58 protein-coding genes, 2 tRNA genes and 3 pseudogenes (2 of these 63 cut by a window edge) are annotated in these 56878 nt (G+C 42.8%); 13 read left to right on the top strand and 50 right to left on the bottom strand.

The window, feature by feature from the left end:
- The 3 genes in view from murB to AB5443_RS10370 are tightly spaced (at most 19 nt apart) and all read right to left on the bottom strand, a layout consistent with a single transcriptional unit that may run on beyond the window.
- Positions 1–766, bottom strand: the 5' portion of a protein-coding gene (murB, locus tag AB5443_RS10380; protein ID WP_277135342.1) for a UDP-N-acetylmuramate dehydrogenase. 227 nt of this gene lie to the left of the window's left edge; 766 of the gene's 993 nt are visible here — the first part of the coding sequence; the start codon lies at positions 764–766; the stop codon falls past the left edge of the window.
- A 19-nt stretch (positions 767–785) separates the two neighbouring features.
- Positions 786–1634, bottom strand: a complete 849-nt coding sequence (locus AB5443_RS10375) for a DUF4348 domain-containing protein (protein ID WP_277135335.1) — start codon at positions 1632–1634, stop codon at positions 786–788.
- Entirely contained in the window at positions 1634–2587 is a 954-nt protein-coding gene (locus tag AB5443_RS10370; protein ID WP_277135336.1) for an NAD-dependent epimerase/dehydratase family protein, read from the bottom strand. Before AB5443_RS10370 ends, AB5443_RS10375 begins: the two co-directional genes overlap by 1 nt.
- A gap of 135 nt (positions 2588–2722) precedes the next feature.
- Here AB5443_RS10370 and kbl point away from each other — a divergent pair, with 135 nt between their 5' ends.
- Positions 2723–3916: a glycine C-acetyltransferase gene (gene kbl, locus AB5443_RS10365; RefSeq protein WP_277135337.1), complete on the top strand. Its 1194-nt coding sequence runs from the start codon at positions 2723–2725 to the stop codon at positions 3914–3916.
- Between the two features lie 187 nt (positions 3917–4103).
- A complete protein-coding gene (locus AB5443_RS10360) occupies positions 4104–4535 on the top strand; it encodes a DUF2721 domain-containing protein (protein WP_022138585.1) in 432 nt (143 codons plus the stop codon).
- A 34-nt stretch (positions 4536–4569) separates the two neighbouring features.
- Here AB5443_RS10360 and AB5443_RS10355 read toward each other — a convergent pair whose 3' ends face one another.
- The 9 genes from AB5443_RS10355 to purU form a co-directional block, all read right to left on the bottom strand.
- The gene (locus AB5443_RS10355; RefSeq protein ID WP_022138586.1) at positions 4570–5049 is read right to left on the bottom strand and encodes a ferritin; all 480 of its coding nucleotides are present in this window, start codon (positions 5047–5049) and stop codon (positions 4570–4572) included.
- A 141-nt stretch (positions 5050–5190) separates the two neighbouring features.
- Positions 5191–6351 carry a diaminopimelate decarboxylase gene (gene lysA / locus AB5443_RS10350; RefSeq protein WP_022138587.1) on the bottom strand — a complete coding sequence of 387 codons (1161 nt, stop codon included), beginning with the start codon at positions 6349–6351 and terminating at the stop codon, positions 5191–5193.
- Positions 6352–6429: 78 nt separating this feature from the next.
- The gene (locus tag AB5443_RS10345) at positions 6430–7749 is read right to left on the bottom strand and encodes an aspartate kinase (RefSeq protein ID WP_044653154.1); all 1320 of its coding nucleotides are present in this window, start codon (positions 7747–7749) and stop codon (positions 6430–6432) included.
- Between the two features lie 13 nt (positions 7750–7762).
- The gene (locus AB5443_RS10340; RefSeq protein ID WP_277135338.1) at positions 7763–8491 is read right to left on the bottom strand and encodes a cell division ATP-binding protein FtsE; all 729 of its coding nucleotides are present in this window, start codon (positions 8489–8491) and stop codon (positions 7763–7765) included.
- Between the two features lie 37 nt (positions 8492–8528).
- Positions 8529–9140 carry a bifunctional phosphoribosyl-AMP cyclohydrolase/phosphoribosyl-ATP diphosphatase HisIE gene (gene hisIE / locus AB5443_RS10335; RefSeq protein WP_022138590.1) on the bottom strand — a complete coding sequence of 204 codons (612 nt, stop codon included), beginning with the start codon at positions 9138–9140 and terminating at the stop codon, positions 8529–8531.
- A gap of 21 nt (positions 9141–9161) precedes the next feature.
- Positions 9162–9917 carry an imidazole glycerol phosphate synthase subunit HisF gene (hisF, locus tag AB5443_RS10330; protein WP_022138591.1) on the bottom strand — a complete coding sequence of 252 codons (756 nt, stop codon included), beginning with the start codon at positions 9915–9917 and terminating at the stop codon, positions 9162–9164.
- A gap of 73 nt (positions 9918–9990) precedes the next feature.
- Positions 9991–10710, bottom strand: coding sequence for a 1-(5-phosphoribosyl)-5-[(5-phosphoribosylamino)methylideneamino]imidazole-4-carboxamide isomerase (gene hisA, locus AB5443_RS10325; protein ID WP_277135339.1), 720 nt, complete (start codon positions 10708–10710; stop codon positions 9991–9993).
- Between the two features lie 138 nt (positions 10711–10848).
- Complete coding sequence (gene hisH / locus AB5443_RS10320) at positions 10849–11439, bottom strand: imidazole glycerol phosphate synthase subunit HisH (protein WP_044653158.1); 591 nt, start codon at positions 11437–11439, stop codon at positions 10849–10851.
- On the bottom strand, positions 11439–12296 hold the full coding sequence (gene purU, locus AB5443_RS10315) for a formyltetrahydrofolate deformylase (protein ID WP_004297049.1): 858 nt from the start codon (positions 12294–12296) through the stop codon (positions 11439–11441). The genes hisH and purU overlap by 1 nt, the downstream gene beginning before the upstream one ends.
- Before the next feature lie 444 nt (positions 12297–12740).
- On the opposite strand from purU, the gene AB5443_RS10310 reads away from it, so the two are divergent.
- Positions 12741–12814: transfer RNA gene (locus AB5443_RS10310), tRNA-Asp, on the top strand.
- Between the two features lie 54 nt (positions 12815–12868).
- Positions 12869–12943, top strand: a tRNA-Asp gene (locus AB5443_RS10305).
- 259 nt (positions 12944–13202) lie between these two features.
- Here AB5443_RS10305 and AB5443_RS10300 read toward each other — a convergent pair.
- From AB5443_RS10300 to AB5443_RS10240, 13 genes and pseudogenes are all read right to left on the bottom strand, one after another.
- The gene (locus AB5443_RS10300) at positions 13203–13625 is read right to left on the bottom strand and encodes a pyridoxamine 5'-phosphate oxidase family protein (RefSeq protein WP_073342916.1); all 423 of its coding nucleotides are present in this window, start codon (positions 13623–13625) and stop codon (positions 13203–13205) included.
- Between the two features lie 89 nt (positions 13626–13714).
- Positions 13715–14602: an AraC family transcriptional regulator gene (locus AB5443_RS10295; RefSeq protein WP_277133530.1), complete on the bottom strand. Its 888-nt coding sequence runs from the start codon at positions 14600–14602 to the stop codon at positions 13715–13717.
- A 127-nt stretch (positions 14603–14729) separates the two neighbouring features.
- Positions 14730–14822 (bottom strand): annotated as a pseudogene (locus AB5443_RS10290) (Crp/Fnr family transcriptional regulator); the annotation flags it as partial.
- Between the two features lie 101 nt (positions 14823–14923).
- Positions 14924–16288 carry an MATE family efflux transporter gene (locus AB5443_RS10285; protein ID WP_073342919.1) on the bottom strand — a complete coding sequence of 455 codons (1365 nt, stop codon included), beginning with the start codon at positions 16286–16288 and terminating at the stop codon, positions 14924–14926.
- A gap of 230 nt (positions 16289–16518) precedes the next feature.
- A complete protein-coding gene (locus AB5443_RS10280) occupies positions 16519–16845 on the bottom strand; it encodes a multidrug efflux SMR transporter (protein ID WP_073343516.1) in 327 nt (108 codons plus the stop codon).
- Positions 16846–16932: 87 nt separating this feature from the next.
- On the bottom strand, positions 16933–17496 hold the full coding sequence (locus tag AB5443_RS10275; RefSeq protein ID WP_073343519.1) for a Crp/Fnr family transcriptional regulator: 564 nt from the start codon (positions 17494–17496) through the stop codon (positions 16933–16935).
- Positions 17497–17590: 94 nt separating this feature from the next.
- Entirely contained in the window at positions 17591–19138 is a 1548-nt protein-coding gene (locus AB5443_RS10270; RefSeq protein WP_073343522.1) for an STM4011 family radical SAM protein, read from the bottom strand.
- A 33-nt stretch (positions 19139–19171) separates the two neighbouring features.
- Positions 19172–20446, bottom strand: coding sequence for an STM4012 family radical SAM protein (locus tag AB5443_RS10265; protein WP_277133533.1), 1275 nt, complete (start codon positions 20444–20446; stop codon positions 19172–19174).
- Positions 20443–21297, bottom strand: a complete 855-nt coding sequence (locus AB5443_RS10260) for an STM4013/SEN3800 family hydrolase (RefSeq protein WP_044654063.1) — start codon at positions 21295–21297, stop codon at positions 20443–20445. Before AB5443_RS10260 ends, AB5443_RS10265 begins: the two co-directional genes overlap by 4 nt.
- Complete coding sequence (locus AB5443_RS10255; protein WP_022138608.1) at positions 21284–22294, bottom strand: STM4014 family protein; 1011 nt, start codon at positions 22292–22294, stop codon at positions 21284–21286. The genes AB5443_RS10260 and AB5443_RS10255 overlap by 14 nt, the downstream gene beginning before the upstream one ends.
- Before the next feature lie 5 nt (positions 22295–22299).
- The gene (locus AB5443_RS10250; RefSeq protein WP_022138609.1) at positions 22300–23373 is read right to left on the bottom strand and encodes an STM4015 family protein; all 1074 of its coding nucleotides are present in this window, start codon (positions 23371–23373) and stop codon (positions 22300–22302) included.
- 203 nt (positions 23374–23576) lie between these two features.
- Positions 23577–24710, bottom strand: a complete 1134-nt coding sequence (locus AB5443_RS10245; RefSeq protein WP_368113981.1) for an OmpA family protein — start codon at positions 24708–24710, stop codon at positions 23577–23579.
- A gap of 155 nt (positions 24711–24865) precedes the next feature.
- On the bottom strand, positions 24866–25057 hold the full coding sequence (locus tag AB5443_RS10240; protein ID WP_022138611.1) for a hypothetical protein: 192 nt from the start codon (positions 25055–25057) through the stop codon (positions 24866–24868).
- A 187-nt stretch (positions 25058–25244) separates the two neighbouring features.
- On the opposite strand from AB5443_RS10240, the gene AB5443_RS10235 reads away from it, so the two are divergent.
- Complete coding sequence (locus tag AB5443_RS10235) at positions 25245–26177, top strand: YihY/virulence factor BrkB family protein (RefSeq protein ID WP_022138612.1); 933 nt, start codon at positions 25245–25247, stop codon at positions 26175–26177.
- A gap of 69 nt (positions 26178–26246) precedes the next feature.
- Here AB5443_RS10235 and AB5443_RS10230 read toward each other — a convergent pair whose 3' ends face one another.
- The 3 genes from AB5443_RS10230 to AB5443_RS10220 all read right to left on the bottom strand — a co-directional run bounded on the left by AB5443_RS10230 (position 26247) and on the right by AB5443_RS10220 (position 27100).
- Complete coding sequence (locus tag AB5443_RS10230) at positions 26247–26435, bottom strand: hypothetical protein (protein ID WP_022138613.1); 189 nt, start codon at positions 26433–26435, stop codon at positions 26247–26249.
- Between the two features lie 77 nt (positions 26436–26512).
- Positions 26513–26809, bottom strand: a complete 297-nt coding sequence (locus tag AB5443_RS10225; protein WP_022138614.1) for a YtxH domain-containing protein — start codon at positions 26807–26809, stop codon at positions 26513–26515.
- 30 nt (positions 26810–26839) lie between these two features.
- Positions 26840–27100 (bottom strand): GlsB/YeaQ/YmgE family stress response membrane protein, encoded by a 261-nt coding sequence (locus AB5443_RS10220; RefSeq protein ID WP_022138615.1) that lies wholly within the window; start codon positions 27098–27100, stop codon positions 26840–26842.
- Positions 27101–27360: 260 nt separating this feature from the next.
- On the opposite strand from AB5443_RS10220, the gene AB5443_RS10215 reads away from it, so the two are divergent.
- Positions 27361–27627 (top strand): hypothetical protein, encoded by a 267-nt coding sequence (locus tag AB5443_RS10215; RefSeq protein ID WP_368113982.1) that lies wholly within the window; start codon positions 27361–27363, stop codon positions 27625–27627.
- An 84-nt stretch (positions 27628–27711) separates the two neighbouring features.
- Here AB5443_RS10215 and AB5443_RS10210 read toward each other — a convergent pair whose 3' ends face one another.
- The 8 genes and pseudogenes from AB5443_RS10210 to AB5443_RS10175 form a co-directional block, all read right to left on the bottom strand.
- Positions 27712–28014 carry a YtxH domain-containing protein gene (locus AB5443_RS10210; protein WP_368113983.1) on the bottom strand — a complete coding sequence of 101 codons (303 nt, stop codon included), beginning with the start codon at positions 28012–28014 and terminating at the stop codon, positions 27712–27714.
- A 261-nt stretch (positions 28015–28275) separates the two neighbouring features.
- Complete coding sequence (locus AB5443_RS10205; RefSeq protein ID WP_073342931.1) at positions 28276–29232, bottom strand: manganese catalase family protein; 957 nt, start codon at positions 29230–29232, stop codon at positions 28276–28278.
- A gap of 152 nt (positions 29233–29384) precedes the next feature.
- On the bottom strand, positions 29385–29900 hold the full coding sequence (locus tag AB5443_RS10200) for a hypothetical protein (protein ID WP_022138620.1): 516 nt from the start codon (positions 29898–29900) through the stop codon (positions 29385–29387).
- A 56-nt stretch (positions 29901–29956) separates the two neighbouring features.
- Positions 29957–31084 (bottom strand): OmpA family protein, encoded by a 1128-nt coding sequence (locus AB5443_RS10195; RefSeq protein WP_022138621.1) that lies wholly within the window; start codon positions 31082–31084, stop codon positions 29957–29959.
- A gap of 575 nt (positions 31085–31659) precedes the next feature.
- A complete protein-coding gene (locus AB5443_RS10190; protein WP_195662304.1) occupies positions 31660–32862 on the bottom strand; it encodes a carboxymuconolactone decarboxylase family protein in 1203 nt (400 codons plus the stop codon).
- Positions 32863–32939: 77 nt separating this feature from the next.
- Positions 32940–34097: pseudogene (locus AB5443_RS10185) on the bottom strand (MalY/PatB family protein).
- Between the two features lie 3 nt (positions 34098–34100).
- Positions 34101–34964: a DUF3737 family protein gene (locus AB5443_RS10180; RefSeq protein WP_368113984.1), complete on the bottom strand. Its 864-nt coding sequence runs from the start codon at positions 34962–34964 to the stop codon at positions 34101–34103.
- Between the two features lie 63 nt (positions 34965–35027).
- A complete protein-coding gene (locus AB5443_RS10175; protein WP_277133838.1) occupies positions 35028–35162 on the bottom strand; it encodes a hypothetical protein in 135 nt (44 codons plus the stop codon).
- Positions 35163–35347: 185 nt separating this feature from the next.
- Between AB5443_RS10175 and AB5443_RS10170 the strand changes: the two are divergent.
- A pseudogene (locus AB5443_RS10170) lies at positions 35348–35519 on the top strand (AraC family transcriptional regulator); the annotation flags it as partial.
- A gap of 57 nt (positions 35520–35576) precedes the next feature.
- On the opposite strand, the gene AB5443_RS10165 reads toward AB5443_RS10170, so the two are convergent.
- Positions 35577–36332: a class I SAM-dependent methyltransferase gene (locus tag AB5443_RS10165; protein ID WP_368113985.1), complete on the bottom strand. Its 756-nt coding sequence runs from the start codon at positions 36330–36332 to the stop codon at positions 35577–35579.
- A gap of 180 nt (positions 36333–36512) precedes the next feature.
- On the opposite strand from AB5443_RS10165, the gene AB5443_RS10160 reads away from it, so the two are divergent.
- Positions 36513–38270, top strand: a complete 1758-nt coding sequence (locus AB5443_RS10160; RefSeq protein WP_368113986.1) for a 1-deoxy-D-xylulose-5-phosphate synthase — start codon at positions 36513–36515, stop codon at positions 38268–38270.
- An 87-nt stretch (positions 38271–38357) separates the two neighbouring features.
- Here AB5443_RS10160 and AB5443_RS10155 read toward each other — a convergent pair whose 3' ends face one another.
- On the bottom strand, positions 38358–39029 hold the full coding sequence (locus tag AB5443_RS10155; RefSeq protein ID WP_368113987.1) for a YitT family protein: 672 nt from the start codon (positions 39027–39029) through the stop codon (positions 38358–38360).
- Positions 39030–39184: 155 nt separating this feature from the next.
- Here AB5443_RS10155 and AB5443_RS10150 point away from each other — a divergent pair, with 155 nt between their 5' ends.
- Positions 39185–40084, top strand: a complete 900-nt coding sequence (locus tag AB5443_RS10150; protein WP_368113988.1) for a helix-turn-helix domain-containing protein — start codon at positions 39185–39187, stop codon at positions 40082–40084.
- Between the two features lie 129 nt (positions 40085–40213).
- On the opposite strand, the gene AB5443_RS10145 is transcribed toward AB5443_RS10150, so the two are convergent.
- From AB5443_RS10145 to AB5443_RS10130, 4 genes are all read right to left on the bottom strand, one after another.
- On the bottom strand, positions 40214–43504 hold the full coding sequence (locus AB5443_RS10145) for a S41 family peptidase (protein WP_368113989.1): 3291 nt from the start codon (positions 43502–43504) through the stop codon (positions 40214–40216).
- 20 nt (positions 43505–43524) lie between these two features.
- Positions 43525–44346 carry an MBL fold metallo-hydrolase gene (locus AB5443_RS10140; protein WP_368113990.1) on the bottom strand — a complete coding sequence of 274 codons (822 nt, stop codon included), beginning with the start codon at positions 44344–44346 and terminating at the stop codon, positions 43525–43527.
- A gap of 136 nt (positions 44347–44482) precedes the next feature.
- Complete coding sequence (locus AB5443_RS10135) at positions 44483–45022, bottom strand: flavodoxin family protein (RefSeq protein ID WP_368113991.1); 540 nt, start codon at positions 45020–45022, stop codon at positions 44483–44485.
- A 113-nt stretch (positions 45023–45135) separates the two neighbouring features.
- Positions 45136–45765, bottom strand: coding sequence for a nitroreductase family protein (locus AB5443_RS10130; protein ID WP_288361893.1), 630 nt, complete (start codon positions 45763–45765; stop codon positions 45136–45138).
- Between the two features lie 131 nt (positions 45766–45896).
- Here AB5443_RS10130 and AB5443_RS10125 point away from each other — a divergent pair, with 131 nt between their 5' ends.
- The 4 genes from AB5443_RS10125 to AB5443_RS10110 all read left to right on the top strand — a co-directional run bounded on the left by AB5443_RS10125 (position 45897) and on the right by AB5443_RS10110 (position 49862).
- Positions 45897–46751, top strand: coding sequence for an AraC family transcriptional regulator (locus AB5443_RS10125; protein ID WP_073342959.1), 855 nt, complete (start codon positions 45897–45899; stop codon positions 46749–46751).
- Between the two features lie 118 nt (positions 46752–46869).
- Positions 46870–47559 carry a Crp/Fnr family transcriptional regulator gene (locus AB5443_RS10120; protein ID WP_022138635.1) on the top strand — a complete coding sequence of 230 codons (690 nt, stop codon included), beginning with the start codon at positions 46870–46872 and terminating at the stop codon, positions 47557–47559.
- Positions 47560–47695: 136 nt separating this feature from the next.
- Positions 47696–48532 carry an AraC family transcriptional regulator gene (locus tag AB5443_RS10115; RefSeq protein ID WP_303006963.1) on the top strand — a complete coding sequence of 279 codons (837 nt, stop codon included), beginning with the start codon at positions 47696–47698 and terminating at the stop codon, positions 48530–48532.
- Between the two features lie 256 nt (positions 48533–48788).
- Positions 48789–49862, top strand: a complete 1074-nt coding sequence (locus AB5443_RS10110) for an alpha/beta hydrolase (RefSeq protein ID WP_303006966.1) — start codon at positions 48789–48791, stop codon at positions 49860–49862.
- A gap of 335 nt (positions 49863–50197) precedes the next feature.
- Here the strand turns inward: AB5443_RS10110 and AB5443_RS10105 are convergent, their stop codons facing one another.
- From AB5443_RS10105 to AB5443_RS10070, 8 genes are all read right to left on the bottom strand, one after another.
- Positions 50198–50470, bottom strand: coding sequence for a type II toxin-antitoxin system YafQ family toxin (locus AB5443_RS10105; RefSeq protein ID WP_073342963.1), 273 nt, complete (start codon positions 50468–50470; stop codon positions 50198–50200).
- On the bottom strand, positions 50463–50678 hold the full coding sequence (locus AB5443_RS10100) for a hypothetical protein (protein ID WP_195408644.1): 216 nt from the start codon (positions 50676–50678) through the stop codon (positions 50463–50465). The genes AB5443_RS10105 and AB5443_RS10100 overlap by 8 nt, the downstream gene beginning before the upstream one ends.
- 185 nt (positions 50679–50863) lie before the next feature.
- Positions 50864–52141, bottom strand: a complete 1278-nt coding sequence (locus tag AB5443_RS10095; protein ID WP_303006969.1) for an alginate export family protein — start codon at positions 52139–52141, stop codon at positions 50864–50866.
- A gap of 29 nt (positions 52142–52170) precedes the next feature.
- Positions 52171–52962 carry a cytochrome c biogenesis protein gene (gene ccsA, locus AB5443_RS10090; RefSeq protein ID WP_044656172.1) on the bottom strand — a complete coding sequence of 264 codons (792 nt, stop codon included), beginning with the start codon at positions 52960–52962 and terminating at the stop codon, positions 52171–52173.
- Complete coding sequence (locus AB5443_RS10085) at positions 52959–54203, bottom strand: cytochrome c biogenesis protein ResB (RefSeq protein WP_368113992.1); 1245 nt, start codon at positions 54201–54203, stop codon at positions 52959–52961. Before AB5443_RS10085 ends, ccsA begins: the two co-directional genes overlap by 4 nt.
- A 66-nt stretch (positions 54204–54269) precedes the next feature.
- Positions 54270–55751 carry an ammonia-forming cytochrome c nitrite reductase gene (gene nrfA / locus AB5443_RS10080; RefSeq protein WP_022138646.1) on the bottom strand — a complete coding sequence of 494 codons (1482 nt, stop codon included), beginning with the start codon at positions 55749–55751 and terminating at the stop codon, positions 54270–54272.
- Between the two features lie 42 nt (positions 55752–55793).
- The gene (nrfH, locus tag AB5443_RS10075; protein WP_195408648.1) at positions 55794–56390 is read right to left on the bottom strand and encodes a cytochrome c nitrite reductase small subunit; all 597 of its coding nucleotides are present in this window, start codon (positions 56388–56390) and stop codon (positions 55794–55796) included.
- A 165-nt stretch (positions 56391–56555) separates the two neighbouring features.
- Positions 56556–56878, bottom strand: partial view of a DUF4625 domain-containing protein gene (locus AB5443_RS10070; RefSeq protein WP_073342981.1) — the 3' portion only. Its footprint extends 169 nt past the window's final position; the window shows 323 of its 492 coding nt (coding positions 170–492); its start codon lies off the right edge, out of view — the gene reads right to left on this strand; it ends in the stop codon at positions 56556–56558.

Genomic DNA, 56878 nt, shown 5'->3' with positions numbered 1-56878 from the left:
GTTCGTAATAGGGTATCCGGGGATATTCCCGTTGCAGGTCTGCCAGTTTTTCTTTAGGGACGATGGGGTTCATAAAGAAGCTGCCGGCATTTCCCATGACCTTCGGGTCGGGCAACTTGCTTTCGCGGATATCAATGATTACTTTCCGGACTACCGGCAACGTCAGTTCAGGGTATTTGTCAAGTTCCTGGCGGATGGTTCCGTAGTCCAGTGTGTAATGCGCTTCTTTGCTAAGCCGGAAACATACGTGGGTGACAAAGACCGACTTATTCTCCGGACGTTTAAAGAGGCTATCGCGATAGGCATATTCACATTCTTCTACGGAGTAAACACGTTTTTCGCCCTGAATGTTCACTGTCTCCACGGCGGTTATGATGTCTTTCACTTCGACGCCATAGGCTCCGATGTTCTGTACGGCACTCGCTCCCACTTCACCGGGAATCAGGGAGAGATTTTCGGCTCCGTACCATCCGCGTTCCACGCAGTATGCCACAAAGTCATCCCATACAACGCCTGCGCCTACCCGCACGGATACAGAGCACGCATCTTCTTCCGTCACTTCGATTCCTTCGATGCGCGAATGAAGTATCAACCCGTCATAGTCTTTGGTAAACAGAAGGTTACTGCCGCCGCCTATATGCAAAAAAGGTGTCGTAACGGCACCTTGCGCAATCAGTTGTTGCAGTTCTTCTACTGAAGCATATTCTAAAAAACGGGCGGCACTGACATCAATGCCGAATGTATTGTAAGACAAAAGAGAGTACATCATCTATACTGTTTTAGGGTTATATACTTGTATCTTCAAACTTACACAGTTCCCATTCTCCGGCTTTCCGGCAGAAATAAAGAATGTTGGAGAAACCGTTGCCAATGCCTTTCAATGCCAGGATTTTTGTTGTGGAATTGTCGTCATTCCGTTGTCCGTAGTTAATATTGGAAAGGCGTTCGGAAGGAAGTTCAGGTTTGAAGGCAAACCACTGGTTGAGGTCGAGACTTGTCTCCAGGATGGAGAAGTCATCGTCCGGGTCACTGGTGACAAAAGCCAATGGCTCACGCACGCGCTGACTTTGAAAAACGCTATCAGTGGCAAAACGACCGAAGAACTCTACAAAATTCTCGTTGTCACTCTTCCCGATAGGGCGCAGATTGATTGCTTCCAGTATCCATGCCCCTTTGATACGCTCAAAATAATACCGCTTCATCATCCGGGTCTTGACGAATATCCATTCTACCTGTACGGATGTGAGTGAGGTGTCTCCTACCAAATCCATGTCTTCTTCTTTATCAAACAGGAGCGTATAATAATGCTGCTTGGTAAACAAGTCGTCATGCTTCCAGTACTTTTCGTCGATATTCGACTTTTCATCTCCTTTGTAGTAGGGCAAAGGAAATTTCACACGTTGACGCTGCAAAGCATCATCGGAAGCAAAATTGTAGATGAAATCGTCGAAAGATTCGTCAGCCTGTATAGGCTGCGGCTCTTCCGGCAATTCATCTCCATGGATAGAATCCGCCTGTTGGCGGATTGAATCCACTTCTTGGGTAATAGATGCGAAGGGGTCAATCTTGGTTTTCTTGTTACCACAAGAGCCCAACATGCAGAGCAATATGACCCCTGCAATTAGTTTTTTCATTATTTCAATTTCTCTCTTAACTTTTCAAGCATATCCACCGTCATGCTTTCCAAATTGTAGGCCGGCTTCCACCCCCACTCCTGGCGGGCACAGGTATCGTCCAGGCTATCAGGCCAACTGTCGGCTATGCGCTGCTTCAAGGGGTCTACGTCATAAACCATCTCGAACTGCGGCATATGCTTCTTGATTTCCTGATAAATCGTCTCCGGGTCGAAACTCATAGAGGCGATATTGAAAGCATTGCGGTGTATCAGTTTGGCCGGGTCGGCTTCCATCAGCGTAATGGCTGCGTTCAGCGCGTCCGGCATATACATCATATCCATCAGGGTGCCTTGTTTGATGGGGCACACGAATTTTTCTCCTTTCACTGCCGAATAATAAATGTCGACAGCATAGTCGGTGGTTCCGCCACCCGGAGGTGTCACGTTCGAGATAATGCCCGGGAAACGGACAGCACGGGTATCGACACCGTATTTGTTAAAATAGTAGTCACTCAGCAACTCTGTGGTTACTTTTGTGACTCCATACATGGTACGAGGACGCTGGATAGTATCCTGCGGTGTTTGTGTATGCGGCGTAGTCGCGCCGAAAGAACCGATAGAACTGGGGGTGAATACCGCGCAGCCTTGTTCGCGCGCCACTTCCAGTACATTCCATAATCCGTCGATGCCGATTTTCCATGCCAGTTTGGGCTTCGACTCCGCCACAACCGAAAGCAGGGCGGCAAGATTATAAATCGTATCAATCTGATACTCCTTTACCACAGAAGCAATCGCTTCTGCATCCGTCACGTCCGCAATAGCTGACGGCCCGGATTCTTTCAACTCTCCTTTAGGTTCTGCACCCGGGATGTAACCAGCTACTACATTTGCATTTCCGTAACGTTTACGTAGCTCCATCGTTAGTTCGGAGCCTATCTGTCCGGTGGCTCCAATAATCAAAATGTGTTTCATTTTTTCTTCGTACTTAAGTTAGTAAGCTAAATAGCGCACAAAGTAAGCACTTTTTTTTCAGATTTTAATCAAAAAGATATGGTTATTCCAAGAAAAATTGTGTCCTTTGTAATCGAACTTAATTACTCAAACACTATGTACGGTAAAATGAAAGAATTCCTCAGCCAGACATTGGCTGAAATCAAGGAAGCCGGGCTTTACAAAGAAGAACGACTGATCGAAAGTGCGCAGCAAGCTGCCATCACTGTTAAAGGCAAGGAAGTGCTGAACTTCTGCGCTAACAACTATCTGGGACTGTCCAATCACCCACGACTGATTAAGGCGTCACAGGAAATGATGAACCGACGCGGATACGGTATGTCGTCCGTTCGCTTCATCTGCGGAACACAAGATATACACAAGGAACTGGAAGCTGCTATCTCTGATTATTTTCAGACAGAAGATACAATCTTGTATGCTGCCTGTTTCGACGCGAACGGCGGTGTATTCGAACCGCTTTTCACTGACGAGGACGCTATCATCTCGGATTCTCTGAATCATGCTTCTATTATTGACGGTGTCCGTCTGTGCAAGGCGAAACGTTATCGGTATGCCAATGCCGACATGAAGGATTTGGAAAGATGTCTGCAAGAAGCGCAGGCGCAACGTTTCCGCATTGTCGTTACCGACGGTGTGTTCTCTATGGATGGCAACGTGGCTCCGATGGATCAGATTTGCGACCTCGCCGAGAAGTATGACGCGCTGGTTATGGTAGACGAGTCTCACTCTGCCGGCGTGGTGGGTGCTACGGGGCATGGAGTAAGCGAATTATATAAGACGCACGGACGTGTGGATATTTATACCGGTACGCTGGGCAAGGCTTTCGGCGGTGCGCTGGGTGGATTTACTACGGGACGTAAGGAGATTATTGATTTGCTGCGTCAACGTAGCCGCCCGTATTTGTTCTCTAATTCATTGGCACCGGGCATTATCGGTGCAAGTCTTGAGGTATTCAAGATGCTGAAGGAGAGCAATGCGCTGCATGACAAGCTCGTGGAGAATGTAAATTATTTCCGTGACAAGATGACGGCTGCCGGATTTGACATCAAGCCGACCCAAAGCGCTATCTGTGCCGTGATGCTGTATGACGCAAAGTTGTCGCAGATTTATGCTGCACGTATGCAGGAAGAGGGTATTTATGTGACGGGATTCTATTATCCGGTAGTTCCCAAAGACCAGGCTCGTATCCGTGTACAGATTTCCGCAGGACACGAGAAGGAACATCTCGACAAGTGTATAGCCGCCTTTATCAAAGTAGGTAAAGAGCTTGGCGTACTTAAACCGGCGTAGCGCCGGAGCAAGGTTTCCTTGCGGGATATACTTTCCAGGCACGGATTACACGGATTTCACGGTTCTCATGCATGGTCTTTTTATGACAAGAATCATTCTAAAACATATAATCCGTGAAATCTGTGTAATCCGTGCCTGAAATTCTTTTTATAAAACAGATTTTAGACCGCTATTTGACTATAAGAAAATGGAAGAACTGACTCTCACTACTCCTGCCCTGCTTTTCTCGGCAGTTTCTCTGATTTTACTGGCTTACACCAATCGTTTTTTATCGTATGCACAGCTCGTACGCCAACTGCGTGACCGCTATATGGAGAATCCTACGGATATCACCGTAGCGCAAATCGAAAACTTACGGAAACGGTTGAATCTCACCCGCACCATGCAAGGGTTGGGAATTGCAAGCCTGTTCCTCTGTGTGGTCAGCATGTTCTTTATTTATATCGGATTGCAACTGCTCTCCGCTTATGTGTTCGGGGTGGCTTTGCTTCTGCTTATCGCTTCTCTCGGCGTATCTTTCCGGGAAATACAGATTTCCACCCGCTCACTGGAGATTTACTTGGGAGCGATGGAGAAAAGACAAAAAAAGCTGTCAGAAAACACTTCCCGACAGCTCTGATTATATATATCTTTAAGATATTCTCAATCTATCATCAACGTTGTCCCAGTTGTGAGTCAACAAAGAAAATTCCGGTGTCACCAGCTTTCTTGATTTTATCAACAATTCCTTGCGCAGTAGCTTCTTCTTCTACCTGCTCGCGAACGAATCCCCATAGGAAATCCTGAGTTGCCTTATCTTTTTCAGCAGCAGCTACGTCAACCAATTTATCTACCAGGGCAGATACATGGCATTCATGTTTGTAAACGTGTTCAAACACTTCCAACGGAGTTCCCCAACCGTTAGGCACAACGTCTATTTTGTCAACAGTTGCGGTTCCACCACGTTTGATGATATAATCGGCCATAGCGTAAGCATGTTCCAGTTCTTCGTGGGATTGTTTCTTCATCCAATGCGCAAATCCACTGAAACCTTCTTTCTCAAAGTAGAAAGACATTGCCAGATACAGATTAGCAGACCACATTTCGGCTGTAATCTGTTCATTGATTGCTTTTTGTAATTTTTCTGAAATCATAATCGTATTTATTATTAAGTTGTTAATGTAGTTTCTTTTTGAACTCATTACAAAAATAACAAGATTTCAGTAAGAATTGTTCCACGTCCTCTGCATTTTTAAATTACATTCACACTTTGGACGTGGCTACTCATTTTTTAATTACACCAAATCATCGGAAGTATAGCCTTTCGGCAGTTCACGGCAGTTGTAGCCGGATGCCATGATTTCACCGTATGCACCTGCTGAACGAAGGGCTATCAGGTCGCCACGCTTCACTTTGTTCAGGTCTATCGCCTTTCCGAAAACATCGGACGATTCGCAGATAGGGCCTACTACATCATAAGCTTCTACCGGTTCTTCGGATGTAATATTTTCCATTTTATGGTAGGCCTGGTAGAGGGCGGGGCGGATCAGGTCGGTCATACCGGCATCGAGGATGGCGAATTTCTTCTTCGCTCCTTGTTTCACATACAGTACTTTGGATATCAATGTACCACACTGGCCAACGACTGCGCGTCCTAATTCAAAATGCAGCGTCTGGTAGGGACGCAGTTTCAGTTGTCCGGCGTAGGTGGAGAAGTACTCTTTGAAGTTCGGGATGGGCTGACGGTTGGGGTGTCCGTAATCAATGCCGAGCCCACCGCCCACATTGATATGTTCCACTAAAATCCGTCGGGCTTCCAGTTTATCCTGTAGTTCGTTGACACGGTTGCAGAGGGCGACAAAGTCACCCATATCGAGAATCTGCGAACCGATATGGAAGTGGAGTCCGATGAACTTGATATTCTTCATTTCGAGAGCTACGTCAATCACTTTGTCCATATCCTGCATGCTGATGCCGAATTTGTTTTCAGCCAGTCCGGTGGTGATGTTGGCATGAGTATGCGCACCTACATCGGGGTTGATACGGAAGGCGACGTTGGCTATCTTGTTTTGTGCGGCAGCCAGTTCGTTGATGACTTCCAGTTCGGGGATGGATTCTACATTGAAGCAGAAGATGCCATACTCCAGGCCGAGGTTGATTTCCCAGTCGGCTTTGCCTACTCCGGCGAAAACAACTTTGTTTGCAGGGAATCCGGCACGGATAGCCGCACGGATTTCTCCGCCGCTCACGCAGTCGGCTCCCATTCCACTCTCGCGGATGATGGTCAGTACTTTCGGGTTGGCATTGGCCTTGACAGCGTAATGCACTGAATAATTAGGATATTTGGCAACCTCGTGGTTGATAGCCGACAATGTATCACGCAGCACCTTGGTATCGTAGTAATAGAAAGGGGTCTGCAAAGTGCGGAACTTATCGATTGGAAATATTCCTTTCATAATTCGAAAAACTTGTTTAGTTAGTTAAAAAAGAGCGCTTTTATCAGGTTGGTAAAAGCGCTCGTGTTATTTGTGGAATTATTTGTTGTTGAAAAGCATGTCGCTCAGCGACTGTAATGCTGTCTTCTTGTCACATTCCCTGATGAGGAAGGAGATGTTGTAGTTGCTTCCACCGAAAGAAATCATTCGCACCGGTATGTCGCGCATCGCATCGAGCGCTTTTGCTTCGAAACCGACGTTTTCCCACTCCAGGTCGCCTACAACGCAGATAATACACATATCTTTGTCAATGGTCACTGTTCCGTATTTCTTCAGGTCATCAAGGATTTCGTTCAGATGCTTGGTGTTGTCTATCGTAACGGATACACCTACTTCTGACGTACAAATCATGTCGATGGAAGTCTGGTAGCTTTCGAAGATTTCGAATACCTTACGCAGGAAACCATGAGCCAGTAACATACGGCTGGATTTGATTTTGATAGCTGTAATGTTTTCTTTGGCGGCTACTGCTTTGATTTTGCCTTTTTCCGTATCGTTGGAAATCAATGTGCCGGGAGCTTCCGGATCCATGGTGTTCAACAGGCGTACGGGGATGTTGGCGTATTTGGCAGGCTGGATACAAGTCGGGTGCAGGATCTTTGCGCCAAAGTAAGCCAGCTCGGCTGCTTCTTCAAAGTGAAGCTGACGAACCGGAGCTGTCTTGTCGACAACACGCGGGTCGTTGTTGTGCATACCATCGATATCTGTCCAAATCTGGATTTCGGAAGCGTTTACGGCTGCTCCGATCAGGGAAGCGGTGTAATCGCTGCCACCACGTTGCAGGTTGTCTATCTCACCGTAAGCGTTGCGGCAGATGAAACCTTGTGTGATGTAGATGTCCATATCCGGATAGAGGTCGAGCTGTGCTTGCAACTTCTCCTTAATATATACAGGATCCGGCTCTGCGTTCTTGTCAGTACGCATGAATTCCAAAGCCGGAAGCAATACGGACTTCGCACCACATTCCTGCAGGTAGAAGTTTACCATAGCCGTAGAAATGAGCTCGCCCTGTGCCAGAACCACTTTCTCTTCGAACAGAGTGAAAAGGTCTTTCGTGTAGGAACGGATGTAGTCGAAGTGAGACTTGATGACTTCAAGACCTTTCTGTTTATATTCCTGGGTTGCGAAAAGTTCATCAACGTGCTGTTTATATTTAGATTCCAGCTTATTGATAATCTCGTTGGCACCCTCCGGATTCTTCTTATACAGATAGTCCGAAATTTCCACCAATGTGTTTGTCGTACCTGACATAGCTGAAAGGACAACAATCTTCTGTTCACCATCGGTAATCAATTTGGCTACTTCCTTCATGCGTTGAGCAGAACCTACGGAAGTTCCTCCAAACTTTAAAACTTTCATTTTCGTTACTGTTTTAGTTATCTATATTTAAATCTATTTCTATTGTTCTCTGACGGGGCATGTATTCGTCGGTGACATCTACAATCTGATGGTCGGCGCAACGGTATACTCTGCCGGGGTAGTCTTTCAGCAATTGCAGGTTGTGGGTCGTCATCACTACGGATGAGCCGGATTCACAGATATTGTGCAGCAACTCTACAATGGATTTTCCTGTTTCTACGTCCAGGTTTCCGGTCGGTTCATCCGCCAGGATGATAGCCGGGGAGTTGAGTACGGCACGTGCAATCACAATGCGTTGCTGTTCGCCGCCGGAAAGTTCGTTGGGCAGTTTATAGCCTTTGTTGGACATTCCTACCAGGTCGAGCACTTCTTCAATACGCTCCTTTATCTCTTGTTTGTTTTTCCAGCCTGTGGCGCGGAGCACGAACTCGAGGTTATTGTAAACGGTGCGGTCTGTCAGCAACTGGAAATCTTGAAACACAATGCCTAGTTTCCGGCGCAGTTGAGGGATATGCTTGCGTTTGATGGAACGCATATTATAGCCCAGTACTTCTGCTTCACCGTCCATTACGTCCAGTTCGCCATAGAAAGTTTTGAGCAGGCTCGTTTTGCCGGAGCCTACTTTTCCTATCAGGTAGACGAACTCGCCTTTGTGCAGTTCAAGATTGACATCATTCAGCACACAGAGTTCCTGTTGGTGGATTTCTACGTTCTTATATTGTATCAACGCCTCGTCGCCCATGCTGACTTTTATTTTTAATCTTTAATTTCTAATTGAATCAATGTCTCTTCCATGTACTGCTATGTCTTTCCTGCAATTCGCGTGCAAGGTCTTCGATGCGATAGCCTTTTGAAGTGAGTAATACAATCATGTGGTAAATCAGGTCGGCTCCTTCGTAAATCAGGCGGTCGTCTGTTCCGTTGGTTGCTTCGATGACTGTCTCTACCGCTTCTTCGCCTACTTTCTGCGCCATTTTATTGACACCGGATTTAAACAGACTGGTTGTGTAGGAGCCTTCGGGCATTTCTTCGTGACGTTTGTCGATGAAGTCCTGCAATGCTTTCAGGAACATGACCGGTTCTTCGTTCTTCTCGCCCCAGCAAGTGTCTGTACCTGTGTGACATACCGGCCCTACCGGATTCACTTGTATCAATAATGTATCATTATCGCAATCGGCTTTGATAGAAACTACGTGAAGGAAGTTACCACTCTCCTCACCTTTCGTCCACAAACGGTTCTTGGTGCGGCTGAAGAAAGTCACTTTTCCCGTTTCTACCGTTTTATCATATGCTTCCTTATTCATGAAGCCCAACATCAGGACTTTACGTGTTTCGTCGTCCTGTATGATAGCCGGAACAAGTCCGTTCATTTTATCGAAATCCAATTCCATTTTATCTAATATCTTAATTTACTATTTACGCATTACAATACCTTCGCCGCAAAGATACGATTTTAAATCGGGAATTTTGATTTCTCCGAAATGAAAAACGCTGGCTGCCAACGCCGCATCTGCCTTTCCTTGCAAAAACACGTCGCGGAAGTGTTCTTTACAACCTGCTCCGCCAGAAGCGATGACTGGAATAGAGAGCTGGTCAGCGAGTGAAGCAAGGGCTTCGTTCGCATAGCCGGTCTTTACGCCATCATGATTCATGCTCGTGAACAGGATTTCACCTGCACCACGTTCCTGGGCTTCTCTTGTCCATGACATCAGTTCTTTATCGGTTTCGATGCGACCACCGTTGAGGTAGCATTTCCATCCGTGGTCTGTTTGCTTGGCATCTACTGCCAGCACGCAGACTTGGGAACCGAAATTCTTGGCGATTTCATCAATCAGTTGCGGATTACGGATAGCGGAAGAGTTGATTGAAATCTTATCTGCTCCGGCATTCAGCAAACGGTCTACATCGCTCAATTCGTTGATTCCGCCACCTACGGTAAATGGGATGTTGATATTTGCCGCAATCCGCTTGACCAGTTCGGTAAAGGTCTTGCGTCCTTCGTGGCTTGCAGTTATATCGAGGAAAACAAGTTCATCTGCTCCTTGTTCACTATAAGCCCGCCCCAGCTCTACCGGGTCACCGGCCTGGCGCAAATTAACGAAGTTCGTTCCTTTTACGGTTTGTCCGTCTTTAATGTCAAGACAAGGGATAATTCTTTTTGCTAACACAATCCTATTTTATTTACTATTTGACAATTTAAACTTGTGCTTTGAACGGGGATGCCGTTGTATGGTTGACGGCTTACAGAAAGATTCGTAAATCTTTCAATGTGATATGTCCTTCGTACAACGCTTTGCCAAAGATGACTCCGGGGATACCGGCTTCGTCCAGGGCGATAATATCATCTATCTTGCTCACTCCGCCACTGGCCATCAGATAGAGGTCGGGAAATTTGGCAAGCATTTCCTTATATAAATCAATGGAAGGGCCGCTCAACATTCCGTCACAACTAATGTCCGTGCAGATTACTTTCCGTATTCCTTTCGTCATATAGTCTTCGAGGAAGGGGAATAGTTCACAGGCACTCTCGTCTTTCCAGCCATTGACGGCTATCTTATGGTCTTTGACGTCTGCTCCCAGAATTATCTTTTCACTGCCGTATATTTCCAGCCAATGAGTAAACAGTGCGGGGTCTTTCACAGCAATGCTGCCGCCTGTCACCATCTGCGCGCCGCTTTCAAAGGCTATCTTTAAGTCTTCGTCGCTTTTTACTCCACCACCGAAGTCTATCACGAGCGAAGTATGTGTAGCAATTTGTTCCAACACACGATAGTTGACTACATGGTGAGAAGCAGCACCATCCAAGTCGACCACATGAAGTCTGCGAACGCCGTTCGCTTCGAACTCCTTGGCAACTTCTACCGGATTCTCGTTGTATACCTTCTTACTATCGTAGTCTCCCTGGGAAAGGCGTACGCACTTTCCGTCAATAATATCGATGGCCGGAATAATTTCTATCATTTGGTATTTCAAGATATTTGGTTATACAATTCTTTCGCTTGTCAGCACCGTTTCATCCGCCGGAAAAGTTTATTATAAACTACGAACGAGTTTATTATAAATTATGGTGGAGTTTATTATAAACGGCAACATAGTTTATTATAGGTTCAGGAAATTCGTCAGAATCTTCTCTCCTGTCTTGCCACTCTTTTCCGGATGGAACTGGGTAGCGTAAAAATTATCTTTGTGCAACGCTGCGCTGAACGGATGAATGTAATCGGTCGTAGCGGCAGTAAATTCACAAGTCGGAACATAGAAACTATGCACGAAGTAGACAAATTCTTCTTCGGTGAATCCTTCGAAGAGTTTGCTATTCGTATCTACGATGGTATTCCAACCCATATGCGGTACTTTATCTTCATGTTTCTGTGGAACAAAACGTTTCACGTCTACATCGAAGATATTAAAACAGTCCACTCCCCCTTCTTCGGAATAACGGCACATTAATTGCATACCGAGACAGATTCCGAATACAGGCTGCCGCAGGTTCTTTATCAATTCGTCCAGTCCTGTCGCCTTCAAGTGGTTCATGGTAGTTTCCGCCTCTCCCACTCCGGGGAAAATTACTTTATCTGCCGATTGGAGTTCTTCTTTATCAGCAGTAATCACCGCTTCCACCCCCAACCGCTTCAAAGCATAATCCACAGAACGGATATTGCCGGCATTATATTTTACGACTGCTACTTTCATTAGCTGAATATTACTGTTTTATTTTTATAAGCCAAGACTTTGCGTTCAATGTGCTTCTGTACCGCACGGGAAAGAACGATTTTTTCAAGGTCTTTTCCTTTATTTACCAGGTCTTCAATGGCATCTTTATGGGTGATGCGTACTACGTCCTGTTCGATGATTGGGCCTGCATCCAACTCTGTTGTCACGTAATGGCTGGTCGCTCCGATAATCTTCACACCTCTTTGGAAGGCTGCATGGTAAGGTTTCGCCCCTACGAACGCAGGAAGGAAAGAGTGATGGATATTGATTATCTTATTCGGATAAGCATTAATCATCTGTTCGGAGATTACTTGCATATAGCGTGCCAGTACGATAAATGTAATCTTATGTTTGGCAAGCAGTTCCATTTCTTTGCGTTCCTGTTCTTCTTTTGTCTCTTTTGTAATAGGAAACAGATAGAAAGGGATACCGAAACGTTCGGCCACGTGCTGCAAATCGGGATGATTACTTATAATAAGAGGTATCTCCACATTCCATTCGCCTGCAGTGTAACGAGCCAACATATCGAAAAGACAATGAGATAGTTTGGAAACGAAAATAGCCATACGCGGTTTCACATCCGAGAAATAAAGTCGGAAATCCATTTCATACTTTTGACCGTAGAGTGTCCTGAAATAATCTTCAATCTTTTCCTGGGGAACTAAGAAGTCTTTCAATTCCCATTCAATACGCATGAAGAATATGTTCTCCACATGGTCTACATATTGATCCAAATAGATAATATTTCCTTTGTTTACCGTAATAAAGTCTGTCACTTCCGCAAGGATTCCCGGTTTGTCGGGACAGTGCAATAACAGTTTGGCTGTTGTCATCATTCTTTTTACTGATTTACGATTCCGGGGGAGGAATATTCTCCACCTCCCTAATTTTAGTCCGCAAAAATAACGATTTATTGCAAAATTACGAATTATTCAAGCAGAAAGTTGATATAAAAACGGTGATTTCTTACAGATAGAAAGATATTGAGAGTTATTTCCTATGGAAAGAATGACAAACTTTAGGATAGTGACGCTATCACCTTCGGATAGTGACGCTATCCTATCGTGATGGCGTCACTATGACAACCGGATAGCGTCACTATCCGAAGAGAAGAAAAAACAATATTTTTTTTCATTACAAAAGTACTCAAAATGAGACACTAAGCCTTTTTTCCGTTTTTTCTTGAAAAAATCTTTTCTCAAAACGCTTGCAGATTTACAAAAAACAACTACCTTTGCACCCGCAATCGAGAGAGATGCGAATTGACAAATTGAAATTCTGGTGCGTTAGTTCAGTTGGTTAGAATACATGCCTGTCACGCATGGGGTCACGGGTTCGAGTCCCGTACGCACCGCTTCTTTCATTAAGAAGCAGAGAGAATAGAAATGAGTTAATCCAATTAAAATTTGGTGCGTTAGTTCAGTTGGTTAGAATACATGCCTGTCACGCATGGGGTCACGGGTTCGAGTCCCCGTACGCACCGCAATAAATCCTTATTATAAGGTAGTTACAAAAGGACACCCGAAAAGTACCATTAATGGCTTTTTCGAGTGTTTTTTATTATCTTTTCCGCCAAAACGTTCTGTCAACTCCTACTTTTCAAAGGTAAATATAATATGTATTTATAAAAATGGATTCATCCCGCAACCCTGCTTGTGAGAAACGGCTTCCTCCATGTGTACAATACCATACCACCAGTTCGGAAAATCCCTGCTTCTCAGCTTCCCTTATGTACCATGAGTCTACCCTACGATAAAGCTTTCCGACTTGAAATTACTATAAAACCTACCGGAAGTTGCCGTAAATTTCAACACACAATAGTCGGGGTCGGTGACTCCTTCGGGATAATACATTGTATCACCTTCCTGCCATATCATCTCTTTACTGGCACTGTCTGTCAACACTTCCATTGTGCCGCGCAACATTACTCCCCGAAAGAAGCGGTTATCACAAAAGTAAATACAGGCATGATTGTTCTCCCGGTATTGCCCAACACGCATTGACGAAGTATTCGTTGTCAGATAAATCGTTTTTATCCCTTCCCTTTTCCGGGGTTGCAACATAGCTTTAATATTGGGAAATCCTTCGCTGTCTATGGAACCGATAAAGGCTGTTTTCTGCTTGTCAATCATGTTTCCTACCGTTTTTTCTGCGTCTCTCATCATTTAATAATTTAATCGGTTATTATTTGATGCAAAAGTAAGGATATTGAGTAGAGCTGGTGCAATAAAAAGAAAGGGAGAAATAGTACTTTTTACGGTTTATACTTTTTCCGGTAGAGTAACGGCGTTTCTCCCGTATGTTGCCGGAAGCAGCGGATAAAATAAGAAACCGTCGAGAAATGAAGTTCAAACGCAATATCCGATATCGGAGCATCTGTATAAGCAAGCAACCTTTTAGCTTCATCTATCACTTTATTCTGAATGTATTGCTTTGCACTAAGCCCCATTGCCGAAGTTATGATTTCATTCAGGTAATTGGGAGTGATGCAAAGTTTTTCCGCATAAAACCGAACAGAATGTTGTTCCTTCAAATGAGTTCCAACCAAATGGATGAATCTGTCTATATGAGTATTATTGATTTCTTTATCTGTGGTGATTTCCTCGTTTGAAATCGCCTTCTGATAAGCCCGTTCCAACAGCATCAGAACTTCATAAAGCAATGCCCTCAAAACATGTACATCATTATCATTCTGTTTGTAAGAGTCAATCTCCGTTTTAATATTGTGCAAGACTTGAAGGACACGCATATAAAGTTCGTCCGGAAGACGCAGTTTGGCTGATATCTTTTCCGGTTTGAAAAATGCAAGATGCCGGACAAACATAGAATCGCTAAAGAGGGAAGACAAAAACTCATCCTCAAAAATCAAAGCATATCCGTTTGTTATGTGATGCGTATCCCAGTTCCGAATTTCCCCCGCTTTAGAGAAAAACACATCTTGGGGGAAAGCCTCATAGCTACGGTTGTCAATTGAAAAACTCCCCTCTCCTTCCGTTATAAAAGTAATGTCATAATAAGTCAGCGTATGGACGGAACTTTCAGCCAGGAACTTCTTCACATATTTCAGCTCTACGACATCCATCAAAAGTTCACTGCCATACTTATTTTTATGGAAAGTATATCGGGGAATCGAGTTCTTCATTATAGAGTACAAAAATAATATTCCTTATCAAATAATCCAAGGCTTTTTCACTTTAGAAATAAATGAAAACAACAATAGACTATTTGATAAGGAATATCTTTAAAAGTATAAATAACTAAACGCTTTCTTATTTCTGGCTTCCCGCCAAATACCCCAAGCTTGTCACATCAGCCCCCAAATAATGAGTAATATACTTCAGAGGTACTCTGTATAAACAGCTCTTTCACTTCTTTTTCTTCCACCTGATACTCAAAATAGAGTTTCTTCAAATAAGCTTCCATACAAATTGATTTTAGTTAATATATGTCACTTAGAAAATACTTAATTCGATATAGCAGGCATTACAGTGCCTTTCGAGTACATTCTCTTTTGGTTATATCGCAAATACCAAATACAAATCAACAACGAAACCACCGTCGACAAGGGCGGAGCAAAACCCATGAGAAACAACGAGGAACTGTCTATCTGACTAAACCAGTACGACAACGGAATACGGAACAGGAAGGTTGCTATCAGACTGTGAATCATCGGGAACAATGAGTTTCCCTGTCCGCTGAAGTAAGAATTGATGCAGAACACAAAACTTACAATGATACAGTCGATACTATACCCCCGCAAATACTCCGCCGCCATTGCCACTACCGCCGCATCTTTGGAAAAGAATGCGGTAAGCGTCTCCGGCAGTAATTGGGAATACACACAAACCGATACACCGAAAACAAGAGCAATCCCAATGCCCGAAGCCAGGCATTTGTTCATGCGCTGTATCAGTCCCGCACCGTAATTCTGCGCCGTCATGGTTGCCACCGCCGATGATATCGCCATTGGCGGTAGCATTGCAAAGACGATTATTTTTTCCACAACACCCAAAGACGCCGACGCAATAACCCCCATTTGATTGACAATGACCGTTATAATCAAGAATGAGACATTGATTAACGCGTCCTGCAATGCAATGGGTGCTCCCAACACCATAATCTTTTTGGATAAGTTCTTGTTAAGCCGGATATCCTTCCGTGCAAACTCGAAATGGAATCCATGCCGGTATAAGAACCAAAGCGAGATGACAAAACTCACTCCCTGTGCCGTTATGGTAGCCAATGCAGCTCCCGTAGCCCCCAAATGGAAATAGCCGACCAAGATAAAGTCGAGGACAATATTAATCACACACGCCAGTCCTACAAAATAAAGCGGCGTTTTAGAGTCGCCCAGTCCACGCAGGATACCACACACTACGTTATACCCAATAATGAATAAAATACCTGCCGAACATACCAGAATATAACTTTTCGTATCAGCCATTGCTTCCGCAGGCGTATGCATCAGTTCGGCTATCTGCCCGTGAAACACGACCATGACCAAAGTCAGCAAAACACCTACGATTGAAAACAGCCATACGGAAGAACCGATTGTAGACGCCACTTTCCTATTATCCTTTGCTCCGGTAGCAATAGCAATCAATACGGTTGTCCCCGTCGTAATACCAAGGATGATACCTGTAATCGTCTGCATCACCTGGCTGCCGATAGCCACAGCCGCCACACTGGCAGAATCATCATATTGCCCCACTACAAACAAGTCCGCCCCGCCATAAAGTGCCTGAAGTACATTGGCAATAAGGAAAGGTACTGCAAATTGCAGCAATACTTTCGGAACGCTCCCTTGTGTCAAATTCAACTCTTTCATAGTTTCTTCGATACTTTACCTCTTATCTTAAATTGTTACAATAAAAAAATAGTACCGGACAAGCGAATGATTTGCACCATTCATCTTATCCAGCACTATAATTATCTATTATAGCACCCTCCGATGAGGATTTTTATGCCTGTCCCTATTTTCGGGCTGCAAATATGGGCTTTGTTTTCATAACTACCAAATTATAGCTGTACTTTATTTTTTCAGGATACAATCGGGTATCAATGTGATACCAATTTCAACCCGATAATGGAGCAAATCAGTGTGAAGATAAAGAACAACCGTCCTACACTTGCAGGTTCTTTAAAGAAGAAAATGCCGATTAATACCGTGCCTGCCGCACCGATGCCTGTCCATATCACATAAGCCGTACCGACCGGCAACGTCTTGGTCACCTTTATCAGAAGCAGCATACTCACGCATAAGGATACCAAGAGTACGAATGACCACACATATTTCTCCATTCCGAATACCCTGTTTATCTTTCCCAGACAGAAAGTAAACACCAGCTCAAGGCAACCTGCCAAAATCAAAAGAATCCAATTCATAACATCTTTTTTATTTGCAAAGGTCATGAATTTCCGGCAGCCTCTATTTTACATTTGTAAAAAAGGGATTTTACATTTGATAAAAAATCATCTTATCTTCGCCCTGATTCTGCTTAGGCTAACTTGGGAGATTCCTAAATAGGAAGAAATAATTCCTAATGGTACACGTTGAAGTATGTCCGGGTAATCAGCAATCAAATCCTGATACCGTTCCAATGAGGTCTTGAACTGCCGCGATATAAAGAGTTGTTCTGATTTGATGCACTCCCTTTCGGCAAACTTCCGTCCCCAGTTGGCTATATGTATGTCTGCCAGATAGAGGTCGTGCAGTTTATCGACACTCAATTCATACAGCACACTGTCTTCCAGTAGTTCTATATTCTCATATCCCGCCTGATTATTATAAAGGGTCTGCAAAGGAAAAATAGCGTCGCCCTCTTTTCCGAACCAGAATGTCACTTTCTTGTCCGATTTATAGGTATATGCATGCAACATTCCTTTTTTCATCAGATAGAACTTGGAACTTTTACGGTTTGCCAGAAACAGATGAAAACCTTTAGGATAGGTTACTTCCGTTGCTTTATTCAACAGGGCTTCCTTGGATGCAAGCGGCAGTTTGTAGATATTATCAATGATGTCATAAATGTCTATATCCATAGGTTCTTTATTTCGATGCGTTTTTTAGATAACGTAGGCTGCGAAAATAATCACTTTAAATTGATATACAATAACTTTATCCGTTTTTCTATTTCCGGAAACGGAAGAAAGCAGGCAGGCGGTCGGGATTCAACGTGTAGCGGGCATGTTCTTTCAAAAACGGTTCGGAATTCATCACTGCACAAGAATGGGGCACTGCCGACATCATTTCCCAATCTTTCTGCGAGTTGCCGACAATCAATACTTGCTCCAGAGGGAAAGCTAAAACTTTACATATATGGAGCACTCCTTTCTTTTTGCCGGCTTCTTTATGTACAACTGTGATAAGGGGTGGTTTATAAAATACCTGATAAGGTTTTGCTTTTAACTGGGAAAGAATGTTCTCCCTCTGTTCTTTCTCATAAACCAGCATGCTATACTTATAGACTTGGCCTTCATAGCTATACGCCGTTATCTTTGCGGATTCCCCGTTTACATCCGGTAGTAATTCAACCGGTAAACATCGGTTCTGCCCGTCATACAACAATAATCCACCGTCTGCAAATGCTCCACCTTTGAACAGGCTAAAAAGAGTCTTTCCTAATTTTCTCCGTGCCTGTTCCATAGATAAAGAAGTAGCCAGATATAATGGGACAGATTGCGCCATATATCGTAAGGTATTAGCATAACTTTCCGGGACTTTCCCTTGTACATCGGTCAATGTTCCGTCCACATCAAAAAAAACGGCAGTAATCAAGGACTTATCCGGTATCCGCCAAAATGTACCTTTGCCCAGTATGTCATGCAAAGGATGATTAGTCAAATTACTGAAAGCAATGTAACAATCACAAACTTTCCTCTGACAAGGAAGCGAGGTATCCAACTTTTGATTCTGACCCGTTTTTTGACTCTGATAAAGATTGCCTATCTTCACCTTACTTCTAGGACAGGCAAAGATATCCCCTTTCCAGTCAATGAAACAAGCACTTCTTCCCCCTGAACAATTCTCCCATTGAGCCGGAGCGTTTCGCAAATCATACTTGAAAAGATTATCCAATTGAGTGAAAAAACGAATATCTTCATCGCTCAACGGGGACTTTAGTCCCTGCATGGCATTAATAAACAGATAAATATCCGGCATGAGAGCATCTCGCAAATCAGCAAGTGTATTTTTTACCGACGGATTGCCGACAGCTCCGGCACAGACTTGTATTGCTGCATTATGGAGCGTATGAAGTTGCCGGACAAATTTCTCTACCGAAGTCATTTCCGGGTGAAAGCTAGCCCAAATCTTTATCTTACCTCTCAATGCCGGAGTTGCCCGGAGTTCATCCAGCCATTCGTCGGCAGGAAAAGAAAGATTAGTCTGACAGGAAATTCCGGCAACTTGCGGCAATGCCGCAAGCTGCATTATTCCTTCCCTGTAATACCGATGTATGAGTGCTTCCCCATAGGGAATGATAAATAGTTGCAAAGACTCTCCTTTCCATTGCTCAATAGCGGTAATAAATCGGTTCCATGCCTGTTTGTCCTGCGTCGTAGATGTAGGATGAGACTTCTTGCCGAAGGGACAATAAGAACAAGTGTAATTACAACTATTCAATTTGCCCCGATAGTAAATACGTCGGACGGAAAGTAACGAGCCTTCATTTTCCATTGTCATTTCATTCTAATTTCACTCAATTTTCATTCAGTAAGAATAAGTCTCCATTAGTTGTCTGATTCCCAAGGGGATAAATAACTGACCGATATAATCGGAATAACCCAGTCCTTCGGAAGTCAGCCGGATACATTCGGGAGTTTCCTCTATCCAGTGCTGTTCCGCCAGTTCGCGAAATAACGGAATCCTGTCAAGCGATTCTCCAAAACGCCGGGTATATTCAGCTTTGTCAATCCCCGTATAATACATCAGATTCTTGATGATAAAACGCTGCTGTTGTTCTTTTGCGGAAAGGATAAATCCGTTCCGGGCTACGGTGAAGTCAGTGGTTGCCATATATTCGTCTATCTCGCGGGCAATGCATTGCTGACAGACAGTATATCGGGTGGCATAGTGTAAATCACCCAAATAGCTGCGTCCGCCCGACCCGCACGAAAGCATTACTTCGTCGCCACATGAGACTTCCGCGTCAGTGGACGGATGATGAATAAAACGCCGCATGGATGTTTGCAGAAAGCCTTTTGCTTGCAATAACTCGCAGGCAGCGCGATACATTCGGAAACAGACATCATCCGGTTCCCGTTCGGTAATACCCGTACCTTGACGCACATATAGCGGATAAATAAACAGTTCGTTCGGCTGGAACCGGAGCGCTTTTTCCAATGAATAGAGGAAACTTTCGACAGTTTGTCCTTTGATTCCATAAATCAGGTCAATATTAAAATATGGAAAGTCCATTTTCTGAATAGCGTTAAGCGCCTGGCAGATAGAATCCTGTCGGGGACGTCTTTTCAAAGCTATCAGTTCTTTATCCTGGAAACTTTGTATACCAATACTTACACGAGCTACGCCTGCCTGTTTTAATAAATTCAAACGAGCCGTATCAGCATATTCGGGTGACGTTTCTATAGAAGTGAAAGCATTGGACGGATGCACGCCAAATAATGCGGCAGTATCCAAAAGAAACTCCAGTTGGGGAACAGTGAGAAGTAATGGCGTACCACCACCGATAGCAAAACTGTCCAATGTCAGTCCGGCAGTGAGTGGCGCCAATTGTTGTGCCTGCCTACGAAGCGTATTCAAATAAGCCGTGATATATTCCCCACGATTCGTTTGCAGAGAAAACAGATTGCAGTAGCCACATTTATGACTGCAAAAAGGAATATGAAAATAAAGAGACGCATTTCTCCCTTCCACTTGTTCCAGATAAGGAAACAGCGAAACCGGAGACGAAAAAGGACGATAAGCAGTTTTATGTGGATAGCTATACATATAATCTACATATCGTGATAACGGTTGATTCATTTTTTCGGTAAGATAAAGTGTTTGTAAGGGACTGTGTAAACTGTTTCGTGGGAGATACAATGATATTCATATCCATCCTCGCCATAACAAGTGCCGTGGTCGGAAAGGGCAATCGTCAGCGTATCAGCCCGCTTCTGAAAAGCTTCAAACAAACGGGGCAACTGGCCGTCTATATATTGCAGTGCAGCGGCATGCGATTCTTTGTCATCCTTCACTTTACCGTTCACGTAATGACAGTTCGGGTAATGGATGGCAGAGAAGTTGATATACATAAAAATCCGTTTGTCCGCAGGATAGTTTTCAAGTTTCCTGAGCGCAAAGTCTATCTGAGTTTCCGTACTGTCAATGGCAGTGCAGCCAAAGGTAGGCAACCAATAACTTTTTGTAAAATAGCCGGGGAATACACGTCCCAGTTCATTGCGTTTACTAAAGAAATTCACGCCGCCTATGCAAATCGTTTCATATCCGATATTGGCAAGGCTCTGCACAAATGTAGCTTCCGTAAAGGGGTAGCTTCCTTTGGGCGGGATACGTCCTGTCCCTGCCTGCACAGGGAAAAACAACCATTTACGGCTTCGCAGCAAATGAGGTTCCGCCGGAGAAGGCAGAAACCCGGCAAAGATGGCAAAGTGGGATGGATACGTGAAATTTCCCGGAGCGTGCCGCTTTTCCCATTCTCCGCCGTGACTGTTCAGCACAGGCGTTCGTCCGGCAGCTTCTTCTTCCTTACTGACATCATAGCGTAAAGTATCAAAGCAAAGCATCAGTATATCATGAGTACCCACCACCTGATTCATATCCAAATCCGGATATTGATTCTGTTCTCCAGCCGGTAGTTCATCTATTTGCATGATTATAGTTCTTTTTTATAGTTCTTATTTGTTGGGTATATATAGAATTACGGTCGAACATATCCTGGTAAACATGATCGCCTTGCCCGTTGACTTCTATTATATAAGGTGTATCTGTTCCTCTTTCTATCAGTACGTCTACTCCGGCATATTGCAAATCCAACGTCCGGACGGCTTCCCGGCACTGATAAAAGACCTGTTGTCGCACTTCTTCCGATAAGGACAATTCGCTCCACAGACGTGCGTTGTTGTTCAGATGCAGATTGGTAATGCTTCCTTTACTGCATCTCACTACTATATAATCTATTTCAGCTTCCCGGCACACTACCCGAAGGTCATAATTCTCTCCCTGCAACTGTTCTTTAGGAATCCATTCTTCCAATATGGCTTCCGTTTGTATCACAGCTTCCGCCAACGGGACAATCTCTTTTTCCGTACTCAAACGATGAATCCGTTTGGTATTATGAATCACTCCGTCCACTTGTTGCAGCGTAGTATAAACCACCCATTTCTTCCGGCCGGGCTGATAGCGGACAGCCATAATGCCACCCGCTCCCGAACCATAACGGGGTTTCAGAAAACATCCCCTGCTACAACCGGCAAGAAGTTGCCGCAATTCATCGAAAGACTGTGGAGAAGGTAACATCGGAGTCACTTTCAGCCCCCTATCCGATAGTACCCGTTTGGTTTCCCGCTTATCGAGAGCACGCAATAATGCATGGGGAGTATTCAAAAAATGCACATCACCAGATAGTCTTATCCCACCCAGACGTCTTAATGTCTCCTTATATTCCTGATTTGACAAAGCATATTTCAGAAAATCAGTTTCACTGCTTACCCAAGGCTCCAGTTTGATAACTGCCTGCCGCAGCAACGGCAAGCAGTTAAAAAGTTCTTCGTAAGTCATAAAACGAATCTCTGTCTGCAAGTGTCTGCCTACTTCGACAAAGTATTCGACACGTTTGGACAGAGAGTTGCTGACAACGATTATCTGCATTCTCCTTACTCTGTAATCATCGGATAATAGTATACTTCGTCATCATCCTCGTCCGCATCCTGAGTATCGGAAACATCTATCTTCATAGGAAGAGCCTGCAATTTCTTCTTCATGTCCTTACTCAGGTAATTATAGCTCATATCAATAAATTTCAGATGAGAAATCTTATCCAAATTATCCAGTAAGAGTTGAGCGCCTTCATCTTTAAGAGTACCGGCAGAAATATCCATGGTTTCCAATTGGGGAAGAATATCCGATTGCAGGAACATCTCTACAATATTGTCCTGTTCTTCGGAGTTGACAAGCCCCAAATAAGTTAGTTTCGGGAAACGTTCTTTGGAGAATAACGGGCGGAATATCTCTAAATCGCCCTCGAATCCATAATCTTCGACACCTACATACAGAATCAACTTTTCCAGATTAGGAAAATCGGAAGCTATGATATCTTCCACTACTTCGGAAGGAAGACCACCACTGATAATTTCCAGTGAACGCAATTCCGGACGTGAGGTCTGTCCCAGGCGCAGGTTATTCGTTCCTTTTATCTTCAAGTCCTTTAATTTAGGCATGGCATCGAGCAACGGACTAAGGTCTGTCTGCTCAATCCAGGAAACTTCTTGTTCTTCCTGATCAATATCCCCCCAAAACAGTCCTTCTATTTGCGCAAACTTATCTTTATGTTCGAGCATTCCTTCCAGTAATTCCGAGCAATCCTCACACTCGTAATTCCAGCAACCGATAGTAATCTGTTTATAGTCAGACAGGTGCTTGTCTTTCAAAATCTTATCCAAAAGATTAACACCATTATCATATTCATCGTAGCTTAGCGCAAATTTCTTGGCTTCCACTTTCATTTCGCGTGCTGTTTCTTCCGCTGTCTCCACATAGCCTTTCTTTGTCTTTTCAGCTATCAGCTTATTGGCAGCTTTTTCGGCTTCTTCGGTAGTTGCGAAGTTCTTCACTTGTGTTTGTCCGTCAGTTCCCAGTTTACCATAATTTACAGTAACGTCTGTCCCGACTACATCTATACTCCAAAATTTCTGCGATTTAAAGTCTTGAAATACGAATACTCTCTTCATAATACAGTTTTTAATGGTTGATATTTGCACGTTCAGTTTTGAACCTGCATGAACAATGTCTGCAAAAATAGCCATTTTATGTTATGTACAAAGAAATCGCATGCTAAACTTTCATGTAATTCAGGAAGAATTTATTCACAATTATACAACAAGGGCTGCCCTTAGAAAGAGCAGCCCCCATTATTCTATCTTAATATATCTACTTAATCTTCAATAGTACATATACTTACACGGTTCCAATCCGGTTCGGTGAACATATCGCCTACACCCTGCCCTTCAGCGGTAATACGAGAGGCACTGATTCTGTATTTATTGACTAAGATAGTCTTGACAGCTTCAGCACGTGCAGCAGCAATTCTTGCATTGACTTCCACACTACCTTCAGGAGAAGCATATCCCTTAATCACAACTTTCGTTTCAGGATATTTCTTCATATAAGAAGCTACGCGTTCCACGTTAGGAAGCTGTGAAGCGTCAACAGATGAACGGCCTTGTCTGAAAGTAATGATAGATTCAGGTACACGGGCAGTTTTTACTACTGTTTCAACAGGAACTACTTTTGTGCGACATTCTTCCAAGTCTTTCTGTAATCCGTTGATTTGTTGGTTGGCAGTGTTCAATTCACCATCCTTATTGTTCACTTCGGAACGAAGAGCATTGATTGAAGAATTCAAACCGTCGATTTCCGACTGATTGTAAACTCTCACTTTAGCAAAGTGGTGTGTTCCGTTACTTGTCTTGAAGTGGTAAGTCAATCCGGCTGTCAATTCAAAAGCTGCATTATTAGCGTTGAAACGGCTCTTCGCTTCGTTATAATCACCTTGCATATCATATACGATAGCAGGTTTGATTCCCAATGTCCACGCTTTTGATTCACCGAGATTGAAATTGAAATTCAATCCGAAGCGGGTAGACCATGAATTTTCGTCACCGTCACCATTTACATAATAATGTAACCATCCCATTCCGGCTACTGCCTCTACCTCAAACAAACGAGGCTGCCCTTGATAACTTGCAAACAGGTTCATCAAATTTACCTTACCCAATAAGCTGACATCCGAAGCATCGAAAGCCGTTTTACTCTGGGTGGTATTGATATATCCCATTCCCTGAAATCCCAAACCGAAGATAGGAGTCAATTGTTTCGAGAATCCAACTCCGAAAGCGGGACGCATACTCTTAAAGAAAGCGCTGTGAGTGAGAGGAGTGATTGCTCCTGCATTTACTTCAACAGACCAGTTGTCTGTAAACTTTGTACCTTCTACTACTGATTGGGCATTTGCAGTAAATGCGCCCAATACAAAAGCTAATAAAATAATAGATTTCTTCATAATCATTTTTTTTTAAACTGTAATGTTTTGCATGCTAAACCATTAGAAATGTTTTTATGTGTTCCATGCCTAACTTTTTAGTTCATAATTAAGTTTGTTATTCACACTAAACAACATATCGTATAAAAAATTAGTTCATACGCCTATAGGGTAATTAACAACTATTCACTTAGCCAACCCGCCATACGGCTTCTAGCATAGAAATAATAGAAAAACAACCCTATCCAACTGGTAAGAAGAATCAGTACAATAGCCAATAACTTCTTTTCCCAGGGTGCATAAAGGCGTCCTATTTCCAAAGCCGCCTTAATAGTGAGCACCAAGCCCACTACCCAAATTACAAATCCAACCATAACAGTACAATTTGATTAATAATAGTTTGAAAATCACATTTCAATATATAAACAACAAAAGCACATGTTAGTTTCTTGAGATTTGTCTTTTAACAAAAAAATCAGGAATGCGGACACTATTGATAGATTTTCCATATAATGCCCGAACAAATAAATTATTATGTTCGTTAGAATAAAGAAAATGCCAATGAAAATCTTAACCCAAAACAAGAAAAAGTTGTCTGTATCCATTAAAATAGTAAAAGACACTTTTCAAGGATTTATTGATGACAATGTCATGAGATTGAGTGCGTCACTGGCTTATGCAACCCTGTTCTCAATCATCCCCCTGCTCTCACTCCTCGTTACTATCGGAGTATTACTCAATGTAGATTTCACCAATCAGTTATACGCCCAACTGGAACCTATTGTCGGCTCTAAAGTGATTGATGCGCTTCAAGCAATTATGGAAAATGCAGAGACAACCGATTCATTCTCATTTGCCACAATAATCAGCATAGGTGTCACCATTTTCGGGGCTACGACTGTTTTCGCAGAAATACAAAGTTCCCTAAATACCATTTGGGGAATAAAAGCCGTCCCCAAGAAGAGTTGGCTTAAATATATCATAAACAGATTGCTATCTTTCTCGGTCATCCTTGCTTTCGCTTTTATCCTGCTCATCACCTTTACCATTACCAATCTCATCACAGATATAAGCAACAAATTCATCACCAACAATCCGGATGTAGCAGAATCTTTAGTGAAAACGATAGGAATGATTATTAATATAGGTGTAACCACTGTTATATTCACCCTCATATTCAAGATATTGCCGGATGCGAAAATCAAAAGCAAAGATGTATTTATAGGAGCACTTGTCACCACCGTGTTATTATTAATCGGACAATGGGGAATATCCTTTTATATCGGATTTGCAAATATAGAAACCGTATATGGAGCAGCGGCGTTTATGGCTATTTTCATCACATGGATTTATTATTCAGCCATTATCATATATACAGGAGCGGAATTTACGAAAGCGTGGGCGAACGAGTTAGGCGGGAAGATTTTTCCGGACGAATATGCCGTGGCAACCAGAGTCATTGAAATACGTGAAGAGAACAAACCAGTCAATTAACTTCAAGCACCAGTTTCAGTAGTAATTATTATCTATCTGAAACTGGTGACAAGCAAACAAACAAGCAGCTTATCTTCTGGCATTGGCCGAGAGTGTATATATCTCGCCCTTATTCTCACTTTCTTTTATCTGGTTTCTCATACGTACCATTTTTCTCAATTTCTCAGTCTTCCTACCTGATGAGAAATGATATATAATTGCACCAATAGCTGAACCTACTGTCAGCCGAAGCCATAAATTGAAATTATTAGTTTTCATAATAAATTTGTTTTAGTAAAAGGGGAGAATAGCTTTCACTTACACTATCCTCCCATTGCAGAACAACAAAACCCTAACTATTTCTTAGCCTTATCTGCCATAGCATGGACTTTATCTCTTACATCATCCGCTTTTTCGGCAACATAAAAGGTTCCGTCAGCTACCTTGTCAGCCACTTTTGTTCCGGCATCCAATACCTTGTCATTTACCGTATCAATCAAATTAACACTGTCTCCGGTTACTTTCTGAAATGCATGATTTACTTTTTCTTTCACACACTTCCCTTTAGGTGAATGCCAGAAACGATAGACCAGCGCACCAATTACCGAACCGACTCCCAGTCCGATAAGAAAATTAGATTTTCCACTTTCCATAATGAAGTTTAAGTTTTAAAAGTTAATAAATCAGAGTTCTTCGCTTCTGGGGTGTTTTCTAAACAAGGATAAAATCCATAATAGCAACACAGCACCCACAACCGAAGTTATAAGACTACCCAGAATACCGCCGGCAGCGATACCTAGTAAACCGAATACCCAGCCGCCCAAAAGACCACCGATAATACCTACAATCAGATTAATCAAAAGGCCGAAGCCTCCTCCTCTCATAATCTTACCGGCCAAAAAACCGGCAACAATTCCAATGATAATGTACCAAATTACACTCATAATTAAAGAATTTAGGTTTATATATAAATTTCAAAAAAGGGTTTACTATTTTCTCCAGTTATAATAAGATTTTCATTTTATTTAAAAACGACTTTTAGTGTCATTTAGTTCCAATTCAATCCTATCTTTTAACACATATTTTGCATTTATCATATTTTAGCAACATTACGAGCAATATTAAGAATGATTAAAAGCTCAAATTAAACCTCCGTATTCCACAATATGTTTTACTAAATATAAAACATTAAAAATACCGGAATATGAAAAATTGCGATAATTTATTTCTTACAGGTCAAACCGAGTATGAGAACATACATAAGATGTGCTCGGACGCATACACCAAAGGACGTATGGCAGAAAGGGCACTGGCTATCGAAGCATACAGACTACGTTGCAACAATCTGTTTGGCAACAGATGCATGACCCGTTCCTTCTTCGGAACATTGACCAAGAAAATATGTGACGGGAATTGCTGGTATCTGAATCAATACAAATTAGAGTTATACAAACTGGAAACTAATAGATGAAAGGACAGGATAGACACTGTCCTTTCTGAAGGTAAATAATGGAAATACTATGCTTCCGATGTATGAAACATATTTCAACAAAGATCAATCAAGTGTCTTTTTCACTTCTTTTTTGGCATTATTATAACCTTCCTTTATTTCCTTCTTAGCTTTATGCGCCCCATCCTTTACTTCTTCTTTGGTTTCTTTCCAAGCTTCTTTTACGCTATCCGCTCCTGCTTCTATTTTATCTGAAGCCTTATCAAGCACCCTGTCAGCAGATTCCTTTGCATTCTCAATCCGGTTGTTAACCTTATCCTGCGTTTTTTTATCATTGCAAGAAGTTATAGCCAAAGACACAGTACATATCAACGCCAAAACTGCGAACAATATTTTTCTTGTTTCCATATTCTCTCAAATTAGTTATTTCATAAAATAGAATTAAAAATTCCGGCGAAAGATATTCCGAACATCTTCCGCCGGAAAAAACATGAACTTGATTTAAGAATCTAAAGCATTACTTCTTATCTGACTTCTTACTGGAAGTTGCAGATTTACTTTCTTTAGCCTGAGTTTCCTTTTTGGCACTCTTTGCTTCCTGTTTTTTTTCAGTTTTCTTATTCATAACACAAAAAATTAAAAGTTAAAAAATAGATTATATGCAGCCATTTATTTTTTGCTGCCTTTTTCTGATTTCTGATAATCACACCACATCAGTTCCTTTTCAGGAGTTGCCGAAAGCACTTCATTGCTGCGTTCTTCAGACAACTGTTCGTCTATTTGGGCAACTTGCTTTTCGGTACGTTCCGTTCCTTCAGGTTTTCTGTCTACCAGCCCGTTTGTCCTTCTCACTTCTTCCAGTGGCTCGTCAATATACTGCCATTCTTCTTTCAGTCTTGAGCTTTCACCTTCATTCCATGGACCACGGAACTCTTCACCTTTTGACAGATTAAAGTAAAGGTTGCTATATTTCGGTGAAGTTTGCAGTACTGCAGGCGGGAAGTTCGGCTGAATGGTGTTCAGAGCTGCCTCGAACTGTTGGAAGTGAGTAACTTCACGAGTCATAAGGAAAATAAGAGTTTCTCTTACCGACGGATCTTCCGTAAACTTCAGAAGATTTTCATAACCAATCTTGGCGCGACATTCGTTTGCCATATTGGACTGAAGGTCTACTGTAAGTTCCGCATTGGCAGATACAAAACTTCCACACCATGGATTTCCATTACTGTCTGTCAACATAGGACTCCCGGGGGCAACTACCACACATTGCGGATTTGTAAACGCTTGCTGGATAAATTCTTCCTTAGCGGACTTGCCATCCATCAGCTTGCGAATATCCATTGTCTCTGCGGCATCCTTCATCTCACCGTTTACCGGTCCGAGAAGCATCTGAATAGTAGCACCCACTATTTCAAGATGTGCCAGTTCTTCCGTGGCAATGTCCATAAGCATGTCATACTTATCCGGGAACGGATTATGACAACTGAAAGCCTGTACAAAATATTGCATGGCTGAAGTTAATTCTCCATTAGCACCACCGAATGCCTCAAGCAATATACGTGCGAAACGCGGATCCGGCCTGGAGACGCGGGCATTAAACTGCAAATCTTTTACATGGTAAAACATAATCGATTTTTTTAAGTTAATAATTCAGGTTGATTAAGATGTACATCTATATTTATAACATGTTATTTTATATGTTCACGCACTCTTTTAATGCGACATCGTCAGAAAAAATATGCCGGATAGCATAAATACCGTCCGGCATACAACAAGAATCAGAATTTATAACCATAACCTAACATGATAACGACATTGTCATCCTCGGCAAACATAAATTTCGCTTCCGCGTTTAAAAAGCTACGTTCTGACAAAGGTAATGTAATACCGCCTCCAAGATTAAAAGCAAACTTGGTTGAGTTACTTCTATCCACCTGAGTGGTCACACCATTGACCTCGACATCCTGCTTTCCATAGAAATTGTTCTGCATACCAATTCCCGCAAGAGGATAAACGGAAAATCCTTGTCCATCCTTACTGAAATTGAACACATAATGGAAGTTCACATTCACATCCAGTCCCGTTGCTTTGTCTTTCGGGAAAAAGAATGTGAGGTCAGGAGCTATCCTAAGATTATTCGCTATCACATAGCGTCCCTGCGCTTGTAAACCGAATCTCTCGTAATTAGTTTGGTAACCAAGACTTCCCATTAAAGCCCCCTCACCTTTTCTAGTTTGAGCATTCACTCCGAAAGCAGTCATTGCAACCAAAATCAATAATAAAAACTTTTTCATAATCAAGGCATTTAGTTAATAATATATTTCATCTAAAACAAAACTCTCGTTTCCTGTTATTCTTCAATAGTACAGATACTTACACGGTTCCAATCCGGTTCGGTAAACATATCGCCCACTCCCTGTCCTTCGGCAGTTACACGATCTGCTGCTATCCTATATCTCTTAACCAGAATTGTCTTGACAGCTTCTGCACGTGCAGCAGCCAGTCTGGCATTAAGTTCGGCACTACCTTCCGGAGAAGCATATCCTTTTATTATAACTTTCGTCTCCGGATGCTTAGTCATATAAGAAGCTACACGTTCCACATTCGGCAACTGTGATGCATCTACTGATGAACGACCTTGTCTGAAAGTGATGATAGATTCCGGGATGCGGGCTGTCTTGACTACTGTTTCTGCCGGAACTACTTTAGTACGGCAGTCATTCAGTTCCTGTTGAAGTCCGTTGATTCTTTGGTTAGCAGTATTCAACTCGCTATCTCTGGTATCCACTTGTCCGCGAAGCGCATTTATAGAAGAATTCAAGTCATCAATTTCAGCCTGATTGTAGACTCTCACCTTATTGAAGTAATGGGTTCCATTGCTCGTTGCAAAATGATATGTCAATCCCGCAGTGATTTCGAAAGCAGCATTGTTGGCATTGAAACGGCTTTTTGCCTGATTGTAATCCCCCTGCATATCATACACGATAGCAGGCCTGATACCAATCGTCCATGCTTTGGATTCGCCCATATTGAAATTAAAGTTCATCCCGAAACGGGTAGACCATGAATTTTCGTCACCGTCGCCGCTCGCATAATAGTGCAACCACCCTACACCGGCCACTGCTTCAATTTCAAATACACGCGGAGAACCAAGATAAGTGCCGAAAAGATTCATCAGATTCACTTTACCCAATAGACTTACATCAGAAGCGTCAAAAGCAGTTTTACTTTGGGTTGTATTCACATACCCCATTCCCTGGAATCCCAAACCGAAATTAGGAGTCAACTGTTTCGAGAATCCTACTCCAAAAGCAGGACGCATACTTTTAAAGAAAGCACTATGAGTAAGGGGAGTCACTGCACCGGCATTGATTCCCACCGACCAATTATCCGTAAATTTAGTACTTTCAATAACTGTTTGGGCATTCGCTGAAAATGCGCCCAATACGCAAGCTAATAAAATAATAGACTTTTTCATAATTGAATATAATTAAATGTGACGTTTTGTTTATCATCTACACGAAAACAACATATCCTAAAAAAAATTAGTTCGTAATATGTATTTCACATTAACATATATTTGATTTCAAAAAATCGAAAGAATACACCATTTATTGAAAAGCAGAATACTTATGCATATTTATTAGAAAAGTCTATAAAAATAAATCAAAATCAGATAAAGGAGTGGAGAGTATTGTCAGTTACTAAACAATAAACAGCAAATAGTAATTACTATTAGGAAGCGACATTCTAAATTACTCAACTATAAGAATTAAAAGCAATTACACATACAACACATTCCTCACTAAAAAAGCAGCTCATCCTTAAATAAAGCCTCTTTTACTAATAATCAGGCTGTATAAATAATCAATATACATACACACAAAAAGGCATATTTATTCTCTACCAATCATAAATATGCCTTTTCTGAATCAAAACAGTGATTATAATATTATAAGCAAATATTAAAAATAGGACAATATTAAAATATGCAAATCACTAAAAATAACATTTCCCAATTCACATTTGGTATACTAATCTCACTCAAACTTATTATTTTTCCGGAATCACCTCATTCAGGCAGGCTATGGCATTGAGTGTACGCGGATAGCCGATATAGGGCAACAGTTGTGTGACAACAGTCAGTAACGTATCTTTGTTATTCCCTACGTTGACATTTCCTTGTATGTGTCCTTTTACTTGCGATTCACAGCCGCCTAAGGAAACTAAAATTGAGAACGTAACCAGTTCGCGTGTCTTCACATTCAGCCCACTACGTGTCTGGTAGTCTCCGAAGCAATTGGCGGAGAGATAACGCTGGATATGCTTCTGATTCTCGGGAGCGTTCTTATGCATCTGTTCTATCCGTTCACCGAAAATGGATTTCTGTAACTCCAGCCCTTTGTCAAAACGGGTTTCGGATGATACAACCGATTGTCCCGCTAAGGGAAGGTGTGCGCCACGGGCAAGCAATATACCATTAGTAAGACCGATAAAATCTCTCACCTTAGCCATGCCTGCATAAGCTGCTGCCTGATAAAGGATTTCCTTCACTTCTATCGGGGTAATACCTTCATTTAGGGCGTTTTCGAGTGTGATACGGTATTCAGCCTGTGCCTGCGAAGCAATATTGGACGCCAAGGTTACCATAAGGCGGGTTTTAGTATCCAAGTCACCATACTCCTGCACTTCTTTTGTAAAATTACTAAATATTCCGTCCAGCTCGGGGTCGGTAGCTTTTAGTCCGGTTGCCACGTTGTCTTTTGTAGCTTCGGCATATTGTTGGTCGCTCACACGTTCCAGCCATGTATTCTTGTTGGTCTGCGGATTACATTCGATAGCCAGATGCGAGAACCAGCTATCGGGGGCGGCACCGTGCCAATGTTCTACGTTCGGAGCGATTTCAACCACATCACCAGGAAGCAAGCGGCGTGACGCTTTGCCACGTTCCTGATAATATCCTACGCCTCCTACGGTAATCAGGATTTGTCCGCCCGTATGGCTGTGCCAGTTATTGCGGCAACCGGGTTCAAAAGTAACGTTGGACATGGGGACATTCAAGTCTTTGTTATTAGTCAACCGCGCCAACCAGGATTCTCCTGTGAAATATTGTTTGAATCCTACATTCTCCTCTCCTATCGGAAATGCGCTGATGTTTTGGGGTACTTCTTCTTTTTTCATATTCTGTGCATTTAATGAATTATATCCGAAAAACGTTATTAATGCAACTACTAAAGTAACAATTAATCTCTTCATGTTCATAGTCTATTATTCTTTTTATTCATACTCACGAAGAGTTCAAAAGAACTCTCAATAAATTGACAATTATTTTATTATTTCAAAGCCCGCCTCAACCTGTTTAATCCTTCTATCAACTGCTGTCGCGGACAAGCGATGTTGATGCGGATAAATCCTTCACCAGCCTCTCCGTACAAGCCGCCCTCGTTCACCCAAAGTTTTTCTTTCTCCAACAAGGTTTTCACTATCTCATCCGATGACTGATTCAGTACTGAACAGTCCACCCAAACCAGATAAGTGCCTTCCAACATCGACACTGGAAATTTAGGAAGACATTCTGCGAAGTATGCCCTCAAATAATTGTAATTGGCGAACAAGTATTGTTTCAGCTCTTCCAACCATTCCTCACTGTCGTTATAGGCTGCCATTAACGCTTCCACCCCGAATGGGTTCACATCACAAACCTCATTGACATTGATTGCTTTATCTATTTTCATCCGTATATCCGTATCGGCAGAAATGATATTGGCAATCTGAAGCCCTGCCAGGTTAAAGGCTTTACTGGGCGAGGTGCAAGTGACGGAGTGCATCAAGAATTCTTGAGAGATAGAAGCAAAGGGGATATAGATGTGTCCCGGAAAGACAAGTTCGCAGTGGATTTCATCTGCTACTACCCACACATTATTTCGGATACAGATGTCACCGATACGGGTAAGTTCCTGCTTTGTCCATACCCTTCCGGCAGGATTATGCGGGTTGCATAACAATAGAACCTTTACGCTTGGGTCGGCAGCTTTTTGTTCCAAATCCGCAAAATCTATCTGATAGGTTCCATTTCTATAAATCAGCGGATTGGCAATCATTCCGCATCCGTTATTGCGGATAGAGGAGAAAAAGCAGTTATATACGGGTGTCTGCACCATTACTTTATCTCCGGGGACTGTCAGTGCCTTAATAACAGCAGACAATGCCGGTACTACTCCCGTGGTATAAATAATCCATTCTTTTTCTATCTACCAGTCATGCCGCCTTGCAAACCAGTTTGTCACCGCCGCGTAGTATGCATCCGGTACACGGACATATCCGAAGATACCATGCTCCGCCCGTTTCCTCAACGCTTCCACAACAGGGGGAGCCGTACGGAAATCCATATCGGCCACCCACATCGGTAATACATCTGCATCTCTGGCAGAATCCCATTTATAGGAGTTCGTACCTCGGCGTGGAATTATTTCATCGAAGTTGTACTTCATATTTCAATCAAAACAAGTCAGTTCGTCCCAAAGTTTCAATTCACAATTTCCCGGTGCTTTGAGATTCTCGTCCAGGATGATTGTCCCGAAACTTTCGGCAATAATGCTTCCCGTACGGGGATTCTTCACGCTGTGAACCGGACTCTTAATCGTTGCTTTCACACTACTGTGTTCAAAAGCGAGATCAGCGTCATCGGCCATTGTACAATTTTCCATGACCAGGTCATGCGCATAGCAAAGTGGCTGTGTGCCCGAAATCCTGCAATTTACCAAACGCAAGTTTTTAGAATGCCAGCCTAGATATTCTCCATTCAGTTCGGAATCATAGACAGTTACATTCTCCGTATTCCAGAATGCATCTTTGGAGTTGATAACCGCATTACGGATTTCCACGTTCTTACAGTACTGGAATGAATAGTTTCCGTTTTGGGCGTAGTTTTGGATATTGATATTCTCGCTATGTATGAACAGATAATCCGCCTTGTCTATCTGCACGTTCTTCAAGTCTATATTACGACAATACCAAAATGTTTCCAAAGCGTTGGGCAACTGTACATTTTCGAGTTTTATCCCGTTCATTTCGCGAAACATCTTCGGGGCTTCCACCAAGGTATCCGCCATTTGCAGACTTTGGGAATACCATAGTGCAGCACGGGCGCCTTCTGTAAAGAGACAGTTCTTCACTATAAATCCATTGGTATGCCAAAAGGGATATTTTCCTTCAAAGCGACAGTTGATTGCTATAATGTTACTACATTCTTTCAGTGCGGATTCACCGGCGTGAATCGTCACATCTTCCAGTTGAAGGTCGTGGGTTGCAAACAGAGGACGTTCGCCCCCGTATTCTTGATTTCTTATTTGTTCCATTAGTTTATTTTTTAGTCTGTTATTTCAAAAGTCACATTTACATTTCCTGTTATCACTATTTCTTCAGATACTCCTTGAAGAAAGATTCCAGCTTGCCAAATCACTTTCATAAAAGTTGTCCGCATCTGTCTGTGCAGAAGAAAAACTAGTTCCGAGCATCATAATAAATACAGTCGTTAATAATAAGATCCGTTTCATATCTCTTGTTTTTAATAATTAAAGAATTGATTGTCTACTTTCTACACTGCAAAATTACGGTGAAATTAAGAGATTGTTTGTAGATGAATTACTGACATTATTACCCGAATTACAGATTCGTCATTTCCCCTCTATGAAGATAATTTTTTTATGCGTATCTTCTTACGGTTCAAATAAAAACAACTATGGAGAAAGTTATAAAATTAGAGAATGTAGCCCCACCCATATAACAACTTATACGGACGTGAGACATTGCATCCGCTGGTCAGTATCGTTGAGCTGACCAAAGCGACTAAATCTGTTAACCATATCCAAATGAATTATGGTCTTTACTCACTTTTCCTGAAAGAAACCAGATTTTTACATAAAAGAGAAAATATTGAAGCCAGACTCAACAGAGCCTCAATATCCGAACTAGCATTGGCAAACAAATATCTGTTTTGCCGAATTATCATTAAATGTCTCTTCTTCAAATCCACCATACTTATGAAGAATATGAAAACCATTCCATTCCAAATATGAATCTAACTCTTGAGGGAAGAACATTCTCATATCCAGATTTTGAATAGAATCGAACTCACCATTGATAAAATAATGCCATTCAATACGGTTTATCTGAGTTTTATTTTCATATCTCATGGTCTGCTTTATCAAGACTTCCCTGCCATCACCAGTTGTATATGCAGCAATTTCTTTCTGTTCCTTTTCACCTTCAACTATATATTGGATATTCGGATTAAAACAATCAAACAGAAATAAGCCGTTGTCTTTGAGATGACTCTTAACTATATTAAATACCTTAAATAAATCTTCATTCTTATATAAATGATGAATCGAATTAAATGGAATAAAGATGAGGTCGTATTTTTCCCGCAAATCCAAAGTTCTGATATCTGCCTCGATAAAACTTATTTCTAATCCTGCTTCGGCAGCTTTATTCTTTGCCTGAGCAAGCATTGAAGGGGTGTAATCAACCCCGGTAATATCATATCCTTCCTTTGCAATGGGAAGAGTAAGCCTGCCTGTACCACAACAAAGTTCAAGTATCCGGGCATCCTTGTTTTCAGGCAGCCATCGCTTATAAAAGTACAAATCATCCAGGTTGGTATTCATTGCGTCATAAATATTTGCATCATAAATTAAATCGCCCACTTTATAATCACTATTCATTATATGTTGTCCTCCAATATATATTATCTACTATTTTTATGTTTATTGTCAGTCCTATTTTCCAAGGTCGGTAATATAGGTAAAATAATCCGTAATCTGTATACAAACCGAATTTAAAATCAGCAGTATCTTTGCAGTGTGATAAAGATAATAGGTATAAACGTAAAAAAACAAATTGATATGTATTTAGAAAATATTTACTCTCCCGCAGATGTAAAGAAGTTATCGTTTAATGAACTCAATAATTTAAGTAATGAAATCCGTGTATCACTCCTTCAAAAGTTGAGTGAACACGGCGGGCATTTCGGGCCTAATTTCGGAATGGTGGAAGCGACTATCGCTTTACATTATGTATTTAATTCACCGGAAGACAAAATTGTATTTGATGTATCTCATCAGAGTTATGTGCATAAGATGCTGACCGGACGGAAAGATGCTTTCCTCTATCCGGCCGAGTATGACAAAGTGTCCGGTTATTCCGAGCCACAGGAAAGTGAGCATGACTTCTTTATTATCGGTCATACCTCCACTTCCGTCAGTCTGGCCAGCGGGTTAGCGAAAGGACGCGACCTGACCGGTGGCAATGAAAATATTATAGCTGTGATAGGTGACGGTTCTTTAAGTGGCGGCGAGGCGTTCGAAGGATTGGACTATGTGGCGGAGCTTGGTACAAACCTGATTATTATTGTCAATGATAATCAGATGTCTATTGCAGAGAATCATGGTGGGCTGTATAAGAATCTAAAGGAACTGCGCGACAGCAACGGGCAATGTGAGTGCAATTTCTTCAAGGCTATGGGACTGGATTATATGTATGTGAACGACGGAAACAATGTGGAAGCATTGATTGAGGCTTTCTCCAAAGTGAAAGATATCCAGCATCCGATAGTAGTGCACATTAATACCCTGAAAGGCAAAGGCTACGCACGTGCCGAACAAGATAAGGAGACTTACCACTGGCGTGTTCCTTTCAATATAGAAACCGGAGAAGCGAAAATCAATGACGAGGGAGATGATTACAGTGAAGTAACCGCCCAATACCTGCTGAAGAAGATGAAAGAGGACTCTCGTGTGGTGACAATCACCTCGGGCACTCCTGCGGTTCTCGGATTTACACCCGACCGCCGTCAGGAAGCAGGAAAGCAGTTTGTAGATGTCGGCATTGCCGAAGAACATGCGGTAGCACTTGCTTCGGGCATCGCCAAGGCGGGCGGAAAGCCGGTCTATGGAGTGTATAGTACATTTATCCAACGTTCCTACGACCAACTTTCGCAAGACCTTTGTATTAATAATAATCCGGCTGTCTTACTGGTATTTTGGGGTACATTGTCCGGCATGAATGATGTGACGCATCTCTGCTTCTTCGATATTCCGCTTATCAGCAATATCCCTAATATGGTCTATTTGGCGCCGACCTGCAAGGAAGAATATCTTGCGATGCTTGAATGGAGCATCAGTCAGAATGAGCATCCGGTTGCTATCCGTGTGCCGGCAACAGATGTGATAAGTTGTGGTGAACCTGTTGAATCCGATTATAGTGTTCTGAACCGTTATAAGGTCACCCATCGTGGGTCGAAAGTAGCCATTGTAGCTTTGGGATCTTTCTATGGATTGGGACAGTCGGTTCTGTCATTGCTGAAAGAAAAAACGGGTATTGATGCAACGTTGATTAATCCTCGTTATATCACAGGGGTAGACACTGAACTTATGAACGAACTGAAAGCCGACCATCAATTAGTGATTACACTGGAAGATGGCGTACTGGATGGTGGTTTCGGTGAAAAGATTGCCCGGTATTATGGAGCCAGTGATATGAAAGTGATAAATTACGGAGCTAAGAAAGAATTCGTAGACCGCTTTGATATACAGGAGTTGCTTCGTGCCAATCATCTTACAGATGAGCAGATTGTGGAAGATATAAAGACGGTTCTCGGTTAAGATTAAAGTCAATCAAACCCGCTCATTATATACGCAGGTCGATGCACATTGTCCGTTACGGCAATTGCATCGACCTATTTCTTTTCTTTATTTCAAAACAGGCAATAATTTATGAAGTGTTTTTCTCGTCATTATCTTCTGATTCAGAAAGCTGACGATATAGCCTGTTATACAAGCAGCGATAAGAGAGCCTTCACGTACTCCTTGAACACCTTGAGTTAACAGGAGCGAGAGTATAACCGCCAAAGTAACTAAAGTCACATCAAAATACACCTTAAACTTCCCGAACTCTTTATTATAACGACGGGATGCATATTTTACGAATGCTTCCGCGCTCATCATAGCCACCTTCGGTTTGAGTTCAAGAACCACCCCGATAGACTGTACCAAACACCCTGTTAGTAATAAAGCTATTGACATTCCATAGTTGGTAGGACGCAGTTCACTTGTCATCATCATATTGAAATCAATGAATGCCGAAAATAGAAAAGAGAAAGGCATCTGAAGAAGAATTTCAATAATATCCTGCCGGGTTTTATTCTTTCGGATTAACCAGAACTGTCCCAAGATAAGTATCATATTGATAATAAAAGTACAAGTACCCAATGATAAAGGACTATTCAGGCTCAACACATAGTTGATACTGGATATAGGAGTCGTGCCCAATGCGGAACGTATAATCAGAACAATACCGGCCGCTAAAAAATATAGCCCGATAATAAACACCGAATACCTCTTAAAAACATCTTTCATTTTCATATCTTTTTATAATCTCCTTATCTTGATTCTTTCATATATTGGAAAGAATATGCAAAGTTCCTGTTTTTTTGAAGAAAATAGATTATCTAATTCCATACAGTTTTTGTCATATCCGAAACAAATCGTATTTTTACGTCTTGAAAAAGAAGGTATAAATGGTAAAATCCCGCATATTCGACAATACACAGCTATTAAAGGAGCATCCTGAAATTCCTCATTATAAAGAGGAAGTAGTCTGCTTTCAGAGTGAATATAAAGACAGAAGTTATCCTGATAACGAACGTTATTTCAATCGGGAACTGTATATGATATTCGTTCTTGAAGGCCGTTCGGAGATTTTGCTGAATGGGGAGTTTATTGCGATAGAGCCGAATATGTTGCTTATTCATGGAGCAAATTATCTCACGGAGCATCTTTATTCGAGTCGGGATATTAAGTTTATCACCCTCTCCATCTCCGAATCCATGCGGACGGACGATTCTTATCTGACTCAAATAACGGCTACGCTACTGGCAACGATGAGACAGAACAAGCAATATACGATACAACTAACGAAATATGAAGCCGGAATCATCCATAAGGAACTGGAAGTTCTGATGCACCTGATGAATATCAAACATCATTTCCTTTTCCGGCGGATACAGGCGGCGTGCAATGCCCTATTTCTGGATATAGCCGATTTTCTTTCCCGAAAGACAATTATCAAAAAAGAAGTCAGCCGCAAAGACCACGTCTTGCAAGAGTTTCACGCCCTTGTTACCCTTAATTTCAGAGAAGAACATTTTGTGAGTTTTTATGCGGACAAACTGGCTATCAGCGAACAATACTTGGCACGAATAGTACGTACAGGGACAGGTAAAACCATCAATAGTATCATCACAGAATTACTGGTAATGGAAGCACGTACGTTATTAAATTCGACAAAATCAACAATTGGCGAAATTGCTTCCAAACTATGTTTTAGTGATGCCGCCAGTTTTTGCAAATTCTTCAAAAGAAATACAGGGCAGACCCCATTGAATTACAGGAATGAATGTTACAAAGAAAAACTATAAACATTATCGCGAATAAAGGGTCGAACGGACAAAAAAGCAGGAAAATGATTCCTTTTAAATAAATGAAACTGTATTAAAGCAAAGTATCAGTTACTTGTCCTTAATACAGTTTCATTTTATATATCAGGCCTATTTCTTGCTATCTATCTCTTTCAAAAGTTCATCCACAGCCACTTTCAACTGTGTATCTTCACCCTTCACTACGGTTTCGGGGTTATTGGCAACCTTAACATCAGGCTCTAATTGAGAATTTTCCAAATAACTGCCGTCAGGCAAACGATAACCGACAATAGGAATACCGAATACCAAAGACGGGTCTTGTAAAGTTTCCCAGGACACGCTTGTCATTGTTCCCGGAACAGGCATACCGACAAGCTTGCCTATATTCCGATGCTTGTATACCCAAGGAGTACCGTGCGCATTCGAGTAGTTGGCTTCGCATTGCAGCATGATAGAAGGCTTGTTCCAACGACGGCTTGGCATATCACACGCTTCGCGGCCACGAACCACTTGCGTGAAGTACTTCTTCCCGCTGAACAGTATCTCGATATCTTCATGCAGACGACCACCACCGTTGAAACGGGTATCTATTACTATTCCGTCACAGTTGTTGTATTTACCCAAAATATCAGAGTAAACTGTACGGAAACTACCGTCGCCCATAGATTGAATATGGACATATCCAAGGCGTCCGTTCGACCATTTCTTGACATCGGCAGCACGCTGTTTTACCCAACGTTTGTACAGCAGACCATTGAGCTTTCCACTAGTAATAGGCATAACCACTTCTTCCCAACGTTCCTTATTCTGCGGATCATATAACGAGACCAGTGTTTTCTTTCCGGCCATATTATTCAGTAAAGCAGTAATATCCTTATCAGGAGCCAGTTCTTCACCGTTTATCTTTTCGATAATGCAGCCGGCTTTTACTTTGGTACGGGAATGGTCGAACGGCCCTTTCTCCACGACTTCTGAGATTTGCATACCTTTGCCCTGATAATTCCAGTCGAACAATAAACCGAGATTAGACGTCACATCCCCCTTACCTCGCGGAGAATAGCGTCCTCCTGTATGAGAGACGTTCAACTCGCCCAGCCATTCACTCAATAATTCAGCGAAGTCATAGTTATTATCAATGTGAGGAAGGAATTTGCGGTAAGCGGCAGTCATGGCATCCCAGTTTACTCCATGCATATTGACGTTATAAAAACGTTTCTGATGTTGCTTGTAGACATGGTCGAACATGGCTTCACGTTCGGCAGCCAGTTCCATCCTCATTTCGGCCTGATAGCTGATTGGTTTCAATGCGTCCGATTTGGCATCCATCTTCTGCATATTTCTACTTCCCAGCAAGAATATATCCCCTTTCTTGTCCAGCATCAATGATGCCCAACCGGAATTCAGTTTATGAAGACGTTTCGTATCTTTTTCACGAAGGTTCATCTTCCAAAGGTCATAGCCGCCTTCAAAAGCAGAGAAATAATAAAGGTTCTCTCCATCTTTGGAAAGTATGGCACTGCCCAAGTCGGAAGAGTTGGGAGTAAGACGGACGATGCGGTCTTCGATACCGTAGAGTTCTACGACAATATCCTTTGTATCGTCCTTATCTTTATCCGTTTCACCAGAGTCCTTTTCAGCGTCTTTGTCTTTATCAGATTTTTTATCTTTATCAGACTTCTTGTTTTTATCCTTATCTTTCTCTTTAGCTTTCTTCTGTTCTTTCTCAAATTCTTTGAGCAATTCAAAATCTTCTTTGCTTAGGCGATAGCGGTCGTAAGCATCTTGATTCAAGAATACCAGCATGACATCCTGCTGTGAACCCCAGGAAGCATGTGCACGCATACCATAACGTTCTGTCTGAAAAAGAATAGCATTGCCGTCGAGTACCCAAAGCGGAGAACCACTGATATATCCGCTATTCGTCAGATTGGTAATTGTCCCTCCCTGCGCGCTGACTATACCTATATCCGAATAGGGGTCATGGCGATTTCCTATAAATTCAAGAGTGAGCCATTTACCGTCAGGCGACCATTCATAGTCAAAGCCACCACCGGTGTTATACCATGTAGAACCATCTGTCACCTGACGTACCTTTTTCGTTTTCAAGTCAAGTACCATCAATCGGTTGCGGTCTTCAATAAAAGCCAGTTCCTTTCCGTCCGGTGAATATTTCGGATATGCACGTTCTACGGTTTTGGAAGGAAGTAATACTTCTTCTTCAATCAAGGTAGCGTTGGGGAAGTTGGGGTCTTCTTTACGGGTTATTTTGGCAGTGTATAGTTGCCAGTTTCCGGTTCGTTCACTGGCATAAACCAATGTACGGTTATCCGGAGCAAAGGAGACGGCAGCTTCTTTGGCTGGAGTATTCGTGATTTGCTTGGTCGTTGCATAGTCCGTAGAAGTGACAAATACATCACCACGCACGATGAAAGCAACCTGCTTTCCATCGGGAGATACAGAAGCTGAAGTTGCTCCCTGAGAGAATTTGAGTGTGGCAAGCTGTTCTTCGTTATCCCGGACAAGTTCTACTTTTACTTTTTGGGGACGGGCATTTACCTCTTGCGTATAAAGCTCCCCATCATAAGTATAGCAAAGTGTACCCTTATCGCTGACAGACAGGAAACGTACCGGATGAGTCTTGAAGGTAGTAACTGCTTTCACTTCCTGCGGAGTATCCAACGGGAAAGAGTAAACATTGAACGAACCGCCATTGCGTTCACTCAAAAAATAAACAGTATTTCCATCGGGAGCATAAACAGGGTTACGGTCTTCCCCACCCCGATTGGTCAGATTTGTATGCTTTCCGGTTTGGGTATCATACAGCCAGACATCTCTTGTAATAGATGAAATATGGTGTTTTCTCCATTCGTCTTCAAAGCCTTTCCGGTCTTGATAAAGGAAGTTCTTTCCTGTTTTGTCGAAGCAAACCCATTCGGCAGGAGTGCCCAGGACTTGTTCGGTACGTCCGCCGTCAACAGGAACTTTATACAATTCCGTCATAGCTCCGGTAGGAAACAATGCACTGGCTGCCGGGTCTTGAATAGAAGCGGAAAAAAGCACATACTTTCCATCGGGAGTAAAAGCAGACGGAATTTCCGATGCTGAATGATAAGTCAGCCTCTTAGCCGTTCCGCCAGTGGCAGGCATGATAAAGAGGTCAAAGTTGCCATTGCGGTCGCTGGAAAAGGCGATTTGCTTGCCGTCGGGCGACCAGACGGGATTGGCTTCATAAGATGCTTGTGTTGTCAACTGAACGGCTGTTCCTCCCTGTGCGGGGACTTTGTAGATATCGCCTTTATAACAAAAGACAATTTCCGTTCCATTCGGTGAAATACGTGCGTCACGCATCCACAAAGGAGTAATGGCATAGCCGGACAATGCGGTCAATGCCAGTGCTAAAGAAGTTATTAGTTTCTTCATATCAAATTATTATATATATTTTATTCCAACAAATCGGTTTGAATTACTTTTCCCGTGTAATTATAGAATATCCTGTCGCCAAAATCCTTATAGAAGAAAGCATATTTATCTACTCCCGTACAATGGCAGACACCAATCTGACGCGGCAGATACTCTTTCAGATAATCTGCAATGATCTGATATTTCCGTTCTTCCGCGTTATGAATATGAAAACCTCCCAACAGTAAGTTACAAGGAGATTCCGGAAATGCCGCACGGACTGTTCGCAGAATATTTGTAATTCCCCGATGAGAACAGGCGCTCAAAACGGAAAGCCCGTCCGGTTCTACTAGCACTACCGCCAATTCATCCTGAAAAGTATCCGGTATATAGCAACCGTCTTCTTTCTGAACCTGGAAACGTTCGAAATGGGTATCTTCCCGGTCGATAATATCAATAGAGGGAAAGAGAAATATGCCGGGGAGCAGTTCGGTCTGTTCTTCAATAAAACGGAAGCGGGAAAGGTCGAAAGCCTGCGTATGCTGCATTCCGTTTTCGCGTTCATCCTTGAATTTAGGAGAAAAGGCTTCACGTTTACAGACAACCGTTGCCTGAGTGTTCAGTTCCAGGAAATGGCGTAGCCCTCCCGTATGGTCACTGTGCCCATGAGATAATATCAAATAATCAACTTTCTGCAAGTCAATATGTAGCAGGCGGGCGTTACGGATAAACAAATCGGACGCTCCCGTATCGAAGAGTAATCTATGTCCCGGTGTCTCGATATAGAGAGAAAGTCCGTGTTCTGCCTGCAATTTACGTCCATAGACACAATTCTCTACAAGAGTCGTTATTGTATAGCCCATGATGCTTAGTTTTTAAACGAATCATACAATATAAAAAGTTCTGCCACAAAATTATAATAATTCTATGGCAGAACAAGCAATCCGGTCAATTAAGTAATCACAAAAAGAGCAAAGGGTGAGGGAAGTGTGGTAGAAGTTACACCATCTTTCCCATATTATATGCTTCCTGCATATAAGGAGTATCCTTAATCTCCCCTACCTTCCAGGCACCGATTCCATAAACTGTTCCTTTTTCCTGCGCCCCTTCCAGGCAATCGAGGAAGCCACGGAATCCGTCGATGGTGCGCTCCATCATTGCTTTATTATCTTCTGCCGCCGCAATAATAAAATAAAATTCCTTGTTTGTTATCTCCGTATAGCGTGCGCAACAACGGTCAATCATAATCTTCATCTGACCGCACATCGTGTAGAAATACACAGGAGTTGCCATTACAATCACATCAGCGGCAATCATTTTTTCAACGATTTCCGCTGCATCGTCCTTTTGCGGACAAGGCTTACCGTACATACTGCAAACACTACATCCGGTGCAAGGGTGAACCGTCTTGTCTTTCAAGAATATCTTTTCCACCTCATTGCCCACTTCGAAAACACCTTTCATAAATTCATCACAAAGCAAATCCGAATTGCCACCTTTACGCGGACTGGACGAAATTATCAGAACTTTTTTAGCCATAACTTTACTAATTTTATCTTTAGAATTAATAGTCTTTTCACTTTGCAAAAATAGACAATTTATGGCATAGTAAATGTATATAAATTACAGAGAGATATACCTTGATTACTGATTTACCAGACATTCTTATGAATCCTGTCCCCTACCCGGATTTCTTTCTGCTTACATATATGCGCATCTTCCGCCGCATAACCGATGGCAAGAAAACAAGTGAACTCATATTCATCCGGAGCATTAACAAGATGTTTCACATACTCCGGTTCGTTGCCAATAGGAATGCGGAATGCACACGCCAATCCTTCCGCCGTTGCTGCCAACAGAATATTCTCAACGGCTGCCCATGCGGAAGCGAAATAGTTGAGTGAACTTTGGTCAGCAGGTTGGCACAGAGGAAAATCCTTTTGCCGGAAAAATGGAAGCACGAGACAATTACTTTGCATAAGCATACGTTGTTGTTTGGGCAACGCATCGACAAACATGGCATGCTCATCCTTATCCATCACGCCGGCAGCTGCCTTTAGTGCTGTCTGCTGAATGTTCCTGGTGTTTTCCACTACAGGCGATATGAGCCGGGCTATGTTCTCCTTCCCTCTCATGACAACAAATTCAAACTGCCGCAAATGGTCATTAGTCGGAGCCTTGAATGCAGCCGACAATACCTTTTCCAACACTTCATCCGTCACTTCCTTATCGGAAAAGTCGCGAATGGTTCTTCTTTTTTCTAATACTTGATAGAAATCCATAACAATACATTTTTATAGTTATACTTATTGTTTCCAGTTGCAAAGTTACCCCACTTTCTTGTTATATATTTGTGGTATTATCTCATATATTTGTCGTATATTTGCATAATAGTCATTTTAAACATACTTTTATGGAAGACACTGTCATTCCTTATGAATTGCCCGAAGTAGAGAATCACTCTTTTTTCTTCATAGACCAACGAATAGAAACCAGTATCGAAGCCAAACTGCACCAGCATGATGCATGGGAGTTGTATTATGTTGTCCACGGATATGGCACACGAATGTCAGGCGACACATTGCAACCTTTCGCAGCAGGCGATGTGGCATTAATACCACCGTCCATGTTTCACCGTTGGGAGTATTCGCCGGATTCGGCAGACAATGACGGATGTGTCCGTTATTTAATGGTCGCTTTCAGCCATTCGCTTGTAGAACGATGTATGGCAGTATTCCCCGAACTGCGTAATCGTCTGACGAACATTACATTCCCGACGAACGCACTGAAATTCGGTACCGGAAGTTCACAAACCATTCGCCGGATATTGTCACGGATGAACGATATGGACGAATTGGGACGCCTATGCGAAATGTTTCGTCTGCTACCTGTCATATTTACCTCATCCGACCATACCCTTGCCGGAAAGCCCATGAGTATTGAACGTGACGTGAGACGTATGCAGCAAATCTGTACTTATGTAATGGCTCACTATATCCATACCATATCTTTGGATGATATTGCGGCAGAAATAGGCATGAACCGCTCCGCTTTCTGTTCCTATTTCAAACGTTGCAAAGGAATGACCTTCTCACAGTATGTAACCCAATACCGCTTAAATACAGCCTGCGAACTTCTTAAAAATTCACATAAACAAGTATCCGAGATTTGTTTTATGGTCGGTTTTAATGATTTGCCCCATTTCGTCCGGGTTTTCACAAATACCTTGGGAATATCTCCATCCAAATACAGAAAACAATTTCAATAGTCATCTTTTTCTTCAAAGACGATTTTATATCCAAACCGTTCAGCGCATTTCTCCCATTTTTCGAGGTTATTCCAGAGATTTATTGTAAGTTTGTCCACGATACGAACAACATGATACAATGAAAAAAATACAACTGACCGACACACATAAAGAAAAGCTGTTTCAAATCCCCCTTTTCCGGGATTTGCCTTTAAACATTAAAGAATCCCTATTGGAGAAACTGGATTTCGTAGTCTATGCAGCAAACAAGAAAGAGATAGTTGTTACACAGGGAACACCTTGTAACAAACTGTATGTGTTGTTGGAAGGGAAATTGCGCACGGATATTATCGACGGATTGGGAAATGAAGTGATGATTGAATATATCATCGCGCCACGCACTTTCGCCACTCCACATCTTTTCAACTCGGACAACACATTGCCGGCTACTTTTACAGCCCTTGAGGACAGTGTGATACTTATGGCAACCAAAGATTCTACCTTTAAAGTTATCAGCCAGGATCCGCAAGTGTTGCACAATTTTCTCTGCATTGCAGGCAATTGCAACATCTGTACCGTATCACGGCTGAAACCACTCTCCCGCAAGACTGTCCGGGAAAGATTTATCGTTTATCTGTTCGAACACAAGAAGAAAGATTCCCTGATAGTGGAGATTACACATACACAATCCCAACTTGCCGAATACCTCAATGTATCCCGTCCTGCCTTGTCGAAGGAAATTAATAAGATTATCAAGGAAGGGCTTATGACAATGGAAGGGAAACGGGTGGAAATTTTGAATAAGGCAGCTTTAGAGAAATTCATATAATAAAGAAACAGGGGCAGGGTTGAAACAAAGGAATAATTTGACTCTTATATCGAAAACAAGTTAAATATATAAATGAGCCGAAAAGAAATGAAACTGTTTTTGTTATATTTGCAATCAGAAAGAAAAGCAGAAAAATATGACAGATGAACAATTAGGGCAAATGAAGCTTATCTTCAATTACAACGATGTATTCTACAGTTTCTTCTATGATGACCTCAGCGGCTGCGTACACCGCTCCCGCGAATATGCCATCAATTACGTCTATTCAGGTGAGATGATTCTCGACAATGGCAATGAGCAAATTCATGTCGGAAAAGGCGAATGCGTCTTCATACCGCGCGACCATCACATCACGATGTACAAGAAGACGAAAGATGGTGAACGCTACTGCGGTATCTTCCTGATGTTCACACGTCGTTTCCTACGTGAAATGTACGGTAAGTTGGGACAACGTAAAGTACCGGCCAATACCGCAAAACTCAATTCCGGAGTGATAAAGCTTCCGAAAACGGTCGAACTCGCCAGTCTGTTCGCTTCGATGACGCCTTACTTCGATCCGAAGGTGAAACCTGCGGATGATCTGATGCAACTGAAATTGCAGGAAGGTTTGCTCGCATTATTACATATCGACAAACAGTTCGCGCCGACGCTTTTCGACTTCAACGAACCGTGGAAAATAGATATTCTGGAATTTATGAACGAGAACTACATGTACGAGTTCACGATGGAAGAGATGGCACACTACACGGGACGCAGCCTTGCCACATTCAAACGGGATTTCAAGAAAATCAGCGACCTCACTCCCGAAAAATGGCTTATCCGTAAACGACTCGAAGTAGCTTACGCCCTGATGAAAGAGGGCGGCAAAAAGGTCGTGGATGTTTATGCCGAAGTCGGTTTCAAGAATCCGTCTCATTTCTCAACCGCCTTCAAAAAACAGTACGGTATGCCGCCGACCGCCACATTCGTGTAAATCGGAGCAAAGTATATTGAGTTTTTTAATAGATTTATTTGAGCCTCACAGCGACGTCGCAGTGAGGCTTTCACATTACCTTGCAGCTTGTCCCTTACAGTAACCTTACGGTAAGTGCATCCTTGATAATTTTTCAGAAAATGGATAGTTGAGCTTTTGAGTAACTCCTTTTGAGCCTGACAATAATGTGCCGCTTATTTTATAGCCGTACCTTTGCAATATGAAATAGAACAATAACCATTTAAATAATAGAATGATGAGAACAGCGAATTTTAAATCCGTAGCTATCACAGCCTTGTTAAGTATGGGGCTGCTTACCGGCTGCACGAACGGTATAACAAATCAAAAAACAAGTAATCATATGGACACATTGAATCTTACACAGGAATGGGACAAAAAGTTCCCACAGAGCAACAAGGTAAATCATCGTAAAGTAACCTTCAAAAACCGCTATGGCATCACACTTGCCGCCGACTTGTACGAACCCAAGAATATCGAAAGTAAACTCCCTGCCATTGCCGTTAGCGGCCCTTTCGGGGCTGTGAAGGAACAGTCATCGGGACTTTATGCGCAGACAATGGCCGAACGCGGATTCCTCACCCTTGCATTCGACCCTTCTTATACGGGCGAGAGCGGTGGCGAACCCCGCAATGTGGCATCACCCGACATCAACACCGAAGATTTTAGCGCGGCAGTGGATTTCCTGACCGCACACCCCGATGTAGATGCCGAACGCATCGGTATCATCGGCATCTGCGGATTCGGTGGTATGGGACTGAATGCCGCCGCAATGGACACGCGCATCAAAGCAACAGTAGCTTCTACTATGTACGATATGAGCCGCGTGAATGCCAACGGCTATTTCGATGCCGAGGACAGTACCGAGGCACGCCGCAACAAACGCGAGACGATGAATGCCATCCGGACTCGTGATGCACAGAACGGCACGGCCACTCCCGGTACGCCCGGTCTGCCCGCCAGCATCAAGGGCGACGAGCCGCAATTCGTCAAGGACTACTTCGATTATTACAAGACTGAACGTGCTTTCCACGCCCGTGCCATCAATTCCAACGGTGCATGGAAACCCACGATGGCTCTTTCGTTCATCAATATGCCATTGTTGTCCTATATCCACGAGATTGACAATGCCGTATTGCTCATTCACGGCGAAAATGCCCATTCACGTTATTTCAGCGAAGATGCCTTCAAACGCCTCAAGGGCAACAACAAGGAGTTACTAATCGTTCCCGGAGCCAACCACACCGACCTTTACGACCGGAAGATTCCGTTTGACAAACTGGAAGCATTTTTCAAGTCGAACCTCAAATAAAAAATTGCCATAAGAACCAATATAACCCATGTGGAAGATAATTCCCGAAGCCTTTCCATTCATCTGACAGAGGAAGATTTGCATGATTTGGATACCGCGTTTCCCGCACCGGCACGGAAATTTTAATTCTTTGCCGTACACATCACTATTATAACATTACAGGGGTGCAGCCCACAAGAAAAAAGCTACTTGCCCGACGACTGAAAGAATTTGTCGAATATCCGGTATAGAGGTCTAAGTCATAAAATCCCGGTCAACATAAGCCAACCGGGATTCTCATCATTCTGTTTATTTCTCTACCATTTAGTGAAAACACTTTCGGGTTGATATTCTCCCTAAAATAAATCCGAATGAGTGCCAGTACGTAATAAATTCAAGATTTTAACCGAATCTTCCACCACATAGATTAACAGCCAATCCGGTTGGATATGACATTCCCTACAACCCATGTAGTCACCTCTTAATTTATGGTCTTTATTCTTATCCGGTAATGTTTTCTCTTCAGCTATCAAACGAACTACTTCATTAAGCTTATTAATATCAAGACCTCTTTTTTTAGCTATTTTCAGGTCTTTCATGAACTGATGCGTTACATTTATTTCAAGCATTTTCTGTTGCTTTTACATAAGCATCAAAAGAATTGAAATGAATCATTTCTCCCTTTTCCATTTCCTCCAAAGCCTTACGGGTAGCATCATTCATATTACTTTGCTTACGCACTTTCGCTATATACGACTTTATCTTTTTTAAAGTATCCAGATTATCTATAGCCATCAAATCTTCCATAACGTCCATCTTGATACTTTTTGTTTCCATTGTCATATCCATATACACCTCCTGACCTTTTTTGCAAAGATAATCATTATTTCCTTTTACAATATATTAAAAAGCAGTGTTTTTGCAGTATCATACACATATATTAATAGAGGTATGCCGCTATTAACTAAAAAAATCCCGGCCAACATTTGCCAACCGGGATTTTCATCATACTATTTACTTCTCTACCATTTAGTGAAAAACACTCTCGGATTGATATTCAACGATACCCATCCCCAGTCTTGCCAACTCCTATGATTTCCGCCTTTCACTACATCCATCGTTTTCGTGCCACGCATGAAAGAATATCCGGCAGAGAGTTTCACGTCTTTCATCACTGACCAGTTAATCTGATAATCGACTTCCGAACCTAAAGACTTCTTCAAATCCGGCAATTTAACCGCGGTAGTGAAATAGTGATAATTCATCTCCATATCCACCTTGTCCGAAGCACGGAAACGGACACCGATACGGCTGTCCATCAAACCGGGCGCATAACCGTCCACAAACAGATTCGCATAGAAATAGTCCATGCTTCCGTAGAACTTATGGTGTGTTCCGTAGAGAGGGTCGAACGCTTTAAACTTGCCACCGTTTCCCTTATCGCCGCTCAGATAGTCGAAACTTGCCACAACTCCCCATGTCTTGTCAAAAGCATAGGCAGCCTGCACGCTTCCCATTAATGCCGACACTTTCTCAGCATTCTTATTCTTACCCGTCTGATAGTAGAAAGCACCGTCCAGGTTCCAGCTACCGGGCTTATAGGTAAGATACGTTCCCATTGTTTGCAGGTAACGGGTATGCGAATCCTGCGTAGCCGCGTCCCCGGTTTCCAGTCCCAGGTTCATAAACAATAGAGAAGCGCCGAATGGGATTGCATCCGCTTTATAGTGATACCATACTGTCTGCATATTCTTATAAGGCTGTGCGCCGGAAGCATAATAAGTACCGCCTATCTTCTTCTCGTCATTCTGGTTGAAGGCGAGAATAAGGTGCACTTCATTATTCTTATTCGCATATCCCAGTTTCAACGCGTCATGATAACGTCCCGCCACATTCCAGTCCAGTCCGCCCAAGATACGCTCATCGTCATAAACCAATGCCTGACGCCCCAACTGGGCAAAAAGGCCGTGTCCGAAATTAAGTTTTGCCCATGCTTCGTTCAGGACAAAACGTCCGTTCTTGTCAATCTGCGGGTCTTGTCCCCAAACTCCGACGTGCTGTGCCGACATCTTTATTTCCAAGTCCGACCGCTTGTAGTCAATCGACAAACGGGCACGATTGTTGATAGACGATGCGGCTTTCACCCCTTCATTGCGAGGAAACCAGGCTCCGTTCCGATACTCCGCCCGAGGTCTGATTTGCATCGACATCGAGAACTCATTTTCCTTCTCCGTGTTTTGTGTGTATGCCATGCCTGGCAATAGCATCATAAGCACTAATGACCAATAAAATGTTTTCATCAATATTGCAATTTAAATGATTTGATATTTCAATTCAAATTATAAGTGTGTACACTGACTCCTTGTGCCGATGGAAGATAATTGATTCCATACCAGCACATCTGTAATAAAACAAACGATACTAACAAAATAACTAATGCCGGACGCGCTTTCAACGGTTTGCCCAATCTGAAATGGATATATACCAGATAGGCAAACCAGGTTGCCGCCGCCCATGTCTCTTTCGGGTCCCAAGCCCAGTAATGTCCCCAGGCTTCTTTCGCCCAGATAGCGCCCGTTAACATTCCCAATGTCATAAATGCCAGACCTACATAGGTGAGGTTGTCGCATAAATCCATCTCTTTTCGTTCTATTTCTTTCTTTTTGAACCAAAGCAGATAGACAGCCATCACCGTTGCCGCTCCCAACATGGCGTAGGCGAACATGTACACGATGACATGAGGCGCAAACCACGGGCTTTGCAAAGCAGGCATCAGGGTTTTATTATGAATCTCCGGTTTGAAGATATTAATACAGATAAACACCAGTGAGAGGATACAACTGAAACTAAGAATCCATTTGTACTTCCAACGCACATAGGTAATCAACCCTGCCAATGGCAGAAAGAAAGAATACCATAAACGCGTCTCTCCCATTGTCCGCATCGGGGGACGTTCCAATGAAATCCACATTCCAATCATAAAGCTGAAGAAAACAGCTAACCCTAACAGGGTAAATCCGTAAGCCCATCCCGGCTTCGTGCCTTTCCAGGCTGCAAAAGCTCCGATAGCCCAACAAACCAGTGCAATTATGGCAAACAGTACAAAATAGTCCCAACTCATGCTTTATCCTCCTCTTTCCTCTTTTGAGCATTCACGAACAGACAGATAGCTCCTGCCATCATCATAATAATTCCCGCATAAACTATCGGCAGCCACGGGTCACGAACCAGTTCGAAGATACTGACATCGCTCCATCGTCCTTTTGTCTCGTCGTAACTAAGCTGATAGATTTTCCATCCTTCCACTTCCATCGGACGGTTTACTTCGATTGTACCTTCGGTTATCGTTCCTTCCTGTGTATAAATCTTCACTTCCGACGCAAACCGTTGCGGTTCCCGTTCCGGCATCACAAGACTGGTCAACGAGTCCAGACGCATTGCCCTGTATGGAAAAAGAAAACTTCCGCAGCTCACCCAGCCTTCTTTCATCTGTTGACTCTTCTGATTAACAGCTTTCAGATATACGGCATAGGTAGCACCCATCGAATGAAATTCGGTAAATTTCAATGTATCCTCGGTAGCCACGGAAGCAGCCATCGGGATAGATTGTTCGATGGTGAGTTGCCAGTCCTGCAAGTTGCCGTCCGATACTCCTTCTTCCAGTAGAATATGTACCGGAGATTTTTCGGGAAGCGTGCGGCCTGTCTCATTGTCAATCAACATCAGTTTCGGGGGATATTCGTCGATAGTGAAATCCTTCAGTTCGATAGCCAATGGAAGTTCCACCAAATGCCCTTTATCATCGGTAGCCCGCCATTCGGCATTCCCCATCCGGGTAGTCATCTTCAAACGTTGCATATCGGCATTGCCTAAAGTAGCCGCTATCAACGCGACGAACAATCCGATATGATTGAGAAGAAACGAAAGGCGGCTCAGTTTGAAAGGAAAGCTGGCACGAAGTATCGTCAGTCCCAATGCAGTGACCATCCAAAAGTAAAGCAGAACGAAAGGCCATGACGAAATCATCTGCGAGAATCCCAGCAAATCCGTTGAAGCATTTGAAGCATGACCGGAAGGAACTTGCCGGACAAGCCCCATTATCACCGTCATGCCGACCACCCACAACAGGGCGGAGACGGCAGCGGAGTAATGGCTCAACCATCCGAATAAATACACACGTTTACGAAGAAGATGCATGACTATCAGTGCAATGATATAAACCACTAATACAATCACATTGACCGGACAGGCAAACAAGTCCCAGTTGATAGCACCCACCGTTATTTGCAGCAATATGCCTATTACCAGTAATCCTGCGCCAATCGTCAGCCCTTCCTTATAACTCCACGGTTTGCTCCACATATATATATTCTTATACTTATCTTATATCTATCCTATATTTGTCCTATACCTTATTTTATATTTGTTTTATATCTGTGCCAGACGTCCGTTTTCTTTCGCTTTCTCCAACCAGGCAGGAACAGTTGTTTTCAAGAACTTCTCTTTCGCCGCTCTTTCAGCGTCCATATCCAGCCCGATATATTCCTGTGCCTTTGCCTTCGTCGAGATGTCCGGCATCGGAACGTTATCTGTATATCCGTTCTTTGCCAGGACTTTGGATACGGCGAGACGAGCCTGCATAGCACGGTCGAGTCCGTGAGAAAGGATTCTCTGAATCTCCTGCGGTGCATGGAAAGAGCCGCCGTGTGAAGCCACTCCGAAGTCCCAACGCCACTGTGCCTGACGAATCAATGCAAGAACATCTTTCATCTGGTCTTCTGTAGCCCCTTTGTCCCAGGCAAACTTGGCTTCGATATGCGCTTTCGCCAATTCCTGTTCCAGACGGTTGCGGATTTCGTTCGCTTTGCGCTGACGTTCATAAACGTTATTGCGCAAAGTCTCTTCGCTCTCGCGATGGCAGACCTGACAAGTACGGTCAATCATAGCCAACGGGCTTTGGATATGGTGGTCACTGAATTTCACGCCGCCTTCACTCTTATAAGGCATGTGGCAATCGGCACAAGAGACACCTCTCTGACCGTGAATACCCATCTGGCAAATTTCATAATCGGGATGCTGCGCTTTCAGAATCGGCGTGCGGCTCAGTTTATGGATATAATCGTAAAAACCGGCCTCATCATAATAGGCTTCCATGTCTTCTACCGTGAAACCTTTGTCCCAAGGGAAAGTCAGATATTTGCCATCGCCTTTGAAGTAATATTCTACATGGCATTGCGCGCATACCAGTGAGCGCATCTCCTGCGGAGTAGCTTTGGTGATGTCCTTTCCCTGACGTTGGAAAGCTTCTATCAATGCCGGACGGCTGATATGAAGATTCATTGTTTCCGGGTCGTGACAGTCGGAACAACCAATCGGGTTCACTATTTCGGCACCCATGGCTCCCCACTTGTTATTATAGAAAGAGTCTACGCCGATGGCTTCCATCATACGGGGGACATCCGGACTCTTGCAAGTCCAGCAAGTGGACGGCTGCGGGCCGTCAGTCGGATTTACGGGTGCTCCGGTACGCAGTGAAGCGGTAATGTCTTCAATGGCATGCATATGTCCGCGCGGAGTGGAATAGTCTTTAGAGAAAGCATATCCTGCCCAAAGGACAACCATTTCGGGACGTTTTTCCAGTGCGTCGACTGCAATATTTCCATTAAATTCGCTTTCAAAATCAGTCTTTGCCGTTTCTGTCCAAGTCTGATATTCACGCGGGAAATCATCCTTGAAGAGTTCATTCCGTGCTTCAATCCCTTTGATGACGTTCTTACGGTTATTGAAGATGCTGGCGACTTCCGCCCTGCGCTCCATCAACGCAGAAACGCATAATCCCAAAACAAACACAACGACCATTGAACCTCCGAACAACAGCCATCCTTGCCATGATTTTAATTTCTTTTCCATTGTATATCGGTTTTATTATTTTATTACGTATTTCATTTCCTGTTAATCTTTATTATTCACCATTTTCCGTAGCCATTCGGGAACAGGGGATTCGGGAAGGGGAACGATAGCTCCCGGAGTGCCTGACAAGGAGTTCTTCCCGCCATGCGGAACATCGCGGTGACAATCCCAGCAAGCCTTTCCCTCTCCTACCTGCGACAACATATAATCAATCTTACCCGTCTTCACAAACTCGGTATTGAGCTGCGTATGACAGCGGATACAATTATTCATAATCACTTCGGAACTGGCTGCATGAGCCTGGATAACCTGCGGTTCGCTTTTCGTGAGAAAGGCGGCGACGTGCTTCATACCGTCTATACCTTTAAAAGTCCATTTCTTCACGGCATTTTCATGCGGCACATGACAGTCATTGCAAGTGGCGTCGCGTGCATGAGAGCTATGAAACCATGTCGCATAGTAAGGAGTCATGATGTGGCAGTTCACACATGCGGCCGGGTCATCTCCTAAATAGGTATGCGCACGAAGCATATACATGAATAGTGCTCCACCGCCCACAATAATTCCGCCGATGATGACAGCCGCTACCTTCCATTTATAAGAAGGAAAGAGTCGATTTATTATTGGTAACTTCATCATATGAAAAAGTATTTTTTACAAAAGTAAAGGTTTGGAAACAAAAAAGGTGTAATAGATATTACACCTTTTGAAAGAAAAAAGACTCTTTGTTAAAAAAAAGAAGAATCTGTCGTTTCCGCAGACTGGAAACAGTTTGTTTTTCCTTATAATACGCAATGGGGCATCTTATTCGTCGTGATGATGATCTTCATCTTCCACTTCGTTGCTCAACTTGATGTTGCGGGCGACATAAGACTCATTGCCTGCGGCATCCGTGCAATAAACCATCAAGTGATAGTCTCCCGGAGTCGCATCGGCGGGTATCACAATATCGTGATGATGAATATGCGCCGTTTTCTGTCCCGAAATATCATAGGATTTGTTGAAACTGAAATCCACGGTTGCCGCGGCAGCCCTGCTATTGCCGCCATGCGAATGGTGGTCAAAGTTGCTGTGTATCTCAATCTTATAAGATTTCAGCATAACATCGTCCGACAAGTCCATTTCCA

Origin of the sequence: Bacteroides sp. RTP21281st1_H5_RTP21281_210402, from assembly GCF_040918965.1 — a bacterium.
Classification (GTDB): Bacteria; Bacteroidota; Bacteroidia; order Bacteroidales; family Bacteroidaceae; genus Bacteroides; species Bacteroides congonensis.
This window is presented reverse-complemented; position numbering and strand designations above follow the sequence as displayed.

What these genes read in the sequence shown, in the direction of transcription:
- AB5443_RS10375 (WP_277135335.1), bottom strand. Translation starts at nt 1,634, where the DNA reads ATGAAAAAACTAATTGCAGGGGTCATATTGCTCTGCATGTTGGGCTCT.
- AB5443_RS10370 (WP_277135336.1), bottom strand. Translation starts at nt 2,587, where the DNA reads ATGAAACACATTTTGATTATTGGAGCCACCGGACAGATAGGCTCCGAA.
- kbl (WP_277135337.1), top strand. Translation starts at nt 2,723, where the DNA reads ATGTACGGTAAAATGAAAGAATTCCTCAGCCAGACATTGGCTGAAATC.
- AB5443_RS10360 (WP_022138585.1), top strand. Translation starts at nt 4,104, where the DNA reads ATGGAAGAACTGACTCTCACTACTCCTGCCCTGCTTTTCTCGGCAGTT.
- AB5443_RS10355 (WP_022138586.1), bottom strand. Translation starts at nt 5,049, where the DNA reads ATGATTTCAGAAAAATTACAAAAAGCAATCAATGAACAGATTACAGCC.
- lysA (WP_022138587.1), bottom strand. Translation starts at nt 6,351, where the DNA reads ATGAAAGGAATATTTCCAATCGATAAGTTCCGCACTTTGCAGACCCCT.
- AB5443_RS10345 (WP_044653154.1), bottom strand. Translation starts at nt 7,749, where the DNA reads ATGAAAGTTTTAAAGTTTGGAGGAACTTCCGTAGGTTCTGCTCAACGC.
- AB5443_RS10340 (WP_277135338.1), bottom strand. Translation starts at nt 8,491, where the DNA reads ATGGGCGACGAGGCGTTGATACAATATAAGAACGTAGAAATCCACCAA.
- hisIE (WP_022138590.1), bottom strand. Translation starts at nt 9,140, where the DNA reads ATGGAATTGGATTTCGATAAAATGAACGGACTTGTTCCGGCTATCATA.
- hisA (WP_277135339.1), bottom strand. Translation starts at nt 10,710, where the DNA reads ATGATAGAAATTATTCCGGCCATCGATATTATTGACGGAAAGTGCGTA.
- hisH (WP_044653158.1), bottom strand. Translation starts at nt 11,439, where the DNA reads ATGAAAGTAGCAGTCGTAAAATATAATGCCGGCAATATCCGTTCTGTG.
- purU (WP_004297049.1), bottom strand. Translation starts at nt 12,296, where the DNA reads ATGATGACAACAGCCAAACTGTTATTGCACTGTCCCGACAAACCGGGA.
- AB5443_RS10300 (WP_073342916.1), bottom strand. Translation starts at nt 13,625, where the DNA reads ATGATGAGAGACGCAGAAAAAACGGTAGGAAACATGATTGACAAGCAG.
- AB5443_RS10295 (WP_277133530.1), bottom strand. Translation starts at nt 14,602, where the DNA reads ATGAAGAACTCGATTCCCCGATATACTTTCCATAAAAATAAGTATGGC.
- AB5443_RS10285 (WP_073342919.1), bottom strand. Translation starts at nt 16,288, where the DNA reads ATGAAAGAGTTGAATTTGACACAAGGGAGCGTTCCGAAAGTATTGCTG.
- AB5443_RS10280 (WP_073343516.1), bottom strand. Translation starts at nt 16,845, where the DNA reads ATGAATTGGATTCTTTTGATTTTGGCAGGTTGCCTTGAGCTGGTGTTT.
- AB5443_RS10270 (WP_073343522.1), bottom strand. Translation starts at nt 19,138, where the DNA reads ATGGAAAATGAAGGCTCGTTACTTTCCGTCCGACGTATTTACTATCGG.
- AB5443_RS10265 (WP_277133533.1), bottom strand. Translation starts at nt 20,446, where the DNA reads ATGAATCAACCGTTATCACGATATGTAGATTATATGTATAGCTATCCA.
- AB5443_RS10260 (WP_044654063.1), bottom strand. Translation starts at nt 21,297, where the DNA reads ATGCAAATAGATGAACTACCGGCTGGAGAACAGAATCAATATCCGGAT.
- AB5443_RS10255 (WP_022138608.1), bottom strand. Translation starts at nt 22,294, where the DNA reads ATGCAGATAATCGTTGTCAGCAACTCTCTGTCCAAACGTGTCGAATAC.
- AB5443_RS10250 (WP_022138609.1), bottom strand. Translation starts at nt 23,373, where the DNA reads ATGAAGAGAGTATTCGTATTTCAAGACTTTAAATCGCAGAAATTTTGG.
- AB5443_RS10245 (WP_368113981.1), bottom strand. Translation starts at nt 24,710, where the DNA reads ATGATTATGAAGAAATCTATTATTTTATTAGCTTTTGTATTGGGCGCA.
- AB5443_RS10240 (WP_022138611.1), bottom strand. Translation starts at nt 25,057, where the DNA reads ATGGTTGGATTTGTAATTTGGGTAGTGGGCTTGGTGCTCACTATTAAG.
- AB5443_RS10235 (WP_022138612.1), top strand. Translation starts at nt 25,245, where the DNA reads ATGAAAATCTTAACCCAAAACAAGAAAAAGTTGTCTGTATCCATTAAA.
- AB5443_RS10230 (WP_022138613.1), bottom strand. Translation starts at nt 26,435, where the DNA reads ATGAAAACTAATAATTTCAATTTATGGCTTCGGCTGACAGTAGGTTCA.
- AB5443_RS10225 (WP_022138614.1), bottom strand. Translation starts at nt 26,809, where the DNA reads ATGGAAAGTGGAAAATCTAATTTTCTTATCGGACTGGGAGTCGGTTCG.
- AB5443_RS10220 (WP_022138615.1), bottom strand. Translation starts at nt 27,100, where the DNA reads ATGAGTGTAATTTGGTACATTATCATTGGAATTGTTGCCGGTTTTTTG.
- AB5443_RS10215 (WP_368113982.1), top strand. Translation starts at nt 27,361, where the DNA reads ATGAAAAATTGCGATAATTTATTTCTTACAGGTCAAACCGAGTATGAG.
- AB5443_RS10210 (WP_368113983.1), bottom strand. Translation starts at nt 28,014, where the DNA reads ATGGAAACAAGAAAAATATTGTTCGCAGTTTTGGCGTTGATATGTACT.
- AB5443_RS10205 (WP_073342931.1), bottom strand. Translation starts at nt 29,232, where the DNA reads ATGTTTTACCATGTAAAAGATTTGCAGTTTAATGCCCGCGTCTCCAGG.
- AB5443_RS10200 (WP_022138620.1), bottom strand. Translation starts at nt 29,900, where the DNA reads ATGAAAAAGTTTTTATTATTGATTTTGGTTGCAATGACTGCTTTCGGA.
- AB5443_RS10195 (WP_022138621.1), bottom strand. Translation starts at nt 31,084, where the DNA reads ATGAAAAAGTCTATTATTTTATTAGCTTGCGTATTGGGCGCATTTTCA.
- AB5443_RS10190 (WP_195662304.1), bottom strand. Translation starts at nt 32,862, where the DNA reads ATGAAGAGATTAATTGTTACTTTAGTAGTTGCATTAATAACGTTTTTC.
- AB5443_RS10180 (WP_368113984.1), bottom strand. Translation starts at nt 34,964, where the DNA reads ATGGAACAAATAAGAAATCAAGAATACGGGGGCGAACGTCCTCTGTTT.
- AB5443_RS10175 (WP_277133838.1), bottom strand. Translation starts at nt 35,162, where the DNA reads ATGAAACGGATCTTATTATTAACGACTGTATTTATTATGATGCTCGGA.
- AB5443_RS10165 (WP_368113985.1), bottom strand. Translation starts at nt 36,332, where the DNA reads ATGAATAGTGATTATAAAGTGGGCGATTTAATTTATGATGCAAATATT.
- AB5443_RS10160 (WP_368113986.1), top strand. Translation starts at nt 36,513, where the DNA reads ATGTATTTAGAAAATATTTACTCTCCCGCAGATGTAAAGAAGTTATCG.
- AB5443_RS10155 (WP_368113987.1), bottom strand. Translation starts at nt 39,029, where the DNA reads ATGAAAATGAAAGATGTTTTTAAGAGGTATTCGGTGTTTATTATCGGG.
- AB5443_RS10150 (WP_368113988.1), top strand. Translation starts at nt 39,185, where the DNA reads ATGGTAAAATCCCGCATATTCGACAATACACAGCTATTAAAGGAGCAT.
- AB5443_RS10145 (WP_368113989.1), bottom strand. Translation starts at nt 43,504, where the DNA reads ATGAAGAAACTAATAACTTCTTTAGCACTGGCATTGACCGCATTGTCC.
- AB5443_RS10140 (WP_368113990.1), bottom strand. Translation starts at nt 44,346, where the DNA reads ATGGGCTATACAATAACGACTCTTGTAGAGAATTGTGTCTATGGACGT.
- AB5443_RS10135 (WP_368113991.1), bottom strand. Translation starts at nt 45,022, where the DNA reads ATGGCTAAAAAAGTTCTGATAATTTCGTCCAGTCCGCGTAAAGGTGGC.
- AB5443_RS10130 (WP_288361893.1), bottom strand. Translation starts at nt 45,765, where the DNA reads ATGGATTTCTATCAAGTATTAGAAAAAAGAAGAACCATTCGCGACTTT.
- AB5443_RS10125 (WP_073342959.1), top strand. Translation starts at nt 45,897, where the DNA reads ATGGAAGACACTGTCATTCCTTATGAATTGCCCGAAGTAGAGAATCAC.
- AB5443_RS10120 (WP_022138635.1), top strand. Translation starts at nt 46,870, where the DNA reads ATGAAAAAAATACAACTGACCGACACACATAAAGAAAAGCTGTTTCAA.
- AB5443_RS10115 (WP_303006963.1), top strand. Translation starts at nt 47,696, where the DNA reads ATGACAGATGAACAATTAGGGCAAATGAAGCTTATCTTCAATTACAAC.
- AB5443_RS10110 (WP_303006966.1), top strand. Translation starts at nt 48,789, where the DNA reads ATGAGAACAGCGAATTTTAAATCCGTAGCTATCACAGCCTTGTTAAGT.
- AB5443_RS10105 (WP_073342963.1), bottom strand. Translation starts at nt 50,470, where the DNA reads ATGCTTGAAATAAATGTAACGCATCAGTTCATGAAAGACCTGAAAATA.
- AB5443_RS10100 (WP_195408644.1), bottom strand. Translation starts at nt 50,678, where the DNA reads ATGGAAACAAAAAGTATCAAGATGGACGTTATGGAAGATTTGATGGCT.
- AB5443_RS10095 (WP_303006969.1), bottom strand. Translation starts at nt 52,141, where the DNA reads ATGAAAACATTTTATTGGTCATTAGTGCTTATGATGCTATTGCCAGGC.
- ccsA (WP_044656172.1), bottom strand. Translation starts at nt 52,962, where the DNA reads ATGAGTTGGGACTATTTTGTACTGTTTGCCATAATTGCACTGGTTTGT.
- AB5443_RS10085 (WP_368113992.1), bottom strand. Translation starts at nt 54,203, where the DNA reads ATGTGGAGCAAACCGTGGAGTTATAAGGAAGGGCTGACGATTGGCGCA.
- nrfA (WP_022138646.1), bottom strand. Translation starts at nt 55,751, where the DNA reads ATGGAAAAGAAATTAAAATCATGGCAAGGATGGCTGTTGTTCGGAGGT.
- nrfH (WP_195408648.1), bottom strand. Translation starts at nt 56,390, where the DNA reads ATGATGAAGTTACCAATAATAAATCGACTCTTTCCTTCTTATAAATGG.